The organism is Microbacterium sp. X-17, assembly GCF_039615055.1.
The window spans coordinates 116585-174255 of record NZ_JBDHNI010000002.1 but is presented as its reverse complement, the minus strand read 5'-3'; the positions used below and the strand labels follow the sequence as shown (position 1 = coordinate 174255).

The 57671-nt window shown below is 71.3% G+C and carries 51 protein-coding genes and 1 tRNA gene (1 of these 52 cut by a window edge); 41 read left to right on the top strand and 11 right to left on the bottom strand.

The features are described from left to right. Positions 1 to 634, bottom strand: partial view of a PspA/IM30 family protein gene (locus tag ABCS02_RS09310; protein ID WP_345835356.1) — the 5' portion only. The gene continues 122 nt to the left of window position 1, outside the view; the window shows 634 of its 756 coding nt (coding positions 1-634); its start codon is at positions 632 to 634; its stop codon lies beyond the left edge, outside the window. Positions 635 to 741: 107 nt separating this feature from the next. Here ABCS02_RS09310 and ABCS02_RS09305 point away from each other — a divergent pair, with 107 nt between their 5' ends. From ABCS02_RS09305 to ABCS02_RS09285, 5 genes are all read left to right on the top strand, one after another. Then, the gene (locus tag ABCS02_RS09305; RefSeq protein ID WP_345835355.1) at positions 742 to 1578 is read left to right on the top strand and encodes a DUF3097 family protein; all 837 of its coding nucleotides are present in this window, start codon (positions 742 to 744) and stop codon (positions 1576 to 1578) included. Between the two features lie 90 nt (positions 1579 to 1668). After that, entirely contained in the window at positions 1669 to 2403 is a 735-nt protein-coding gene (trmB, locus tag ABCS02_RS09300) for a tRNA (guanosine(46)-N7)-methyltransferase TrmB (RefSeq protein ID WP_345835354.1), read from the top strand. Positions 2404 to 2503: 100 nt separating this feature from the next. After that, positions 2504 to 3796: a hypothetical protein gene (locus ABCS02_RS09295; RefSeq protein WP_345835353.1), complete on the top strand. Its 1293-nt coding sequence runs from the start codon at positions 2504 to 2506 to the stop codon at positions 3794 to 3796. Positions 3797 to 3909: 113 nt separating this feature from the next. Beyond that, positions 3910 to 4710 (top strand): SDR family oxidoreductase, encoded by an 801-nt coding sequence (locus ABCS02_RS09290; RefSeq protein WP_345835352.1) that lies wholly within the window; start codon positions 3910 to 3912, stop codon positions 4708 to 4710. A gap of 7 nt (positions 4711 to 4717) precedes the next feature. Next, positions 4718 to 5215: a DUF1990 domain-containing protein gene (locus tag ABCS02_RS09285; protein WP_345835351.1), complete on the top strand. Its 498-nt coding sequence runs from the start codon at positions 4718 to 4720 to the stop codon at positions 5213 to 5215. 2 nt (positions 5216 to 5217) lie between these two features. On the opposite strand, the gene ABCS02_RS09280 is transcribed toward ABCS02_RS09285, so the two are convergent. Further along, positions 5218 to 5290, bottom strand: a tRNA-Arg gene (locus ABCS02_RS09280). 132 nt (positions 5291 to 5422) lie between these two features. Between ABCS02_RS09280 and argS the strand changes: the two genes are divergently transcribed. From argS to prfA, 8 genes are all read left to right on the top strand, one after another. Next, a complete protein-coding gene (gene argS / locus ABCS02_RS09275) occupies positions 5423 to 7087 on the top strand; it encodes an arginine--tRNA ligase (RefSeq protein WP_345835350.1) in 1665 nt (554 codons plus the stop codon). A 76-nt stretch (positions 7088 to 7163) separates the two neighbouring features. Beyond that, positions 7164 to 7904 carry a DUF2993 domain-containing protein gene (locus ABCS02_RS09270; RefSeq protein ID WP_345835349.1) on the top strand — a complete coding sequence of 247 codons (741 nt, stop codon included), beginning with the start codon at positions 7164 to 7166 and terminating at the stop codon, positions 7902 to 7904. A 129-nt stretch (positions 7905 to 8033) separates the two neighbouring features. Continuing rightward, the gene (gene lysA / locus ABCS02_RS09265; protein ID WP_345836318.1) at positions 8034 to 9482 is read left to right on the top strand and encodes a diaminopimelate decarboxylase; all 1449 of its coding nucleotides are present in this window, start codon (positions 8034 to 8036) and stop codon (positions 9480 to 9482) included. After that, on the top strand, positions 9479 to 10780 hold the full coding sequence (locus ABCS02_RS09260) for a homoserine dehydrogenase (protein ID WP_345835348.1): 1302 nt from the start codon (positions 9479 to 9481) through the stop codon (positions 10778 to 10780). The genes lysA and ABCS02_RS09260 overlap by 4 nt, the downstream gene beginning before the upstream one ends. Before the next feature lies 1 nt (position 10781). Continuing rightward, positions 10782 to 11870: a threonine synthase gene (gene thrC, locus ABCS02_RS09255; protein ID WP_345835347.1), complete on the top strand. Its 1089-nt coding sequence runs from the start codon at positions 10782 to 10784 to the stop codon at positions 11868 to 11870. Beyond that, a complete protein-coding gene (gene thrB / locus ABCS02_RS09250) occupies positions 11867 to 12802 on the top strand; it encodes a homoserine kinase (protein WP_345835346.1) in 936 nt (311 codons plus the stop codon). The genes thrC and thrB overlap by 4 nt, the downstream gene beginning before the upstream one ends. 183 nt (positions 12803 to 12985) lie before the next feature. Beyond that, positions 12986 to 15055: a transcription termination factor Rho gene (gene rho / locus ABCS02_RS09245; RefSeq protein WP_345835345.1), complete on the top strand. Its 2070-nt coding sequence runs from the start codon at positions 12986 to 12988 to the stop codon at positions 15053 to 15055. Positions 15056 to 15073: 18 nt separating this feature from the next. Next, positions 15074 to 16147, top strand: a complete 1074-nt coding sequence (prfA, locus tag ABCS02_RS09240; RefSeq protein WP_345835344.1) for a peptide chain release factor 1 — start codon at positions 15074 to 15076, stop codon at positions 16145 to 16147. Between the two features lie 249 nt (positions 16148 to 16396). On the opposite strand, the gene epsC is transcribed toward prfA, so the two are convergent. Then, entirely contained in the window at positions 16397 to 16963 is a 567-nt protein-coding gene (epsC, locus tag ABCS02_RS09235) for a serine O-acetyltransferase EpsC (protein WP_345835343.1), read from the bottom strand. Between the two features lies 1 nt (position 16964). After that, positions 16965 to 17903: a cysteine synthase A gene (gene cysK / locus ABCS02_RS09230; RefSeq protein ID WP_345835342.1), complete on the bottom strand. Its 939-nt coding sequence runs from the start codon at positions 17901 to 17903 to the stop codon at positions 16965 to 16967. An 88-nt stretch (positions 17904 to 17991) separates the two neighbouring features. On the opposite strand from cysK, the gene prmC reads away from it, so the two are divergent. The 18 genes from prmC to ABCS02_RS09140 all read left to right on the top strand — a co-directional run bounded on the left by prmC (position 17992) and on the right by ABCS02_RS09140 (position 37552). Beyond that, complete coding sequence (gene prmC / locus ABCS02_RS09225) at positions 17992 to 18864, top strand: peptide chain release factor N(5)-glutamine methyltransferase (protein WP_345835341.1); 873 nt, start codon at positions 17992 to 17994, stop codon at positions 18862 to 18864. A 151-nt stretch (positions 18865 to 19015) separates the two neighbouring features. Beyond that, a complete protein-coding gene (locus tag ABCS02_RS09220; RefSeq protein ID WP_345835340.1) occupies positions 19016 to 19699 on the top strand; it encodes an L-threonylcarbamoyladenylate synthase in 684 nt (227 codons plus the stop codon). Next, complete coding sequence (locus ABCS02_RS09215) at positions 19696 to 20868, top strand: MraY family glycosyltransferase (RefSeq protein ID WP_345835339.1); 1173 nt, start codon at positions 19696 to 19698, stop codon at positions 20866 to 20868. Before ABCS02_RS09220 ends, ABCS02_RS09215 begins: the two co-directional genes overlap by 4 nt. Beyond that, a complete protein-coding gene (locus tag ABCS02_RS09210) occupies positions 20865 to 21344 on the top strand; it encodes a hypothetical protein (protein ID WP_345835338.1) in 480 nt (159 codons plus the stop codon). The genes ABCS02_RS09215 and ABCS02_RS09210 overlap by 4 nt, the downstream gene beginning before the upstream one ends. A gap of 139 nt (positions 21345 to 21483) precedes the next feature. Then, entirely contained in the window at positions 21484 to 22299 is an 816-nt protein-coding gene (atpB, locus tag ABCS02_RS09205; RefSeq protein WP_345836317.1) for a F0F1 ATP synthase subunit A, read from the top strand. A 46-nt stretch (positions 22300 to 22345) separates the two neighbouring features. Then, complete coding sequence (gene atpE / locus ABCS02_RS09200; RefSeq protein WP_345835337.1) at positions 22346 to 22579, top strand: ATP synthase F0 subunit C; 234 nt, start codon at positions 22346 to 22348, stop codon at positions 22577 to 22579. 29 nt (positions 22580 to 22608) lie between these two features. Beyond that, complete coding sequence (locus tag ABCS02_RS09195; protein ID WP_345835336.1) at positions 22609 to 23163, top strand: F0F1 ATP synthase subunit B; 555 nt, start codon at positions 22609 to 22611, stop codon at positions 23161 to 23163. Beyond that, positions 23163 to 23954: a F0F1 ATP synthase subunit delta gene (locus ABCS02_RS09190; protein WP_345835335.1), complete on the top strand. Its 792-nt coding sequence runs from the start codon at positions 23163 to 23165 to the stop codon at positions 23952 to 23954. The genes ABCS02_RS09195 and ABCS02_RS09190 overlap by 1 nt, the downstream gene beginning before the upstream one ends. Positions 23955 to 24008: 54 nt before the next feature. Further along, entirely contained in the window at positions 24009 to 25649 is a 1641-nt protein-coding gene (gene atpA / locus ABCS02_RS09185) for a F0F1 ATP synthase subunit alpha (RefSeq protein WP_345835334.1), read from the top strand. A gap of 24 nt (positions 25650 to 25673) precedes the next feature. Beyond that, positions 25674 to 26570 (top strand): F0F1 ATP synthase subunit gamma, encoded by an 897-nt coding sequence (locus tag ABCS02_RS09180; protein ID WP_345835333.1) that lies wholly within the window; start codon positions 25674 to 25676, stop codon positions 26568 to 26570. Between the two features lie 47 nt (positions 26571 to 26617). Further along, a complete protein-coding gene (atpD, locus tag ABCS02_RS09175; RefSeq protein WP_345835332.1) occupies positions 26618 to 28081 on the top strand; it encodes a F0F1 ATP synthase subunit beta in 1464 nt (487 codons plus the stop codon). A 1-nt stretch (position 28082) separates the two neighbouring features. Further along, a complete protein-coding gene (locus tag ABCS02_RS09170) occupies positions 28083 to 28343 on the top strand; it encodes a F0F1 ATP synthase subunit epsilon (RefSeq protein ID WP_345835331.1) in 261 nt (86 codons plus the stop codon). 10 nt (positions 28344 to 28353) lie between these two features. Beyond that, entirely contained in the window at positions 28354 to 29106 is a 753-nt protein-coding gene (locus ABCS02_RS09165; RefSeq protein WP_345835330.1) for a peroxide stress protein YaaA, read from the top strand. Positions 29107 to 29209: 103 nt separating this feature from the next. Continuing rightward, complete coding sequence (locus ABCS02_RS09160) at positions 29210 to 29920, top strand: large exoprotein (RefSeq protein ID WP_345835329.1); 711 nt, start codon at positions 29210 to 29212, stop codon at positions 29918 to 29920. Positions 29921 to 30035: 115 nt separating this feature from the next. After that, positions 30036 to 31769, top strand: coding sequence for an ABC transporter ATP-binding protein (locus ABCS02_RS09155; RefSeq protein WP_345835328.1), 1734 nt, complete (start codon positions 30036 to 30038; stop codon positions 31767 to 31769). Beyond that, positions 31766 to 33676: an ABC transporter ATP-binding protein gene (locus ABCS02_RS09150; protein ID WP_345835327.1), complete on the top strand. Its 1911-nt coding sequence runs from the start codon at positions 31766 to 31768 to the stop codon at positions 33674 to 33676. The genes ABCS02_RS09155 and ABCS02_RS09150 overlap by 4 nt, the downstream gene beginning before the upstream one ends. A 59-nt stretch (positions 33677 to 33735) precedes the next feature. Further along, positions 33736 to 34524: a protein phosphatase 2C domain-containing protein gene (locus ABCS02_RS09145; protein ID WP_345835326.1), complete on the top strand. Its 789-nt coding sequence runs from the start codon at positions 33736 to 33738 to the stop codon at positions 34522 to 34524. 238 nt (positions 34525 to 34762) lie between these two features. Further along, positions 34763 to 37552: an FtsK/SpoIIIE domain-containing protein gene (locus ABCS02_RS09140; protein WP_345835325.1), complete on the top strand. Its 2790-nt coding sequence runs from the start codon at positions 34763 to 34765 to the stop codon at positions 37550 to 37552. Between the two features lie 4 nt (positions 37553 to 37556). On the opposite strand, the gene ABCS02_RS09135 is transcribed toward ABCS02_RS09140, so the two are convergent. Together ABCS02_RS09135 and ABCS02_RS09130 are read right to left on the bottom strand one after the other, a co-directional pair. After that, entirely contained in the window at positions 37557 to 38546 is a 990-nt protein-coding gene (locus ABCS02_RS09135) for an asparaginase (protein ID WP_345835324.1), read from the bottom strand. 58 nt (positions 38547 to 38604) lie between these two features. Beyond that, entirely contained in the window at positions 38605 to 39339 is a 735-nt protein-coding gene (locus ABCS02_RS09130) for a lysophospholipid acyltransferase family protein (RefSeq protein ID WP_345836316.1), read from the bottom strand. A gap of 187 nt (positions 39340 to 39526) precedes the next feature. Here ABCS02_RS09130 and ABCS02_RS09125 point away from each other — a divergent pair, with 187 nt between their 5' ends. Together ABCS02_RS09125 and dxr are read left to right on the top strand one after the other, a co-directional pair. Beyond that, complete coding sequence (locus ABCS02_RS09125) at positions 39527 to 40477, top strand: FKBP-type peptidyl-prolyl cis-trans isomerase (protein ID WP_345835323.1); 951 nt, start codon at positions 39527 to 39529, stop codon at positions 40475 to 40477. Positions 40478 to 40481: 4 nt separating this feature from the next. Further along, complete coding sequence (dxr, locus tag ABCS02_RS09120; protein WP_345835322.1) at positions 40482 to 41594, top strand: 1-deoxy-D-xylulose-5-phosphate reductoisomerase; 1113 nt, start codon at positions 40482 to 40484, stop codon at positions 41592 to 41594. A gap of 6 nt (positions 41595 to 41600) precedes the next feature. Here dxr and murE read toward each other — a convergent pair whose 3' ends face one another. After that, the gene (gene murE / locus ABCS02_RS09115) at positions 41601 to 43208 is read right to left on the bottom strand and encodes a UDP-N-acetylmuramyl-tripeptide synthetase (RefSeq protein ID WP_345835321.1); all 1608 of its coding nucleotides are present in this window, start codon (positions 43206 to 43208) and stop codon (positions 41601 to 41603) included. Between the two features lie 141 nt (positions 43209 to 43349). Between murE and ABCS02_RS09110 the strand changes: the two genes are divergently transcribed. Beyond that, positions 43350 to 44642 carry a M50 family metallopeptidase gene (locus ABCS02_RS09110; RefSeq protein ID WP_345835320.1) on the top strand — a complete coding sequence of 431 codons (1293 nt, stop codon included), beginning with the start codon at positions 43350 to 43352 and terminating at the stop codon, positions 44640 to 44642. A gap of 180 nt (positions 44643 to 44822) precedes the next feature. Here the strand turns inward: ABCS02_RS09110 and ABCS02_RS09105 are convergent, their stop codons facing one another. Beyond that, complete coding sequence (locus ABCS02_RS09105; protein WP_345835319.1) at positions 44823 to 46736, bottom strand: chorismate-binding protein; 1914 nt, start codon at positions 46734 to 46736, stop codon at positions 44823 to 44825. Positions 46737 to 47000: 264 nt separating this feature from the next. Between ABCS02_RS09105 and ispG the strand changes: the two genes are divergently transcribed. Continuing rightward, entirely contained in the window at positions 47001 to 48131 is a 1131-nt protein-coding gene (ispG, locus tag ABCS02_RS09100; protein WP_345836315.1) for a flavodoxin-dependent (E)-4-hydroxy-3-methylbut-2-enyl-diphosphate synthase, read from the top strand. 24 nt (positions 48132 to 48155) lie between these two features. Here the strand turns inward: ispG and ABCS02_RS09095 are convergent, their stop codons facing one another. The 3 genes from ABCS02_RS09095 to ABCS02_RS09085 all read right to left on the bottom strand — a co-directional run bounded on the left by ABCS02_RS09095 (position 48156) and on the right by ABCS02_RS09085 (position 50233). Next, positions 48156 to 49493, bottom strand: a complete 1338-nt coding sequence (locus ABCS02_RS09095; RefSeq protein ID WP_345835318.1) for a DUF222 domain-containing protein — start codon at positions 49491 to 49493, stop codon at positions 48156 to 48158. A 69-nt stretch (positions 49494 to 49562) separates the two neighbouring features. After that, complete coding sequence (locus tag ABCS02_RS09090; protein WP_345835317.1) at positions 49563 to 49955, bottom strand: type II toxin-antitoxin system VapC family toxin; 393 nt, start codon at positions 49953 to 49955, stop codon at positions 49563 to 49565. Next, positions 49952 to 50233 carry a type II toxin-antitoxin system Phd/YefM family antitoxin gene (locus ABCS02_RS09085; RefSeq protein WP_345835316.1) on the bottom strand — a complete coding sequence of 94 codons (282 nt, stop codon included), beginning with the start codon at positions 50231 to 50233 and terminating at the stop codon, positions 49952 to 49954. Before ABCS02_RS09085 ends, ABCS02_RS09090 begins: the two co-directional genes overlap by 4 nt. 62 nt (positions 50234 to 50295) lie before the next feature. On the opposite strand from ABCS02_RS09085, the gene ABCS02_RS09080 reads away from it, so the two are divergent. The 6 genes from ABCS02_RS09080 to rbfA all read left to right on the top strand — a co-directional run bounded on the left by ABCS02_RS09080 (position 50296) and on the right by rbfA (position 57603). Further along, entirely contained in the window at positions 50296 to 52092 is a 1797-nt protein-coding gene (locus ABCS02_RS09080) for a proline--tRNA ligase (protein WP_345835315.1), read from the top strand. A 39-nt stretch (positions 52093 to 52131) separates the two neighbouring features. Beyond that, complete coding sequence (locus tag ABCS02_RS09075) at positions 52132 to 52782, top strand: DUF2461 domain-containing protein (RefSeq protein ID WP_345835314.1); 651 nt, start codon at positions 52132 to 52134, stop codon at positions 52780 to 52782. Positions 52783 to 53010: 228 nt separating this feature from the next. Next, the gene (gene nusA / locus ABCS02_RS09070; protein ID WP_345835313.1) at positions 53011 to 54000 is read left to right on the top strand and encodes a transcription termination factor NusA; all 990 of its coding nucleotides are present in this window, start codon (positions 53011 to 53013) and stop codon (positions 53998 to 54000) included. A gap of 26 nt (positions 54001 to 54026) precedes the next feature. Next, the gene (locus tag ABCS02_RS09065) at positions 54027 to 54299 is read left to right on the top strand and encodes a YlxR family protein (protein WP_345835312.1); all 273 of its coding nucleotides are present in this window, start codon (positions 54027 to 54029) and stop codon (positions 54297 to 54299) included. A gap of 57 nt (positions 54300 to 54356) precedes the next feature. Next, entirely contained in the window at positions 54357 to 57161 is a 2805-nt protein-coding gene (gene infB, locus ABCS02_RS09060) for a translation initiation factor IF-2 (protein WP_345835311.1), read from the top strand. 10 nt (positions 57162 to 57171) lie between these two features. After that, entirely contained in the window at positions 57172 to 57603 is a 432-nt protein-coding gene (gene rbfA / locus ABCS02_RS09055) for a 30S ribosome-binding factor RbfA (RefSeq protein ID WP_345835310.1), read from the top strand. The last annotated feature ends 68 nt before the right edge of the window (positions 57604 to 57671 follow it).

Below are 57671 nucleotides of genomic sequence, written 5' to 3'. Positions count from 1 at the left end.
CGTCGAGGGTCGAGGCTGCGAGCTCCGCCTTGCCCTGGGCGAGCGCCTCCTGGCGGCGGATCTTGTCCTCGAAGCGGCCGAGCTCGCTCGTCGGGTCCATGACGTCGACGGACTTGATCGCGTCGTGCACCTTGTTCTGCGCCTCGGCGACCTTCGCGCGGGCGATCAGCTCGCTGCGCTTCGCCTTCAGCTGCTCGAGCTTGTCCTTCATGCCGTTGAGGCCGTCCTTGAGCTTGTCCACGATCTCCGTCTGCGCGGCGATCTGGGGCTCGGCGGCCTTGGCCTGGTTCTCCTCGGAGATCTGGCGCTGCAGCGCGACCTTCGCGAGGTTGTCGAACTTGTCGGCATCCGCCGCGTTGCCGGCACCGCGGAACTCGTCCGCCTTGCGGCTCGCGGCGAGGGCCTTGTTGCCCCACTCCGCGGCGGACTGCACGTCCTCCTGGTGGTCGCGCTCGAGGAGGCGCAGGTTCCCGATCGTCTCGGCGACGGCGGCCTCGGCGTCGGCGATGTTGTTCGTGTAGTCGCGCACGAGCTGATCGAGCATCTTCTGCGGGTCCTCCGCGGAGTCGATCATCGCGTTGACGTTGGCGCGCACGAGTGTCGAGATGCGCCCGAAGATGGACTGCTTGGCCATGGGGTTTCCTCCTGGATCGTCCGGTCGAATGGCGCCTCCCGCGCGGACCTTCCGGAACCGCCGACCGGCGTTCCGAGTCTATGCACGCCGGCCGCGAGAATGGGCGGATGGACGATCGGTACGGGACGGACGTGCTCGCGGCGGGATGGCGCGAGCGGGCCACGCCACCGCTGCCGCGGGTGCCGGCCGAGCGCGACCTCGTGGTGGAGGTCGCGGAGGACGGATACTGCGGCGCCGTCACCTCGGTCGCGCAGGGCCTCGTCGAGCTCGAGGACCGCGCCGGGCGCCGGCGTCTGTTCCCGCTCGGGCCCGGGTTCCTGATCGACGGCGACGCGGTCGTCCTGGTCGTGGCATCCGCCGCTGTGGCCCCCCCGGCTCGGCAGCGGACGGCATCCGGCTCCTTCGCGCCGACGGACGATCGCGCGCGCGTCGCGCGGCCGAGCCGCATCCTCGTGGAGGGCCGGCACGATGCCGAGCTCGTCGAGAAGGTGTGGGGCGACGACCTCCGCGTCGAGGGCGTCGTCGTCGAGCGGCTCGACGGGGTCGACCTGCTCGCCGACGTCCTGCGCGACGATCCGCCGAGCGCCCAGCGGCGCTACGGCGTGCTGGTCGACCACCTCATCACGGGCTCGAAGGAGTCGCGGATCGCGGATGCCGTGCTCCGCGGACCGCACGGCGCGCACGTCCGCATCGTGGGGCATCCGTTCGTCGACGTGTGGCAGTGCGTCACCCCACGGGCGCTCGGGATCCCCGCGTGGCCCGAGGTCCCGCGCGACGTCGAATGGAAGGCCGGGGTCTGTCGCGCGCTCGGCTGGCCGGCCGCGAGCCAGGCTGACCTCGCCGCCGCGTGGCGCCGCATCCTCGCGTCCGTGCGCTCGTACCGCGACCTCGAGCCGGCCCTCCTCGGGCGCGTCGAGGAGCTCATCGACTTCGTCACGGCCTGAGCCCCCCGAGCCCGAACCGCGCCCCGCTCACCCGTCGCGAGGGGCGAGCGCGGGCGTCGGAGGCGACAGGTGAGCTCGTATCCTGGTCGGATGCCCGACGGACCCGACGGAACCGAGCAGCCGCGCTTCCGCGACCGACCGGTGTCGTTCGTGCGCCGCAGCGGCCGGATGTCGGACGCGCAGGAGCGCGCCTGGCGGGAGCTCGCCCCGCGGTACGTCCTGGAGGTGCCGCGCGACGTCGCGTCCACGAGCGTGTCGCCGGGCTCCGTGGTCGACCCGGCCGCGGTTTGGGGGAGGGCCGCACCGCTCGTCGTGGAGATCGGATCCGGGCAGGGGCACGCGATCGTGCACGCGGCCCAGCAGACGCCGGATCGGGACTTCCTCGCCGTCGAGGTCTTCCGGGCGGGCCTCGCGCGCACGATGCTCGACGCGGACCGCGCCGGCGTCCGGAACCTGCGCCTCGCGGAGGCCAATGCGCCCGAGGTGCTCGAGCATCTCCTCCCGGCCGGTTCGGTCTCGGAGCTGTGGATCTTCTTCCCCGACCCCTGGCACAAGTCGCGGCATGTCAAGCGGCGACTCGTGACCGCTGTGTTCGCGGAGACCGCGGCGACGGCGCTGGCACCGGGCGGGATGCTGCGGCTCGCGACCGACTGGGAGGAGTACGCCGTGCAGATGCGCGACGTGCTCGACGCCGCCCCAGGGTTCGAGCGCGCGTTCGCGGGGGACTGGGCGGAGCGCTTCGAGGGTCGCGTCCTGACGGCGTTCGAGCGCAAGGGAGCACGCGCGGGCCGCGTCATCCGTGATGTGACATACGTCCGCGCGTGACGGCACGCCGGACGCCAGGGTTAACGCGCGACTGCCGTTCCATGCGAAAATCGGGTTCGGCGCGAAAACGTCCGAGGACGCGGCGCGCAGAAGGGCAGAAGTGACCTCCTACCCCGACCGCGACGTGGCGCCTGCTCCCACGAGCACGCGACGTCGGGCCATCGACCGAGCACTCACGTGGACCAGTGAGTGGATCGGCGACCTCACGGCGCCTCGCGAGGGCGTCGAGAAGATCGCCCGCGGCACTCTCGTCCGAGTGCTCGGCCTCTGGGCGGTCGGCCGGGTCGTCAACTTCGCCTTCCTCTACGGCGCGTTCCTGCTCTCCAGCGTCTTCAACTGGCGTTTCGGGCCGGAGGGCCTGCCGGTCACGACGTTCTTCCGCTTCCTCTCCGACTGGGATGCCGCCCGCTACGGCCGCATCTCCCAGATCGGCTACTCCGTCCCGCTCCCCGTCGACGGGTCCGGGCGGATCCTCACGAATGACTGGGCCTTCCTCCCGGTCTTCCCCTGGCTGGAGCGGATCCTCTCCGAGGCCCTCGGCGGGATGCCGTGGCAGACGGCCGGGATCGTGCTGAGCATCGCCGCCAGCGCGGGCGCGACGACGGTGCTGTTCGTCCTCCTCCGCGGCGTCACGACCCCGCGCGCCGCGTGGTGGGCCGTGGTCCTCTTCACGTTCGGCCCGCTCTCGTTCATCATGGTGCTCGGCTACGCGGAGTCGCTGTTCCTCCTGCTCCTGTTCACGGCGTTGCTCCTCGCGCGGCGTCGGCGCTACGGATGGATCGTCCCGATCGCCGTCGTGCTGGCGTTCACGCGGCCGGGCGCGCTCGCGCTCGCGCTGGGCCTCGGCATCCTCTTCGCCGTCCGCTGGTTCCGCCGCGGCGTGGATCCGTTCCCCCGGAAGCAGATGGCCGGGCTCATCGCGGCCGCCGCGACAGCGGCGATCGCCGGGATGGCGTGGACCTACATCGCCGACCTCATCACGGGCACGAAGAACGCCTATCTCCTCACCGAGACGGCGTGGTGGATCCCTTACGTCGGCGACGGGCACTTCCTGCCGCTGACGCCCTGGTTCCGCTTCTTCGGCACGTATCTCGGGATCGTCGGGTTCTTCGTCGTGCTCGGATTCATGGCGCTGTTCGGGTGGTGGATCTCGTCGCGCCAGGTGCGGAAGCTCGGCCTCGAGCTCACGGCGTTCATCCTGTCGTACGGCCTGTACCTCTTCGCCGTGTTCCTCCCCCAGCAGAGCACATTTCGGCTGCTGCTGCCGGTCGCACCCGCGTTCGCCGACGAGCGCCTGAGCTCGACACCCCGACGGCGGAAGGTGACACTGGGCGGTGCCCTGTTCCTGCAGGCTGCCGCCGTCCTCCTGCTCTGGACCCTCGGCAACCCGTAGGCCGCGCCTCAGGAGATCCGCTCCGCGGCGCACGCTACCCGTCGGGAGCGCCCGCGCATATCCTGAAGACGATCGCCGATGGCGAGTCTCACGTGGCCTGATCGGGGGAACACATGGACGTTCGCGGCAAGCTCTTCGTCGTGACCGGTGCGGGCAACGGCATCGGTCGCGAGGTCGTCCTCCACCTGCTCGGGGCCGGCGCCTCGGTCGCGGGCGTCGACCTCTCCGTCGATGCTCTGGCCGCCACGGCCGCGCTTGCGGGCGCCGGGAACCGCTACACCCAGCACGGCGTGGACATCGTCGACCGAGCGGCCGTCGCCGCACTGCCGGACGCCGTCGCCGAGGCCCACGGCCGGCCGGCGGACGGCATCCTCAACGTGGCGGGCGTCATCCAGAAGTTCCTGAAGATCATCGATCTGCCCTACGAGGAGATCGAGAAGGTCATGAACGTCAACTTCTGGGGCGTCGTCAACATGTGCAAGGCATTCCTGCCGGTGCTCGTGACCCGCCCCGAGGCGGCGATCCTCAACGTCTCGAGCATGGGCGGCTTCGCGCCCGTGCCCGGCCAAGCGGCCTACGGTGCGTCGAAGGCGGCGGTCATGCTGCTGACCGAGGCGCTGTATGCCGAGCTGCTCGACACGAACGTCGCCGTCACCGTGATCTTCCCGGGTGCCATCGGCACGGACATCGCCGCGCACTCCGGCGTGACGATCGACGGGGCGGATGCCGCGGCGTCCACGCACAAGATGACCACGGCCGTGCGGGCCGCGGAGGTCATCGTCGAGGCGCTCGAGAAGGGCAGCTTCCGCGCCACGATCGGCTCGGATGCCGCAACCATGGACCGGCTCTCGCGCCTGAACCCGCGCATGGCCACGCGCCTCATCGCGAAGCAGATGGGCGACCTGCTGGGCTGAGGGTTCGGTGACGGATCCCGCGAACCCCGCGTGGTCGGGGGAAACCCCGGCGGCCTTTCGGCGCTCCGAGGTGTCGGCGATCGTCGGGTTCGGGGATGCGGCCTGGCGCTGCGCGGCGCACGACGTGCTGCGGTGGGTCGTGAAGACCGGGAGCGGATTCCGCGTCTCCGACGCCTCGCCCGTGACGCCCGGCGCACGCCTGGTCGTGACGGCGCGCGTCCTCGGCATGCGGATCACGGAGCCGGTCGAGGTCGTCGAGGTCGTGACGCGGCCGGACCGCGTCGGCTTCTCGTACCGCACCCTGCCGGGGCATCCGGTGTCGGGGGAGGAGGCGTTCGTCGTGCACCGCGACGGCGACGCCGTGCGACTCACCGTGCGCTCGCTGACGCGCGCCGCGCCGCGGCAGCCGTGGCGCGCGCTGTACCCGCTGCTTCGGATCGCGCAGGCTGTCGCCCGGCGGCGCTACCTCCGCGCCCTCCGGCGGCCACGGATCAGCCTCGTGTGATGTGCCCCCGACAGGAATCGAACCTGCGACCTTTGGTACCGGAAACCAACGCTCTATCCCCTGAGCTACGGAGGCGGACCGACAGAGCCTAGCATCCGCGGCCCCCTTCGGCCGTCCCGAGCCCCGCGCACCCCGCGCGCGAGAGTGCAGGAGTTGTGCGGGCGGGCGCGAGGCGAGGAGGGGCTCGAACATAAGATGGAGGACGCCATGAATCCCGAAGAGCTCGCCGTCGCCCTCCTCGCTGTCGTCACCCCGCTGGCGGAGGAGCGGGCCGCGGGATCCGCGGCCGGGCTCACCCCGGCCGACTTCGCCGTCGAGCGCCCCAAGAGCCGCGATCACGGGGACTGGTCCTCGAACGCGGCCCTCAAGCTCGCCAAGGCCCTCGGCACGAACCCGCGCGAGCTCGCGACGGCGATCGCCGACCGGCTCCTGGAGGTGCCCGGCATCGCGAGCGTCGAGGTCGCGGGCCCGGGCTTCATCAACATCCGGCTGGATGCCGCGGCAGCCGGCGCCCTCGCGAAGACGATCGTCGACGCCGGCGCGGCGTTCGGGCGCAACGAGTCGCAGCGCGGCAACACGATCAACCTCGAGTTCGTCTCCGCGAACCCGACCGGGCCCCTCCACATCGGGCACACGCGGTGGGCGGCCCTGGGCGATGCGGTCGCGCGTCTCCTCCTCGCCTCCGGCGCGACCCTCGTCCGCGAGTTCTACATCAACGACGCGGGCGCGCAGATGGACCGGTTCGGCGCCTCCGTCCTGGCCGCGGCGAAGGGCGAGCCGACCCCGGAGGACGGCTACGCCGGCGCGTACATCGACGAGCTCGGCCGTCGCGTCCTCGCTGCCCGGCCCGATCTCCCCACCCTTGCGCCCGACGACCAGCTGACGACGGCGCGCGACGTCGCGTACGAGCTCCAGCTCGGCGAGATCCAGGCGTCCCTCGAGCAGTTCAACGTCCACTTCGACGTGTGGTTCAGCGAGCGGGTGCTCCACGCGGCGGGGGAGGACGGCACGAGCCTCGTCGACGAGGCGGTTGAGCGGCTCCGCGCCCAGGGTCACGTGTACGACGCGGATGGCGCGACCTGGGTCCGCACCACCGACTTCGGCGACGACAAGGACCGCGTCATCCGTCGCACCGGAGGCGTCTACACGTACTTCGCCGCCGACGCCGCGTACTACCTCAACAAGGGCGACCGCGGGTTCGGCCACAAGATCTACCTGCTCGGCGCCGACCACCACGGCTACGTGCACCGCCTCCGGGCGCTCGCGGGCGCCGCCGGCGACGACCCGGACAAGGACATCGAGGTGCTGATCGGGCAGCTCGTCTCGGTCAACGGCGCCCGGCTCAGCAAGCGCGCGGGCAACATCATCGAGCTCGACGATCTGCGCGAGTGGCTCGGGACGGATGCGCTGCGCTACTCGCTCGCCCGGTATCCCGCCGACTCGCCGCTGACGCTCGACCCCGAGATCCTGCAGCGCCGCACGAACGACAACCCCGTCTTCTACGTGCAGTACGCCCATGCCCGCACCCACAACGTCGGCCGGAACGCGGATGCCGCGGGGGTCGACCGCAGCGCGTTCGCCCCCGAGCTCCTCGACCACGAGACCGAGAGCGCGCTCCTCGGCGCGCTGCAGGAGTTCCCGCGGCTCGTCGCGTTCGCCGCGGAGCTGCGCGAGCCCCACCGCGTCGCCCGCTACCTCGAAGAGCTCGCCGGCCTGTACCACCGCTGGTACGACAACTGCCGCGTCATCCCACTCGGCGACGAGGCGGTCGCCGACCTGCACCGCACCCGTCGCTGGCTCAACGACGCGACCGGCCAGGTCCTCCGCAACGGCCTCGACCTCTTGGGCGTGTCAGCGCCCGAGCGGATGTAGCCCCCTCCCACGTGAGAACCCACCTATGTCACAAAATCACGGCGTAATGGGGACACAAGGGCGTTCTCGGCGGAGGGTGTGGCCCTGGTTCGTCGCGGCCGGGGTGGTCGTTGGCCTCCTCGTCGCGGCCTGGTTCGTCGCCGAGGCGGTCGCGAAGGACCTCGTCACGAAGGCGGTCACGCAGCAGGTGCGGTCGCAGTTCGACATTCCGGCCGCCCAGGCCGTCGACGTCGAGATCGACGGCCCGCTGCTGCTCCAGCTCCTGATCGGGGACTTCGGCAAGGTCCACATCTCGGCGCAGGACGTCACGATCCGGGGGCTCACCGGCGACGTCGACGTCACCCTCCAGGACGTCGACATCCGCAACGGCTTCATGATGAGCGGCGGCGACGCGACGGTCGCGCTCGACCAGGATCAGCTGCGCCAGCTCCTGCGCACGGTGAACGGATTCCCCGCGGACTCGCTCGGCCTCGCCGCGCCCGACGTCACGATGACGTTCCCGGTCTCGCTGTTCGGCACGCAGCTGCCGGTCGGCGTCGCACTGACCCCGGGTGCAGACTCGGGCAACCTCGTCCTCACCCCTGCGTCGCTGCAGATCGGCGGGACCCAGCTCTCGGTCGACGACCTCCGGAGCCGGTTCGGCTCGGTCGCGAACGGCGCGGTCCGCGACTGGACCGTGTGCATCAAGAACGACCTGCCCGCCGGCATCCAGCTGCAGGATGCCCAGGTCGACGGCGACCGCCTCGTGGCGACGTTCTCGATCAGCGGCGACATCGCGGCGAACCCCGCGATGCAGCAGCCCGGCACCTGCCCCTGAGCCCCCACGGCTGCCGCCCAGGGCGCGGGTCGAGCGTGCCCTAGACTGCAAAGGTCCTGCGACGGCTCGCCGCGTGTCCTCTCACGCGAGCTGCCCATCCGCTCGAGCCCCCACGATTGGTCCTTGCCCGTGTCCGCCTCGTCCGACCGCCCCGCCGTGCCCGCGTGGCTCACGGTGCCGACCGACGCGAACGACCTGCCGGATGCCGTCTGGCCCGCGTCCGCGGACCGCACGGGCGACGGCGAGCTCGTGCTCGGCGGTGTGCCGGTGCGCGACCTCGCGGCGCGATTCGGCACGCCCCTGTACGTCCTCGACGAGACCGAGGTGCGCGCGCACGCGCGGCGGACGCTCGCGGCGTTCCGGGATGCCGCGGGGCGCCACGGCGTGCAGGCGCGCGTCTACTACGCGGGGAAGGCGTTCCTGTCCACCGAGGTCGTGCGCTGGGTCACCGCCGAGGGGCTCGCGGTCGACGTCTGCACCGGCGGCGAGCTCGCTGTCGCGCTCGCGGCGGCGGCCGACCCTGGGCGCCTGGGCTTCCACGGCAACAACAAGAGCGTCGCCGAGCTCGAGCGCGCCGTCGCGGTCGGCATCGGTTCGATCGTGATCGACAGCCGGGACGAGATCGAGCGGCTCGCCGAGATCACGGAGCGCGCCGGCGTCACCCAGCCCGTCCTGATCCGCGTCAACAGCGGCGTGCACGCCGAGACCCACGAGTTCCTCGCGACCGCGCACGAGGACCAGAAGTTCGGCTTCGCGCTCGACGACGCACCGGCGGTCGCGGCGCGCATCCGCGAGATCCCGGGCCTGCGGCTCGTGGGCCTGCACTGCCACATCGGATCGCAGATCTTCGGGGTCGCCGGCTTCGCGGAGTCCGCCGCGCGCCTGGTCGACCTCCACGCGCGCCTGAGCGCGGACGAGGAGCTCTCCGTCCTGAACCTCGGCGGCGGCTTCGGCATCGCCTACACGCGCGTCGACGACCCGACCCCGATCGAGGCGCTTGCGGCCGGCATCGTCGACGCCGTCGCGGCGGAGTGCGCGGCCCGCGGCATCCCGGTCCCGGACCTCGCCTTCGAGCCCGGCCGGTCGATCGTCGGCCAGGCCGGCGTCACGCTGTACGAGGTGGGCACGGTCAAGCCGGTGCGCATCGCGGACCGCGCCACCCGCCTCTACGTCAGCGTCGATGGCGGCATGAGCGACAACGCCCGCCCCGCGCTCTACGGGGCGCAGTACAGCGCGCGCCTCGCTTCCCGCACGAGCGTCGCGGACGCCGCCCTCGTGCGCGTGGTCGGGAAGCACTGCGAATCCGGCGACATCGTCGTCGACGCCGAGTACCTCCCCGGCGACGTGCGGCCGGGCGACCTCCTCGCGGTGCCGGCGACGGGCGCGTACTGCTTCTCCCTGTCCAGCACGTACAACTACGTCCCCCGGCCGCCGGTCGTCGCGGTGAGCGACGGCGCGGCGCGCGTCATCGTCCGGGGCGAGACCGTGGACGACCTCCTGGCCCGGGATGCCGGCATCCCAGACGGCCGAACCGGCGCAAGCGCCCCGAGCGAAACCCCGAAGGAACGCCATACATGATCGACTACCGCCGACTGCGGATCGCCCTCCTCGGAGCCGGCGCCGTGGGCTCGCAGGTCGCCGCACTCCTCCTCAAGCACGGTGACGAGCTCGCCGACCGCGCGGGCGCCGCCCTCGAGCTGGCCGGGATCGCGGTGCGCGACCCCGATGCGCCCCGCGACGCGGATCTGCCGCACGAGCTGTTCACGACGGATGCCGAGACCCTGATCCTCGGCGCCGACATCGTGATCGAGCTGATCGGCGGGATCGAGCCGGCTCGCAGCTATCTGCTGCAGGCGATCGGCTCCGGCGCGGACGTCGTCACGGCGAACAAGGCCCTTCTCGCGACGCACGGTCCCGAGCTGTTCGACGCCGCCGACCAGGTGGGCGCGCAGGTGTACTACGAGGCCGCGGCGGCGGGGGCGATCCCGATCATCCGGCCGCTGCGCGACTCGCTCGCGGGCGACCGCGTGAACCGCATCATGGGCATTGTCAACGGCACGACGAACTACATCCTCGACCGGATGGACACCGAGGGCGCCGACTTCGACGACGTGCTCGCGCAGGCCCAGGCGCTCGGCTACGCCGAGGCGGACCCCACGGCCGACGTCGACGGCTTCGACGCGGCGCAGAAGGCGGCGATCCTCGCGAGCCTCGCGTTCCACACCACGGTGCCGCTCGAGGCCGTCTACCGCGAGGGCATCCGGCACATCGACGCGGGCATCATCGCGTCCGCCCGGCGCGCCGGCTACGTCGTGAAGCTCCTCGCGGTCTGCGAGCGGGTCACGGGCGAGCATGGCGACGCGATCTCCGTGCGCGTCTATCCGGCTCTGGTCGACCGCCAGCACCCCCTCGCGAGCGTGCACGGCGCGAACAACGCCGTGTTCGTCGAGGCGGAGGCGGCGGGCCCCCTCATGTTCTACGGCGCCGGCGCCGGCGGGGTGCAGACGGCCTCGGCGGTCCTCGGCGACCTCGTCTCGGCCGCGCGCCGGCACGTCGCCGGGGGAGTGGGCGTCGGCGAGTCGACGTACGCGAACCTGCCGATCCTCGAGGTCGGCCGGGTCACGACGCGGTACCAGATCACGCTCGACGTCGACGACCGGCCCGGCGTGCTCGCCGAGCTCGCCGGCATCCTGAGCGACGGGAACGTCTCGATCGCGACGGTGGAGCAGACCCTACGGGAAGACGGCGTCTCCGCGCGGCTCGTGATCGGAACGCACAAGGCAGTCGAGCAGGACCTCAGCGGGACCGTCGAGCGGCTCGCGGCGAGCGGCGTCGTCGAGCGCGTCGTCTCGGTCCTGCGCGTGGAAGGAGATTGAGATGGCACACGTCTGGCGCGGAGTCCTCCGCGAGTACGCCGACCGGCTCGGAGTGACCGAGTCCTCGAACATCGTCACGCTCGGCGAGGGCGGTACGCCGCTCCTCCCCGCCCCGGCGCTGTCGCGCCGCACGGGAGCGGACGTCTGGGTCAAGTTCGAGGGGATGAACCCCACGGGCTCGTTCAAGGACCGCGGGATGACCGTGGCACTGTCTCGCGCGATCGACCACGGCGCGAAGGCCGTCATCTGCGCCTCCACCGGGAACACGTCGGCCTCCGCGGCGGCGTACGCGGCGCACGCCGGCATCACGGCCGCCGTCCTCGTGCCGGAAGGCAAGATCGCGATGGGCAAGCTCAGCCAAGCGGTCGCGCACAACGGCCGGTTGATCCAGATCCGCGGCAACTTCGACGACTGCTTGGAGATCGCGCGCGAGCTCGCCGACCGCTATCCCGTGCACCTCGTGAACTCCGTCAACCCGGACCGCATCGAGGGCCAGAAGACCGCGGCGTACGAGATCGTCGAGCAGCTCGGCGATGCGCCCGACTTCCACTTCATCCCGGTCGGCAACGCCGGCAATTACACGGCCTATTCGCGTGGATACCGCGAGGAGGTCGACCGCGGCGTCTCCACGCGCGTGCCGCGCATGTTCGGCTTCCAGGCCGAGGGTTCCGCGCCGCTCGTGCGTGGCGAGGTCGTGAAGCACCCGGAGACGATCGCGAGTGCGATCCGCATCGGCAACCCCGCGTCGTGGGAGCTCGCCCTGGAGGCGCGCGACGCGACGCAGGGCTGGTTCGGCGCGATCGACGACGCCCGCATCCTGGCCGCGCAGAAGATCCTGTCCGGCGAGGTGGGGATCTTCGTCGAGCCGGCGTCCGCGATCAGCGTCGCGGGTCTGCTCGACCGCGCCGAGGCGGGCGTGATCCCGGCCGGCTCCCGCGTCGTGCTCACGGTCACCGGCCACGGCCTCAAGGACCCGCAGTGGGCGCTCCGTCAGCCGGACGGCACGGACGTGCAGCCCACGGTCGTCGACGCGGACACCCGCGAGGTGGCCTCCGTCCTCGATCTCGCACCGGTGGACGGCGGGGCATGACGACCGTCGCCGTCCGGGTTCCCGCGACGAGCGCGAACCTGGGGCCCGGCTTCGACACGCTCGGCCTCGCGCTGAGCGTGTACGACGAGCTCGTCGTGACGGCCCTGGATGAGCCGCGGATCGAGATCGCGGTCGAGGGGGAGGGCGCCGAGGACGTCCCGCAGGATGCCTCGCACCTCGTCGTGCGCGCGATCGCGCACGCGTATGCGGCGGTCGGGCGCCCGATGCCGGGCATCCGGCTCGAGGGGCGCAACACGATCCCGCACGGGCGCGGGCTCGGCTCGTCCGGCGCCGCGATCGTCGCCGGGCTCCTCGCCGCGAAGGGCCTCGTGGAGGCCGAGGGGGAGGAGCTGCTGGATGCCGCGACGCTCCTGCGGCTCGCGACCGAGATGGAGGGGCATCCCGACAACGTCGCGCCGGCCCTGTTCGGCGGTCTCACGATCGCGTGGGTCGACGAGTCCGGTCCGCAGCACAAGAAGCTGCTCGTGCACCGCGGCGTCTCGCCGGTCGTGTTCGTGCCGGAGTTCACGATGTCGACGCACGCCGCTCGCGGCCTGCAGCCGCTGCACGTCTCGCGCGAGGACGCCGTCTTCAACCTGTCCCGCTCGGCGCTGCTGATCGCGGCGCTCACGCAGAGCCCCGAGCTGCTCCTGGCCGCCACCGAGGACAAGCTCCACCAGAGCTACCGCGCCGCGGCCATGCCGGAGACCGACCGGCTCGTGCAGGCGCTGCGTGCGGAGGGGTTCGCGGCGGTCGTCTCGGGGGCCGGGCCGAGCGTCCTGGTGCTGGCCGACGGACCGGGCCGGAGGCTCGAGGCGGCGGCTCTCGCCGCGTCTGTCGTCGACACTCCGTGGGAGGCGCTCATGCTGGCCGTCGATGTCAAGGGTGGTACAGTGAAGCAGTACGCGGAGGGCACCGCACGCCAAGCGTGACACGGACCCCCGGTCGCAATCTGCGAATCGCCGCGCTGTCCGATGACGTGGCCGACTCCCGAGTCGATACCCTCGGAGCCCCGAGACCACATCAACGACACGCGGGCGAGACCCCTTTCTGGTTCCTCGCCCCGCGAGCTTCGTGCGGTCGTGCATCATCACATGTTTCATGAGGGAGAACTCGTGGAGTCCATCTCCGAGATCCGGTCCACTGACGCGCCCGCCGACGAGCGTGTCGACGAAGCGCCTACGGACGAGGCGGGCCTGACGTCCGCCACCGAGGCGCCGGCAGAGGCGCCCGCCGCGGACGCCGCACCCGAGGCCGCTCCGGCCGAGCCTGAGCCCGCGGCGGATGCCGCGGACGTGCCGGTGGAGGCGCCGGTCGACGCGCCCGCCGATGCCGCCGATGTGCCGGTGGAGGCGCCCGTCGACGCCCCGGCCGAGGACGCACCGGCCGAAGAGGCGCCGAAGAAGGCGCCCCGTAAGCGCGCCCCCCGTCGTGCGAAGAGCACCGACGTCGTCGCCGAGCCCGCGCCCGCCGAGGACGTGCCGGCCGAGGCCGCACCCGCCGAGACGGTCGCCGCCGACGCGGATGCCGCGCTGACGTCCGTCGCCGCCGTCGAGGGCGACGCCGCGGACACGCCCGCCGAGGCACCGGCCGAGCCGGCCGTCGAGGCCGAGGCGACGGCCGAGGCCCCCGCCGCGACCGAGCCGGCCGATGCGGCCGAGGCTGAGCCGGCCGATGCGGCCGAGGCCGCGACCGAGTCCGACGCATCCGCCGCCGATGCGCCCACCACCGACGCGCCCGAGGGTGAGGCGGACGGTGCCGAGGCGCCCGCCGACGGCGAGGCGCAGCCGTCGCGCCGCAGCCGGAGCCGCAACCGCAACCGGAACCGCAACGGCGACAAGCCCCAGGGACAGAACGGCGCGCAGGGCGGTGCGCAGAACGGTGCCCAGGCCGCCCCCGCCGCCGAGGCGGACGAGGAGTCGCAGAGCGGCCGTCGCCAGCGCAACAAGCGTCGCGGCCAGCCCGCCGCCGGTGACGAGTTCGAGACCGAGATCGCCGAGGACGACGTCCTCATCCCGATCGCCGGCATCCTCGACGTCCTCGACAACTACGCGTTCGTGCGCACGAGCGGCTACCTGCCCGGCCCGAGCGACGTCTACGTCTCGCTGGGCCAGGTCAAGAAGTACAACCTGCGCAAGGGCGACGCGCTCGTCGGCGCGATCAAGCAGCCGCGCGAGGGCGAGCAGTCCAGCCGCCAGAAGTACAACGCGCTCGTGAAGGTCGACTCGATCAACGGCCTGTCCGTCGACGACGCCGCCGCCCGCGTCGAGTTCGGCAAGCTCACCCCGCTGTACCCGCAGGAGCGTCTGCGCCTGGAGACGGCGCCGGAGAAGCTCACGCAGCGGATCATCGACCTCGTCGCCCCGATCGGCAAGGGCCAGCGCGGCCTCATCGTCGCTCCGCCCAAGGCCGGCAAGACGATCGTCCTTCAGCAGATCGCGGATGCGATCGCGAAGAACAACCCCGAGGTCCACCTCATGGTCGTGCTCGTCGACGAGCGCCCCGAGGAGGTCACCGACATGCAGCGGAGCGTCCGCGGCGAGGTCATCGCCTCGACGTTCGACCGCCCCGCCGAGGACCACACGACGGTCGCCGAGCTCGCGATCGAGCGCGCCAAGCGGCTCGTGGAGCTCGGCCGCGACGTCGTCGTGCTGCTCGACTCGATCACGCGCCTCGGCCGCGCCTACAACATCGCGGCGCCCACCTCGGGCCGCGTGCTGTCCGGCGGTGTGGACGCGTCGGCCCTGTACCCGCCGAAGCGCTTCTTCGGCGCCGCTCGCAACATCGAGAACGGCGGATCGCTCACGATCCTCGCGACCGCGCTGGTCGAGACCGGCTCCAAGATGGACGACGTCATCTTCGAGGAGTTCAAGGGCACCGGTAACAGCGAACTGCGTCTGTCGCGCCAGCTCGCCGACAAGCGCATCTTCCCGGCCGTCGACGTGAATGCGTCCTCCACGCGGCGCGAGGAGATGCTCCTGTCGCCCGACGAGGTGAAGATCACGTGGAAGCTGCGCCGCGCGCTCGCCGGCCTCGACCCCCAGCAGGCGCTGGAGGTCGTGCTCGGCAAGCTCAAGGAGACGCAGTCCAACGTCGAGTTCCTCGTGCAGATGCAGAAGTCGATCCCGGCGCCCACGACGAACGGCGCCGGTCACGGGCACGGGCACGAGAACAGCATCCGCTGATCCGTGTCGGAGCCTGCGATGTTCGACTCCGTCCGGAGTCTGATCGAGGAGCACGCGGCCGTCCAGCGTGAGCTGTCGGATCCGGCGGTGCACGCTGACGCCGCGCGCGCCAAGCGGGTGAACCGGCGCTACGCCGAGCTGAGCCGGATCGTTGCCGCGCACGAGGCGTGGGCCGCGGCGCGGGACGACCTGGAGGCGGCGCGCGAGCTCGCCCGCGAGGACGAGGCGTTCGCCGAGGAGGTTCCGGCACTGGGGGAGCGGGTGGATGCCGCGCAGGAGCGCCTGCGGCGGCTCCTCATCCCGCGCGACCCCGACGACGCGCGCGACGTGATCATGGAGATCAAGCAGGGTGAGGGCGGGGCGGAGAGCGCGCTGTTCGCCGCCGACCTCCTGCGGATGTACCTCCAGTACGCCGCGTCGAAGGGCTGGAAGACCGAGCTCCTCGAGCACAACGAGTCCGATCTCGGCGGCTACAAGGACGTCCAGGTCGCGATCAAGGGCTCGTCCTCCGACCCGGCTCAGGGGGTGTGGGCGCACCTCAAGTACGAGGGCGGCGTGCACCGCGTGCAGCGGGTGCCGGCGACCGAGTCGCAGGGGCGGATCCACACCTCGACGACCGGCGTCCTCGTCTTCCCGGAGGTGGACGAGCCGGAGGAGATCCAGATCGATCAGAACGACCTGAAGATCGACGTCTTCCGCTCCTCGGGCCCCGGTGGGCAGTCGGTCAACACGACCGACTCCGCCGTGCGGATCACGCACCTCCCGACCGGCATCGTCGTGTCGATGCAGAACGAGAAGTCCCAGCTGCAGAACCGCGAGGCCGGCATGCGCGTGCTCCGCGCCCGGCTGCTCGCGAAGCAGCAGGAGGAGCGGGATGCCGCGGCATCCGACGCGCGTCGCTCCCAGATCCGCGGGATGGACCGTTCAGAGCGGATCCGGACGTACAACTTCCCGGAGAACCGGATCGCCGACCACCGCACCGGCTACAAGGCCTACAACCTCGACCAGGTCATGGACGGTGCCCTGTCCCCGGTGATCGACTCCCTGATCCAGGCCGACGAGGAAGAGCGCCTCGCCGCCCTGGCCCCCTGACCCGTCGCTCCTCGGCGGCATCGGGATCGTCTCGACCTTCGTCTCGCTGTTCGTGGTCGTCCTGATCCCGGCCGCGGGCCTCGGGATCTCCGACCTCACCGCATGGCTGCTCGCGCCCACCCCCATTCCCACCCCGCCGAACCCACCTCTTGCTCGCGAGCGCACCCGCTCATGGCGTTGTGAGTACGTGGTTTCGCGAGGAGGAGGTGGGTTCGCGGGAGGGGAGGGGGAGGGTCGAGATGGGGGGGGCTAGATCTGGTACTCGGGGTCGGCGAGGAAGGCCTGCACGTTCAGGCCCTCGGGGCGAGGACGGGCGATGGCGGGGATCCCGATCAGCACGCTGTCCTCGGGCGCGTCCTTCGTGACCACGGCGTTCGCGCCGACCGCGGTGCGCGCACCGATCGTGATCGGGCCGAGCACCTTCGCGCCCGCCCCGACCGCGACGCCGTCCTCCAGCGTGGGGTGGCGCTTGCCGCCCTCGCGCTGCCGGCCGCCGAGCGTGACGCCGTGGTACAGCAGCACGTCGTCGCCGATCTCGGCCGTCTCACCGATCACGACGCCCATGCCGTGGTCGATGAAGAACCGGCGCCCGATCCGCGCACCGGGGTGGATCTCGATCCCCGTCAGCCACCGCGCGATCTGCGAGCCCGCGCGCGCCAGGAAGTGCGCACCGTGCGTCCACAGCCAGTGGTCGACGCGGTGCGCCCAGATCGCGTGGAGGCCGGGGTAGAGTAGCGCGATCTCGAGCGTGTTGCGTGCTGCGGGGTCGCGAAGCTTGGCCGCCGCGAGATCCTCCCGGATGCGCGCGAAGCCCACCTCAGTCCTCGCGCAGGTGCTCGAAAAGCGCGGTGGAGAGGTAGCGCTCGCCGGTGTCGGGGACGATCACGACGATGTTCTTGCCCGCCGCCTCGGGGCGCGCGGCGATCTGCAGGGCGGCCCACACGGCCGCACCCGACGACATGCCGGCGAAGATGCCCTCCTGCAGGGCGAGGTCGCGCGCGACGACGAGTGCGTCGTCGAAGGAGACGTCGATGACCTCGTCGAGGACGTCGCGGTCGAGCACCTCCGGGATGAAGTTCGGGCCGATGCCCTGGATCTTGTGGGGGCCGGGGTGGCCCTCGGTGAGGATCGGGGAGTCGACCGGCTCGACGGCGACGACCTTCGCGCCCGGGGCGCGCTCCTTCAGCACCTGGCCGACGCCGGTGATGGTGCCGCCCGTGCCGATGCCGGCGACGAAGTAGTCGATCGCGCCGTCGGTGTCGCGGAGGATCTCCTCGGCCGTCGTCTTGCGGTGGATGGCGGGGTTGGCCTCGTTGGCGAACTGCCGGGTCCACACGGCGCCGGGGGTCTCCGCGACGATGCGCTGGGCCTCCTCGACGGCGAACGCCATGCCCTTGGTGGGGTCGGTGAGCACGAGCTCCGCACCGAACGCCTTGAGGATCGTGCGGCGCTCCTTCGACATCGACGCCGGCATCGTCAGGATGACGCGGTACCCGCGCGCAGCTCCCACCATCGCGAGCGCGATGCCGGTGTTGCCGCTCGTCGACTCGACGAGCGTCCCGCCCGGCTTCAGTTCGCCGGAGGCCTCGGCGGCATCCACGATCGCGATCCCCAGGCGGTCCTTGACACTCGAGGCCGGGTTGTAGAACTCGAGCTTGGCGAGGATCGTGCCGGGCAGGCCCTCCGCCAGGCGGTTCAGGCGCACGAGCGGGGTGTTACCGAACGCGCTGGTGATGTCGGAATGGATGCCGGTCATGAGTGGCCTTTCGCGGGTCGTTGCGAGACCCGACAAGCCTAGTGGGAGCCGGCCAGTCTAGCCGAAGCCGGATACGCTGTTCGGCGGCATGTCCGAAACCCTCGTCCCCCTCGCCGACGCGCTCGAGCGCGCCGTGGCGCAGCTCGCGGCCGCCGGCCTCGACTCGCCCGACGTCGACGCCGAGCTCCTCCTCGCCCACGTGCTCGGGGTCGGGCGGGGGGAGCTGCGGGCGGCGGTGCTCCGCGGCGACGCGCTGACCTCGGCGCAGGCCGCGGCGCTCGCCGACCTCGCCGAGCGCCGCGCCGCGCGGCATCCGCTGCAGCACCTGACCGGCCGGGCCCCGTTCCGCCACCTCGAGCTCGAGGTGGGGCCGGGCGTGTTCGTCCCGCGGCCGGAGACCGAGATCACCGCGCAGCTCGCGATCGACGCGCTCCGTGCGGCCGCGTCGCCCGCGCCCGTCGCGGTCGACCTCGGCACCGGCAGCGGCGCCATCGCGCTCGCGCTCGCGACGGAGGTGCCGCACGCGCGCGTCCACGCCGCGGAGAAGTCGCCCGAGGCGTACGCGTGGGCCCGGAAGAACCTGGTGGGGACGGGCGCGGCGAACGCGCGGATCGAGCTCGTCGACCTCGCCGATGCCTTCCCCGAGCTCGACGGCACGGTGTCGGTGGTCGTGTCCAATCCGCCGTACATCCCGGATGCCGCGATCCCGCGGGACCCGGAGGTCCGGCTCTTCGATCCGCCGCAGGCCCTGTACGGCGGCGAGGACGGGCTCGACGTCGTCCGCGTCGTCAGCCGGACGGCGCTGCGGCTCGCGCACCCGGGCGGCCTCGTGGTGATCGAGCACGGCGAGCTGCAGGGCGCCGCGATCCGCGACATCCTGACCGCCGACGGATGGCGCGCCGCGGCGACGCATCCCGACCTCACCCTCCGCGACCGCGCGACGACTGCCGTCCACCCCTGATCCGCCCCTGACCCACCCCCGCCCCGCCCCGTCCCGACCTGTCCCCCTCCCACGTGAGAACGCGCTCGTGTCACGAACGCGCGGCGTGTCGGTGACACACGCGCATTCTCACGGAGGGGGGAGCGAGGGCCCGGCCTAGAATGACGGGGACATGTCCCCCCTCTTCGACTGCCGCGACGAGTCGCAGCTGCTGGCCGGCATGCGCCAGGCGCGCCAGGCGATCGGCCGCGGCGAGCTCGTGGTCCTCCCGACCGACACGGTCTACGGCGTCGCGGCGGATGCCTTCAGCCCGCGCGCCGTCGCGAGCCTGCTCGCCGCGAAGGGGCGCGGGCGCCAGTCGCCACCGCCGGTCCTCGTCGCCGGCGTCAACACGCTGCGCGCCCTCGTCGACGCGGTCCCGGAGCCGGTCGAGCAGCTCGTCGAGCGGTTCTGGCCCGGCGGCCTCACGATCGTGCTGCCCGCGCAGCCGTCCCTCTCGTGGGACCTGGGGGAGACGCAGGGCACCGTCGCCGTGCGGATGCCGGCGCACCGCATCGCGCTGGAGCTCCTCGAGGAGACGGGCCCCCTCGCGGTGTCGAGCGCGAACCTCACCGGCGAGGCCGCCGCCATCATCGCGTCCGACGCCCGCAAGATGCTCGGCGACAGCGTCGCCGTTTACCTGGACGACGGCCCGAGCGAGCGCGGCGTGCCCTCCACGATCGTGGATGCCACGGCGCTCGCGCGCGGCGGCCCCGCGCGCATCCTGCGGTACGGCATCGTCACGAACGACGAGCTCCGCGAGATCCTCGGGGACCGGCTCGAGGAGGACGAGCCGGGTTCGGCCGGTACCAGGTGAAGCAGTACCTCTTCATCGGGATCCTCACCGCCGCGATCACGCTGTCGCTGGCGTGGGTGGTGTGGCAGCTCAGCCGCCGCTACAAGCTCCATCCCGGCATCCGGGAGCGCGACGTCCACACCACGCCGACCCCGCGGCTCGGCGGGATCGCCATGTACTTCGGCATCGTCGCGGCGTTCCTCGTCTCGTCGCGGCATCCGTTCTTCGCCATCATCTGGTCGGATCCCGCGCCGGTCCTTTCGATCCTCGCCGCCACGACCCTCATCGTGATCGTCGGCGTCATCGACGATCTGTGGGACCTCGACTGGATGATCAAGCTCGGCGCGCAGTTCCTGGCCGCCGGCATCATCGCGTGGTTCGGCGGCCTCCAGATCTACTCGCTGCCGATCGGCGGGATGACCGGCTTCTCGAGCGGCGTCAGCATCACCCTGACGATCCTGTCGATCGTCGTGGTGATGAACGCCGTCAACTTCATCGACGGGCTCGACGGGCTCGTCGCGGGGGTGGCGCTCATCGCGAACGGCATCTTCTTCGCGTACACGTTCCTCCTCGTCCGTGACACGGGCGCGAGCACCTACTTCAACCTGGCGTCGTTCATTGCGGTCGTGCTCGTCGGTGCGTGCGCGGGCTTCCTTCCCTTGAACTGGCGTCCGGCGAAGCTCTTCATGGGCGACTCCGGCGCGCTCGTGCTGGGCCTGCTGATGGCGACGTCCGCGATCGCGATCACGGGCCAGCTCGATCCCGCACTCCTCGGGAACAACGACCAGTTCGGCCGCTCGCAGTTGATCGGCGCGTTCCTGCCGATCCTCCTGCCGGTCGCCGTGGTGATCCTGCCGCTGCTCGACTTCGGCCTCGCCATCGTCCGGCGCATGCGCGCGGGGAAGTCGCCGTTCTCGCCGGATCGCAAGCACTTGCACCACCGGATGCTGGACATGGGCCACAGCGACCGCGGCGCCGTCCTCATCTTCTACGCGTGGACCGCGATCGCCGGTCTCACGTTCCTGCTGATGTACATCGCGACGCGTCAGGACTGGTTCGGTCAGTATTGGATCGGCGTCGCGTTCGGGGTCGTGGGCGCGGCCGCGTGCCTGACGGTCACCCTGCTGCCGACGCGCCCCGCGCGGGAACGGCCCGCCGAATCCGCCCCATCCCTCGAGGAGAACCCATGAGCCGCCCACCCGTCTCGAGCACGCCCGTCCTTCGGACGACGCTCACGTGGTCCGCTCTCGTGACGGCGGTCCTGCTCGTCGTCGGCGGCATCGTCGGCTTTCTCGTCGCCGGCTTCCCGGGCCTGTGGAGTGCGCTGATCGGCGTCTTCCTCGCGGCGGTCTTTCTCGCGATCACCGGCCTCAGCATCCTCATCGCGAACCGCTGGTACGGGGATCCGCTCTACGTCGGGATCTTCTTCGGTGTCGTGCTCGGCGGATGGATCCTGAAGTTCATCGTGTTCCTGGTGCTGCTCTTCGCGTTGCGGGGTCAGCCGTGGATCCAGCCGACCGTCTTCTTCGTCGCGATCGTCGTCGGCGTGCTCGCGGCGCTTGCCGTCGACGTGGTCACGCTCCTGCGGATGCGGATCCCGCACGTGAGCGACACGTCGCTCCCGACGGACCCGGACGAGGGGGAGCGGACCACCCCGCATTCCTGAGGCGGAATCAAAGCGCCTGTGAGTTTGATAGGCTGAAGGCGCGCCGCAGATCACTCCCCCATGATCACTCGCGGATCGACGCCCCCAACCGACCATCGTCGCAACGGCTTACGCCGATGCCCCGAAGCTGGAGTCAGCGCTGATCACTCAAGCTGCGACCCTGATCGCCCATTTTGAGACGGGAACAGACCCGCAGTTCCACGGCCCGTCCGTCACGGAGTTCTTCCCGCCGGCGATCCTCTTCGAAGGCACGATCTTCCAGATCAACCGCCTGACGCTGATCCAGTTCCTCGCCACGATCGCGGTCGTCATCATCTTCTGGCTCGGCACTCGTCGGATGCGCGTCGTCCCCGGCCGCTTCCAGAGCCTCGTCGAGATGGGTCTCGACTTCGTCCGCATCAACATCGCGGAGGACCTCCTCGGCAAGAAGGACGGGCAGCGCTTCCTGCCGATCCTCACGACGATGTTCTTCATGATCCTCTTCATGAACCTGACGGGGATCGTCCCGTTCCTGAACCTCGCGGGAACGAGCGTCATCGCCGTCCCGCTCGTGCTCGCGATCGTGAGCTACGTCACGTTCATCTACGCCGGCCTCCGCAAGAGCCCGAAGAACTTCTTCAAGAACTCGCTGTTCCCGGCTGGCGTCCCGTGGCCGATCTACATCATCGTGACGCCGATCGAGCTCATCTCGACGTTCATCATCCGCCCCGTCACGCTGACGCTCCGACTGCTGATGAACATGATGGTCGGCCACCTGCTGCTGGTCCTCTTCTTCGCGGCCACGCAGTTCTTCCTCTTCCAGATGGGCGGCTGGTGGACGGCGCTCGCCGCCGGCAGCCTCGCCTTCGGGTTCGCCTTCACCATCTTCGAGATCCTGGTGGCCGTCCTCCAGGCCTACGTCTTCGCCCTCCTCACCGCGGTCTACATCCAGCTCGCGGTGGCGGAAGAGCACTGATCGGTCGGCTTCGCGCCGCCCAACATCCAACCGAAAGGAAAAACCCGTGGACGCAACTACGGTTCTCGCCGCTGTCAGCGGAAACGTCGCGACGATGGGCTACGGCCTCGCTGCAATCGGCCCGGCCATCGGCGTGGGCATCGTCGTCGGCAAGACGATCGAGGGCGTCGCCCGTCAGCCCGAGCTGGCCGGCCGCCTGCAGGTCCTGATGTGGATCGGTATCGCCTTCACCGAGGCGCTGGCGTTCATCGGCATCGCCACGTACTTCATCTTCGTCTGATCCCGCCACTTCGGTCCTAAGGAGGCAGGATGCTCCACGCTCTTGTCGCGTATGCCGCGGAGGGTGAGTCGGCTCCCAACCCGATCATCCCCAACGCGTACGACATCATCTGGTCGTCGGTGTGCTTCATCGTCATCCTGCTTCTGTTCTGGCTCTATGCCCTGCCGCGGATGAAGAAGCTCCTCGACGCGCGGTCCGCCGCGATCGAGGGCAACATCGCGAAGGCCGACGAGGCCCAGCGTCAGGCCGAGGCCGCCCTCGAGGAGTACACGGCGCAGCTCGCCGACGCTCGTCGCGAGGCCGGCGAGATCCGTGAGGCCGCCCGCGAGGACGGCAAGAAGATCGTGGCCGAGGCGAAGGACACCGCGACGGCCGAGGCCGCGCGCGTGACCGCCGCCGCGCAGACGCAGATCGAGGCCGAGCGCCAGTCCGCGCTCGTGTCGCTGCGCAGCGAGGTCGGCACGCTCGCGATCGACCTCGCCGGCGGTGTCATCGGCGAGTCGCTCTCCGACGACGCGAAGGCGCAGGCGGTCGTCGACCGCTTCCTCGCCGAGCTCGAGGCGTCCGAGAAGGCGTCGAAGTAATGGGAAGCGCGACCTCGCAAGCGCTCGCAGCGGCGACGACGGGCCTCGAGTCCGCCACGGGCATCGACCTCACGGTCGCCGGTGAGCTCTTCGCGGCCGCGCGTGCGCTCGACGGCTCCCCGCAGCTGAGCGGAGCGGTGGCCGACCCGGCCGCCGCTCAGGCCGCCCGGGCGAAGGTCGTGGCCGACGTGTTCGGCCGCGCGCTGGGTGCGACCACCGTGTCGCTGCTCACGACCGCGGTCCAGCAGCGCTGGTCGAGCGCGGCCGACCTCGTCGACGGCATCGAGGAGCTCGCGGTGCGGGCCGCCTCGATCGCGTCCCCCGACGACGACGTCGAGGGCGAGCTCTTCGAGTTCTCCCGCATCGTGGCCGCGAACCCCGACCTCGAGCTGGCGCTCGGCAGTCGGCTGGGCGAGGCCTCGGCCAAGGGGCAGCTCGTCGGCGCCCTGATCGAGGGTCGCGCGAGCGAGGCGACCACCCTGATCGTGTCCTCGCTCGTGCAGCAGCCGCGGGAGCGCCGCGTGCGTGCGCTCCTCGATCGCGCCATGGCGCTGGTCTCCGACCAGCGCGGGCGCAGCGTCGCGACGGTCTTCGTCGCCGCACCGCTGAGCGCCGCGCAGCAGACGCGCCTGACGGATGCCCTGTCCCGCAAGTACGGGACGAAGATCTCGCTCAACACGGTCGTGGACACCTCGGTCGTGGGCGGCGTGCGCGTGAAGGTGGCGGACGACCTCATCGACGCCAGCGTCTCGACGCGACTGGCAGACCTCCGGCAGTCCCTGGCCGGCTAGCGCCTCCGGGCGAAGACTTCGGGGCCCGCGCGCCCCACAACACGAAGGAAGACAATGGCAGAACTCTCCATCAGCCCCGACGTCATCCGCGACGCGCTGAAAGACTTCGTCGCGGCGTACGAGCCGACGTCGGCTGCTGCGAATGAGGTCGGCACGGTCGTCGACGCCGCTGACGGCATCGCCCACGTCGAGGGCCTGCCCGGAGTCATGGCGAACGAGCTCGTGACCTTCGCAGACGGGACCCTCGGCCTCGCCCAGAACCTGGACGAGCACGAGATCGGCGTGGTCATCCTCGGCGACTTCGCGGGAATCGAGGAGGGCCAGCAGGTCACCCGCACCGGCGAGGTCCTCTCGGTCGCCGTCGGCGACGGCTACCTCGGCCGCGTCGTCGACCCGCTCGGCAACCCGATCGACGGCCTCGGCGCGATCGCGACCGAGGGTCGTCGTGCCCTCGAGCTCCAGGCGCCGGGCGTCATGGCACGCAAGAGCGTGCACGAGCCGATGCAGACCGGCATCAAGGCGATCGACGCCATGATCCCGATCGGCCGCGGCCAGCGCCAGCTCATCATCGGTGACCGTCAGACCGGCAAGACCGCGATCGCGATCGACACGATCATCAACCAGAAGGCGAACTGGGAGTCCGGCGACCCGACGAAGCAGGTGCGCTGCATCTACGTCGCGATCGGCCAGAAGGGCTCGACGATCGCGTCGGTCAAGGGCGCGCTCGAGGACGCCGGGGCGATGGAGTACACGACGATCGTCGCGGCTCCGGCATCCGATCCCGCGGGCTTCAAGTACCTCGCCCCGTACACCGGCTCGGCGATCGGCCAGCACTGGATGTACGACGGCAAGCACGTCCTGATCATCTTCGACGACCTGTCGAAGCAGGCCGAGGCCTACCGCGCCGTGTCGCTCCTCCTCCGCCGCCCGCCGGGGCGCGAGGCCTACCCGGGCGACGTCTTCTACCTGCACTCGCGTCTCCTCGAGCGTTGCGCGAAGCTCTCCGACGAGCTGGGCGCCGGCTCCATGACGGGTCTGCCGATCATCGAGACGAAGGCCAACGACGTGTCGGCCTACATCCCGACGAACGTCATCTCGATCACGGACGGGCAGATCTTCCTGCAGTCCGACCTGTTCAACGCGAACCAGCGCCCCGCGGTCGACGTCGGCATCTCGGTGTCGCGCGTCGGCGGTGACGCTCAGGTCAAGTCGATCAAGAAGGTCTCCGGCACGCTGAAGCTCGAGCTGGCGCAGTACCGCTCGCTCGAGGCGTTCGCGATGTTCGCGTCCGACCTGGATGCCGCATCCCGTCGCCAGCTCTCGCGCGGTGCCCGCCTGACGGAGCTCCTCAAGCAGCCGCAGTACTCGCCGTACCCGGTGGAGGAGCAGGTCGTCTCGATCTGGGCCGGCACGAACGGCAAGCTCGATGACATCGAGGTGGAGGACGTGCTGCGCTTCGAGCGCGAGCTGCTCGACTACCTCCGCCGCAACACCGAGATCCTGACGACCCTGCGTGAGACGAACGTCCTCGATGACGACACCCTCGCAGCGCTGGAGAAGGCGACGGACAACTTCGTCCTCGAGTTCCAGGCGGGTCGCGGACAGGCGATCGACAACCCGGGTCGCGAGGAGTTCGCCGCGGCGGACGCCGAGGATGTCAACCAGGAGCAGATCGTCAAGGGCCGCCGGGGCTGACCCGGCCGAGTAGGACACCAGCTGATGGGCGCACAACTCAGGGTCTACAAGCAGAAGATCTCTTCTGCTCAGACCACCAAGAAGATCACGAAGGCGATGGAGCTCATCGCGGCTTCGCGCATCCAGAAGGCGATGGCGCGCGTGCGCGCGTCGTCGCCCTTCGCGCGGGCCGTGACGCGGGCCGTCTCGGCGGTGGCGACGCACTCGAACATCGACCACCCGCTCACGCGGGAGCCGGAGACGATCCGTCGCTCCGCCGTCGTGATCTTCTCCTCCGACCGCGGACTCGCGGGCGCGTTCAACTCGCAGATCCTGCGGGAGGCGCTGCAGCTCGCCGAGCTGCTGCGCGCGGAGGGTCGCGAGCCCGTGTTCTACCTCGTCGGCCGCAAGGCGGTCGGCTACTTCCAGTTCCGCAAGATGGACAGCGTCGAGCAGTGGACGGGTGACACCGACACGCCGCAGTTCCACACCGCGGAGCTGATCGCGGGCAGCCTCCTCGACGCGTTCCAGCGCGGCGGCGAGCAGGGCGGCGTGGACGAGATCCACCTCGTCTTCAACCGCTTCGTCAGCATGATGACGCAGGAGCCGGAGACCGTGCGTCTCCTGCCGCTCGAGCTCGTGGAGTCGGCGGATGCCGCGTCCGCGGCGGTCTATCCGCTGTACGAGTTCGAGCCGGACGCCGAGACGGTGCTCGACGCGCTCCTGCCGGTGTACATCCAGAGCCGCATCTTCAACGCGCTCCTGCAGTCGTCGGCGGCGAAGCACGCCGCGACGCAGAAGGCGATGAAGTCCGCGAGCGACAACGCCGACAAGCTGATCACCGACTACACCCGCCTGCGCAACAACGCCCGCCAGGCCGAGATCACCCAGCAGATCGCCGAGATCGTCGGCGGCGCCGACGCTCTCGCATCGGGCAAGTAAGAGCTTCAGGCGGCCCGCCGCCTGCTGACCAAAAGGATCATGAGACCATGAGCACCCCCACCATCGCCCCCGCGCCCGAGCCGCAGGCCCCCGAGGCCGTCGGTCGCATCGCGCGCGTGACCGGCCCCGTCGTCGACATCGAGTTCCCGCACGACGCGATCCCCGAGATCTACAACGCGCTGAAGACGACGATCACGATCGGCGGCGAGACGAGCGAGCTGACCCTCGAGGTCGCGCAGCACCTCGGCGACGACCTGGTCCGCGCGATCGCGCTGAAGCCGACGGACGGCCTCGTCCGCGGCGGCGAGGTCCGCGACACCGGCGGCCCCATCACGGTCCCGGTCGGCGACGTCACGAAGGGTCGCGTCTTCAACGTGACCGGTGAGGTGCTCAACGCGGAGCCCGGCGAGAAGATCGAGATCACCGAGCGCTGGGGCATCCACCGCAAGGCGCCCGGCTTCGACCAGCTCGAGTCGAAGACCACGATGTTCGAGACCGGCATCAAGGTCATCGACCTCCTCACCCCGTACGTGCAGGGCGGCAAGATCGGCCTGTTCGGCGGTGCGGGCGTCGGCAAGACGGTCCTCATCCAGGAGATGATCCAGCGCGTCGCGCAGGATCACGGCGGCGTCTCGGTGTTCGCCGGCGTCGGCGAGCGCACGCGTGAGGGCAACGACCTCATCCACGAGATGGAGGAGGCGGGCGTCTTCGACAAGACCGCCCTCGTGTTCGGCCAGATGGACGAGCCGCCGGGGACGCGTCTGCGCGTCGCCCTGTCGGCGCTCACGATGGCGGAGTACTTCCGCGACGTGCAGAAGCAGGACGTGCTGCTGTTCATCGACAACATCTTCCGCTTCACGCAGGCGGGGTCCGAGGTCTCGACGCTGCTCGGCCGCATGCCGTCCGCGGTGGGCTACCAGCCGAACCTCGCCGACGAGATGGGCGTGCTCCAGGAGCGCATCACCTCGACGCGCGGTCACTCGATCACCTCCCTCCAGGCGATCTACGTCCCCGCCGACGACTACACCGACCCGGCTCCGGCCACGACGTTCGCGCACCTCGACGCGACGACGGAGCTCAGCCGTGAGATCGCGTCGCGCGGTCTCTACCCGGCCGTGGACCCGCTCACCTCGACGAGCCGCATCCTCGACCCCCGGTACCTCGGCGCTGACCACTACCGCGTGGCGACGGCCGTCAAGCAGATCCTCCAGAAGAACAAGGAGCTGCAGGAGATCATCGCGATCCTCGGCGTCGACGAGCTCTCCGAAGAGGACAAGATCGTCGTCTCGCGCGCGCGCCGCATCCAGCAGTTCCTCTCGCAGAACACCTACATGGCGAAGAAGTTCACGGGTGTCGAGGGCTCGACCGTGCCGATCAAGGAGACGATCGAGTCGTTCGACGCGATCGTGAAGGGCGAGTTCGACCACGTTGCCGAGCAGGCGTTCTTCAACGTCGGCGGCATCTCGGACGTCGAGGCCAAGTGGGCGCAGATCCAGAAGGAGAACGGCTGACATGCCGCTCAAGGTGAGCCTGGTCTCCGCGGACGCGGAGATCTGGACGGGGGAGGCGACCCTCGTGGTCGCCAAGACCGTCGAGGGCGAGATCGGCTTCATGGCCGGTCACGAGCCGGTGCTCGCGATCCTCGCCGAGGGCCAGGTCCGTATCACGGGCACCGACGGCACCAAGGTGCTCGCGAACGCGCAGGACGGCTTCCTCTCCATGGAGAGGGACGAGCTGACGATCGTGGCAGGAAACGCCGCCCTCATCGGCTGACGCCGTCGGGATGCTGGTCCTCCTTCCCCCGTCGGAGACGAAGCGGCCGGGCGGGCGGCGCACGCCGCTCGACCTCGACCGCCTTGCCTTGCCCGGCCTCCGTGGCGTCCGGGAACGCGTGGTCGACGCGCTCGTGGCGCTGAGCGCCGATCCGGAGACCGCCTCGCGGGTGCTCCGCCTGGGGCCGACGCAGGTCGACGAGGTCGCCGTCAACGCGGCGCTCGCGACGGCGCCCACGCTGCCCGCGATCGATCGCTACACGGGCGTCCTGTTCGACGCGCTGGAGCCCGGCACCCTGCCGGCGCCCGAGCGGCGCTGGCTCGGACAGCACGTGCTCATCCACTCCGCCCCCTTCGGGCCGATCGGGGCGCTCGATCCGATCCCCGCGTACCGGCTGACGGCCGGGGTCGCCGTGCCGGGCCTCCCGCCGCTGCGGCGGCTGTGGGCGGATGCCGTCACCGCGGCGATCGAGGGGGAGTCGCGCGGTTTCGTCCTCGACCTCCGCTCCGAGGCCTATGTCGCGCTCGGCCCGGTGCCGGCTACGCGGCGTTCGGCGTACGTCCGTGTCGTCGCGGCGGGGCCGGACGGCGAGGTGCGTGCGCTGAACCATTTCAACAAGCACGCGAAGGGTGAGCTCGTGCGCGCGCTGGCTGAGGGCCGCCCGCGGATCCGGGCCGTCGACGACCTCGTGGACTGGGCTCGCGGCCGTGGAATCACGCTGGACGGCAGCGGACCCGGCATCGTGACACTCCGCGTCGCCTAGCCTGGGAGAACGCTGTCAAAAGCGGCGTGCAGTCGCTAGCATGGTGCTCGCTGGCGCCGTACGAGGCGTTGGATGCCCCGGTCCCTATCTGTCAGGAATGGACATGAACGACATCACGTACTACGACGGTGGAGGCGCGGCCGCAGCGGCGATCGTCGCGCTCGTACTCTTTCTCATCTTCATCCCGATCATCATCGTGGGATACGTCCTCGGCTCGCTCTTCTACATGAAGATCTTCGAAAAGGCCGGTGTGCAGGGCAAGTGGCGGGCGTGGGTGCCCGTGTACAACACGATGATCTTCGCCAAGCTCGGCGACCTGAACCCCTGGTGGCTGCTGATCCTCTGGGGCGCATACGCGGTCTTTTCGTGGGTGCCCGTCCTCAACTGGATCCTCGGCATCGCGGCGTTCGTCTACACGCTGCTGGCCGCCTGGCGCGTCGGCCTCAAGCTGCAGAAGGAAGCCGTCTGGCTCATCCTCTACTTCTTCCTCTCAATCGTCTGGCTCGGCATCGCGGCCTACGACCGTTCGCGCTGGAACACGGTCGTCCCGGCGGCGCCGTGGGCGAACAGCTTCCTCCGCGACTCGACGGTCTGGGCGGGCATCCCCGTGCAGACGCCCGCGGGCGGCTACCCGGCCAACCCGGTGACGCAGCCCGGCTACGTGGCCCCGCCCGCCGGTGGCCCGACGCCTCCTCCTCCCGCCGGCCCGACGCCGCCGCCCGCTGGTGGCGCGACCCCGCCGCCGCCCGCCCCGCCGGCTCCGCCCGCGCCCCCGGCCCCGCCGGCCGACGGCCAGACGCCGCCGCAGGTCTGAATCAGCCACGAAGCCCCCGTCCTCACCGCGAGGACGGGGGCTTCGTCGTGCATGGTTCGCTGAGAGCGGAGCCCGCGTACTGGGCAGTGTCCGGGGACCGGCGTAACTTCAAGGGGTGCTCGGCAGACTTCTCGTGCGGTACCTCCAGCCGGGGTGGCCGCTCCTCATCGCCGTCGTCGTGTTCCAGCTCGCGCAGTCGATCGCTGCCCTGACACTGCCCTCGCTCAACGCGGACATCATCGACAACGGCGTCATCACGGGGGACATCGGTTACATCTGGGCGATGGGGGGCGTCATGCTCGCCGTCAGCCTCGTGCAGATCGTGTGCTCGGTCGTGGCGGTGTATTTCGGCTCGCGACTCGCGATGGGGATGGGCCGCGACCTCCGGGGGGACATCTTCCGGCGCATCGTGGCGTTCTCGCAGCGCGAGGTCGGAGAGTTCGGCGCACCCTCGCTCATCACCCGCAACACGAACGACGTGCAGCAGGTGCAGATGCTCGTGCAGGTGTCCGCGACGCTCATGCTCGCGGCCCCGCTTCTCGCGATCGGCGGCGTCGTCATGGCGATCCGCGAAGATGTCGGGCTGTCCTGGCTCATGGCGGTGTCGGTGCCGCTGCTCCTGGTCCTCGTGGGGCTGATCGTCTCCCGGATGGTGCCGGCGTTCGCATCGATGCAGCGCAAGATCGATCGCGTGAACCAGGTGCTGCGCGAGCAGCTCACCGGCATTCGCGTCATCCGCGCGTTCGTGCGCGAGCGGGAGGAGCGCCGCCGTCTCGCCTCCGCGAGCGACGAGCTCCGCGGCACCGCGACGCTCGCGGGCGCCTACCTCGCGCTCATGTTCCCCGTCGTCATGCTCGTGCTGAACGTCTCGAGTGTCGCCGTCATCTGGTTCGGGGCGTTCCAGGTGCAGAACGCGGGCGTGCAGATCGGCACGCTCATCGCGTTCCTCAGCTACCTGATGCAGATCCTGATGGGCGTCATGATGGCGACCTTCATGTTCGTCATGATCCCGCGCGCCGCCGTCTGCGCGCAGCGGATCGGCGAGGTGCTGGGCACCGAACCCACGGTTGCCGCTCCCGCGGATCCGGTCATGGCCCCGCTGCCCAAGGGTCGGGTGGTCTTCGATCACGTCGACTTCACCTTCCCGGGGGCGGGGGAGGCGGTGCTCCACGACCTCTCCTTCGTCGTGGAGCCGGGCACGACCACCGCGATCATCGGCTCGACCGGCGCGGGGAAATCGACGCTCGTGGGTCTCGTGGCGCGCCTGTTCGACGTGACGGCCGGATCGGTCTCGGTCGACGGGGTCGACGTGCGTGACTACGACCCGGACGACCTGTGGGCGCGGATCGGCCTCGTGCCGCAGCGCGCGTTCCTCTTCGCCGGATCCGTGGCGTCGAACCTGCGTTACGGCAACCCTGCGGCATCCGACCACGAGCTCTGGCACGCCCTTGAGATCGCGCAGGGCGCCGACTTCGTGGCCGCGATGCCCGACGGTCTGTCGGGCGCGATCGCGCAGGGCGGCACGAACGTGTCGGGCGGCCAGCGGCAGCGGCTCGCGATCGCCCGCGCGCTCGTGAAGAACCCGCCGCTCTACGTCTTCGACGACTCCTTCTCCGCGCTGGACCTGCGGACGGATGCCGCCCTGCGGCACGCGCTGGACGCCATGCGGCCGCGTGCGACGCGGATCGTGGTGGCCCAGCGGGTCTCGACGATCCAGCACGCGGATCAGATCCTCGTCCTCGACCACGGCCGGATCGTCGCGGTCGGGCGGCACGACGATCTCGTCGAGACGAGCTCGACGTACCGCGAGATCGTGGAGTCGCAGCTGTCCGCGCAGGAGGCGGCGTGAGCGGGCCGGGCCGCCCGGGCGGCGGTCCGTTCGGTCGGGGCCTGGCGGGGCCTCCGGGGCAGAAGGCGCGCACCTTCGGCCCGAGCGCGCGGCGGCTGCTCGCCACCCTGGCGCCCTGGCGCGCGGCGCTCATCGTCGTCGTCATGCTGGGCGCGATCAGTGTCGGGCTCTCGGTCCTCGGCCCCGCGCTCCTCGGCGAGGGGACGAACATCGTGTTCGCCGGCTTCACCTCGATGCAGACGCCGGGCGGTGCGGGCATCGACTTCGCCGCCCTCGGCCGGGTCCTTGCGATGGTGCTCGCGGTCTACTTCTTCGCGAGCGTCTTCTCGTGGGTGCAGGGCCTCATCCTCAACGTCGTCGTGCAGCGCGCGATGCACCGGCTGCGGCTGCAGGTGGAGGACAAGATCCATCGTCTTCCGCTCTCGTACTTCGACCGCGTGCAGCGCGGCGAGCTGCTGAGCCGTGTGACGAACGACGTCGACAACATCGGGCAGACGATGCAGCAGACGCTGTCGCAGGTCGTCGTCTCGCTGCTCACCGTCGTCGGTGTCCTCGTCATGATGTTCGTGATCTCGCCGGTGCTCGCGGTGATCGCACTCGTGACGGTTCCGCTGACCCTCGGCATCACGGTCGTCGTCGCGCGTCGTTCGCAACGGCTGTTCGTCGCGCAATGGCGGGCGACCGGCATCCTCAACGCTCGCGTCGAGGAGACCTTCTCCGGGCACTCGGTCGTGAAGACCTTCGGGCATCAGCGGGAGGCGGAGCGCGAGTTCGCCGCCGAGAACGACCAGGTCTATCGCGCGAGCTTCGGCGCCCAGTTCGTCTCCGGCCTGATCATGCCGTCGATGATGTTCATCGGGAACCTGGTCTACGTCGCGATCGCGGTCGTCGGCGGCATCCAGGTCGCGTCCGGGCTCCTCTCGATCGGCGGCGTGCAGGCGTTCATCCAGTACTCGCGGCAGTTCACGCAGCCGCTCAGCCAGCTCGGGTCGATGGCGAACCTCCTCCAGTCCGGGGTCGCGAGCGCGGAGCGCGTCTTCGAGCTCCTCGACGAGGACGAGCAGACGCCGGATGCCGACCCCGCGCGCACCGTGCCACCGGAGGCGAGCGCGCTGGCGTTCGAGGATGTCGCGTTCCGCTATCTGCCCGAATCGCCGCTCATCGACGGGCTGAGCCTCGATGCGCGACCGGGCAGCACCGTCGCGATCGTCGGCCCGACCGGCGCGGGGAAGACGACGCTCGTGAACCTCGTCATGCGGTTCTACGACGTGGACGCCGGCCGGATCACGCTCGACGGCCTCGACACGCGCGAGATGACGCGCGATGACCTGCGCGCTCGCACGGGCATGGTCTTGCAGGACACGTGGCTCTTCTCGGGCACGATCCGCGACAACATCCGCTACGGGCGGCCGGATGCCACGGAGGGGGAGGTCGTGGCGGCGGCGACGGCCGCGTATGTCGACCGCTTCGTGCACGCGCTGCCGGACGGTTACGACACGATCCTCGATGACGAGGCGGGCAACCTCAGCGTGGGGGAGCGCCAGCTCATCACGATCGCCCGGGCGTTCCTCGCCGATCCGCGCATCCTCATCCTGGATGAGGCGACGAGCTCGGTCGACACCCGCACCGAGCTGCTGATCCAGCGCGCGATGGCGCGGCTGCGAGCCGATCGTACGTCGTTCGTGATCGCGCACCGTCTGTCCACGATCCGCGACGCCGACGTCATCCTGGTCATGGAGAACGGATCGATCGTCGAGCAGGGGAGGCACGACGCGCTGATCGCGGCGCGGGGCGCGTACTGGCGTCTGTACAACGCGCAGTTCGAAGCTGCGCCGGATGAGGACGCGGAAGCCCCGCCGCCGGGCGCGGCGCCGATTCAGGGCCCGCGCGCGTCCACTACGATGTGAAGACCGTGGCCCGACGTGGCCCATCGGGGATCAGCCGGTTCGACGCGGAAGGACGAGGCGTGTCCGAAGTAGTCACACGCTCCCGCATCGTCGATGCCGGCGACGGCCGCATCGAGCTCGCATGGGCGGAGGCGACCGACACCGGTCGCCGCCGCGACATCAATCAGGACGCGGTGCTGGCATCCTTCCCGCTCTACGTGGTCGCGGACGGGATGGGCGGCCACATCGGCGGCGAGATCGCCAGCGCGAGCACTGTCGAGCGCCTCACCGCGGTCGTCGATCACGGCGCCGTGTCGCCGAAGACGATCGAGAAGGCCCTCGCGCGGGCCGTGAAGGACATCGCCGCGCATCCGGAGACGACCGACGACGGCACGGGCACGACGGTGACGGGCCTCTTCCTCGACTCGACCGGGCCCGAGCCGCACTGGGTCACGCTCAACATCGGCGACTCGCGCGTCTATCTCCTCCGCGACGACACGCTCGTGCAGATCACGACCGACCACTCCGTCGTGCAAGAGCTCGTCGCGGCCGGGCGCCTCAGCCCGGAGGAGGCCGAGAACCACCCGTATGGGAACGTCATCACGCGCGCGGTCGGCCCGAGCGACAGCGTCCGCCCCGACTACGTGCGGCTCGACGTCCTGGACGGCGACCGGTTCGTCGTGTGCTCGGACGGGCTGACGAAGGAGCTGACCGACTTCGGCATCCGCCACTTCCTGCGCGAGTGCCCCGATCCGGCGGATGCCGTGACCGCGATGCTGGATGCCGCGCTCGAGAATGGCGGGCGCGACAACATCACGATCATCGTGCTCAACGTCCGCCGGCCCGACGCTCCCGCCGACGCCGAGTAGCGGCTTCGTCGAGTGGCCCCGGCGCGCGAGTGGCCGCGCGCGAGCGGCCACGTCGCCGAGTAGCCCCCGCGCGAGATCAGGTGATCTCGCCGATTCAGGACGTTTGAGCGCGGATTCCTCCTGAATACGCGGATTCACCTGATTTCGCTGGCTCTCCCCAGCCGCCGCGGCCGCCGGTTCCTGCACAGATTCGTGCGGGCGGTGCTCGGCCTCCGCGTACGAGGCGTGGAATGGGGTGATGTCCTCCTCCCCGCCGCCCGTTGCGATGCCGCCCGCAGCCCCGCCGCGCCCGCGTGCGACGCTCCCGCTCTACGCCGCCCTCGCCCCGATCGCGGGCGGCATCGTGCTCTGGGTGGTGACCGGCTCCGCGATCTCGTTGTGGCTCGCGGGTCTCGCCCCGCTCATGATCGCCGCGTCGGCGCTCGACGGCCGTCGAGCGGCCCGCCGCGACGGCCGGCGTGCGGATGCCGAGCGAGCGGCTGCGCGATCCCGCGCCGCGGACGAGATCGCGCGTCAGCACGCGATCGAGCGTGGGCGGCTGCGTGTCCGGCACCCGGATGTCGCCGGCTATCTCGCGCCGGATGCGCCGGTGTGGCGGGCGGAGGCGGCCGGCGACCCCCTGGTCATCGGACAGGGATCGCGACCGAGCGCGGTACGGGTCACGGGCGGCGACGGTGACGAGGAGGCGGTCCGCGTCCGCCAGCGCGCGGGCATCCTCGAGGAGGCGCCCGTCCTCGCCTCGGCGGGGGACGGGATCGCGGTCGTGGGTCCCGCGGGTGTCGCGCGGGCCGTGGTGCGCGCGCTCGCGCTGCAGCTCTGCCTCGCGCTGCCTCCGGATACCCTCCGGGTCGACGCGAGCGCGACCACGGAGCATCCGTGGCTGGCGGACCTTCCGCATGCGCGGCGCCACGGAGCCCGCACGCTCGCACTCGTGGATCCGGGCCATCCCGTCCCCGGCGACGCCGATGCGGTGATCGCCCGGGTCGAGGCCGCCACGCCGTCGCCCCCGGGATGTCGAACGGTGCTAACGCTCGTCTCCCCAACGGAGGCAGAGGTCCTGCTCGAGGGCGAGGTCCGGCGCATCCGTGTCGAAGCCGTGGGAGCGGCGCAGGCGCGTGACGTCGCCGCGCGACTCGCGACGCGGGAGATCGCGGTGGGCGACGCCTCCGGGCGCGACGCGACGATCGCGCTCGCCCCGCTGGTCGCCGGCGCGCCGCCGGCCGCGACGGGCGGGCTGCCGGCGGTCGTCGGACTCGCGGGGCCGCAGCCGGTCGTGCTCGATCTGGTCCGCGACGGGCCCCATGCCGTCGTGGTGGGCATGACTGGCGCCGGGAAGAGCGAGCTCCTCGTCACCTGGATCCTCGCGCTGTGCGCGACCCACACCCCGGCCGAGGTCGTCTTCCTCCTCGCCGACTTCAAGGGAGGCACCGCGTTCCAGCCCCTCGCCGACCTCCCGCACGTGACGGGTGTGCTCACCGACCTCGATGCGGACGGTGCGCACCGCGCGATCGAGAGCCTTCGTGCCGAGCTCCGCGTCCGAGAGGCCGCGCTCGCGGACGCAGGCGCGCGCGACGTCTCGGACCCGGGTGTGCGGCTACCCCGGCTGGTGATCGTCGTCGACGAGTTCGCCGCCCTGGCCACGCAGCATCCCGAGCTCCTCGGCGTGTTCACAGACATCGCCGCGCGCGGCCGGGCGCTCGGTCTGCACCTCGTGCTCGGCACCCAGCGCGCCGTCGGCGTGCTCCGCGACGCGCTGCTCGCGAACTGCCCGTTGCGGATCTGCCTCCGGGTGACCGACGCCGCCGACAGCCGGACGGTGGTCGGGACGGATGCCGCAGCCGAGCTTCCCGGCGACGCCCGCGGCTGGGCGCTCATCCGTCGGTCGGTCGACGTGCGTGCGCAGCGGGTCCGGATCGCCCGGTCCGAACAGGGCGATCTCGAACGGGCGCTGCGGCGCGGTGCCCACCTGCCGCCGGTCCGTCGCCCGTGGATCCCTCCGCTGCCGGTCCGGATCACGCTCGCCGAGGTCCGGGTCGCCGCGGGCCTGGGCGAGATCGTGCTGGGCCTCGCCGACGAGCCCGAACATCAGCGACACGCGCCCGTCCTGCTGCGGCGCGGCGAGCGCGGTCTCCTCCTGGTCGGTTCCGCGGGCTCGGGGAAGTCGACGGCGCTGGCGCTCGTCGCGGCCCAGACGACGGGATCGGTGCACGTGGTGGGCCCCGACCTCGAGCAGGCCTGGGATGAGGTCGACGCTCTCGCGGATCGATCGCCCGGTCCCGACGACGTCGTGCTGGTGGATGACGTCGACGGAATCCTCACCCGCTATCCGGGCGAGTACGCGCACGCGTTCCTGGAGCGACTCGAGCTCGTCGTCCGGGCAGCCGGCGGCTCGGGCGGCTGCCGGGTCGTGCTGTCCGCGCAGCGCTGGGGCGGGGCGGCGTCCAGGCTCGCCGACCTTCTGCCGCGTCGGGCGCTTCTCGCGATGGCCACACGTGCCGACTACCTGACCGCCGGCGGCGATCCGTCTCTCCGGCCGACGGGCGGTCCGGGTCGTGCGGTGATGGATGGCCGGGTCGTGCAGTTCGCGGTGGCCGGGGGCGAGACCGGCGCCGGAGCCGCGCCGGGTATCACGACGACGGCGTGGGATGCCGCGTCCGGCGTCGTCGGGATGGTCCTGCGGCCGGGCGCGGTGACTCACGCCCGGGTCGACGCGCTCGCGCGGACCGGCGTCCGGGTCGTGCGCGTCGAGGAGGCGCGGGAGCTCCGCGCCGAGCTGCGGGACGGATCAGGGCCGAGGGCGGCGCTCGCCGTCGTCGGCGGCCCGGAGGAGTGGCAGCGGGAGTGGGGCGTGCTCGCGACCGTCCGGGAACGGCACGACCTCGTGATCGACGCGGGATGCGCGGGGGAGTACCGCCTGGTCAGCGGCGACCGCGGGCTCCCGCCGTACTGCGCGCCGTCGGCATCCCGGGGCTGGCTCCTGCGTCGCGGCGCGATGCCGGTCCGCACGACGCTGCCGGCCGTCGCATGAGCCGTCAGACGACCGCGCGGACCGACCCGACGGATCCGTCGCCGCCGGTCACCGACAGGCGGAGGTGGGTGAGCGTCTCCGCGACGTCGCCCGCCGCGAGAGCGCCGGCGCGCTCGAGGAGGCGCAGCGCCACGACGGCCGTCGCGCGCGAGCTCCCGTCGAGCATCTTCAACGCGACCGTGGCTCCGTTCGGCGCGACCATGAGCGCGACGCCCTCCGCACCCTGCTTCGAGAACACCCCGAGGCGCTCGACCACGACCGTGTCCGGGCGGCCGGGTCCGGCGATCGCCCACGCGTTCTGCCGCACGGCGTCCACGAGCGCGGCCGCGTTGCGGTGCAGGGCGAACGGCGACCGCTCGGAGGACGTCCCGATCCGGTGGGCGGCGCGCGCGAGACCCCCCAGCGAGACGGCGGGGGCGGGTGCTCCGCAGCCGTCGACCGCGGTCACGGCGACCCGGTCGCCGGTCAGCCGCTCGACGAGCTCGCGGATGTGCACCTGGAGCGGGTGGTCCGGCGCGAGGTATCCCTCGACGTCCCAGCCGTTGACCGTGCACGCGAGCAGCATCGCGGCGTGCTTGCCCGAGCAGGCCATCCGCAGGCGGGCGGGCTCGCCGTGCTCCCGCACGAGCGCGTCGCGACTCGCGACGTCGGACGGCCAGGCCGGCGGGCACGCGAGGTGCTGCTCGGTGAGGCGCGCGCTGTCGAGGATGTCGCGGACGACGGCGACATGGCGGTCCGTGCCGCTGTGGCTCCCGGTCGCGACCGCGAGCCGCTCGCCCTCCAGCCAGGCACCCGCGCTCACGCACGCGAGGGCCTGCAGCGGCTTGAGCGCGGACCGGGGGAGTACGAGCGCGGCCGTGTTGCCGTGCTCGGCCGCCACGACGCCGTCCGGATCGAGCACGACGGCGATTCCGGCGTGCCGTGACTCGACGAAGCCGCTGCGCTCCACGACCGCCAGTTCGACGGCATCGCTGACGCTCACGGTTCCCGGCACGGCTGTCAGCCTAGCCACCCCGCCGGGGCTCGTTCCGACGCGCCCGCCGATCAGATCGTCAGCGGCGCTCGTGCGGGAGCGCCTGACGGATGCGCTCGATCGTGCCGTGCGCCGGCGGCTCGTTGTACTCGCCGGCCAGTTCCTGCCCGGACAGGGCGTGGATCGCGGCCATGATCTCGTCCGTCGCCACACGGCGCGCGCGGCCCGACGTGGCGGGCCCGTGGTGTGCGAGGTCGAGCGGCTCACCGAAGCGCACCGAGATGCGCGGCCGGAGCTTGGGGAAGCGATTGCCGACGGGCATCGCCTCGTTCGTGCCGACCAGCCCCACCGGGACGACGAGCGCGCCGGTCTGCAGGGCGAGGAACGCGACGCCGGTGCGGCCCTTGTAGAGGCGGCCGTCGAGCGACCGCGTCCCCTCGGGGTACAGTGCAACGGCCTTCCCGGCCTCGAGCTGCCGCTTCTGCTGGTCGAGGGCCGCGAGCGCGGCCTGCCCCGCACCGCGCTCCACGGGGCTCGCGCCGAGCGCCGTGAAGAACTCGCGGCTGATCCATCCGCCGATCCCGTGCCCGTCGAAGTAGCTCGACTTCGCGAGGAAGTAGACCGTCCGCGGAGCGGCGAGCGGGATCGCGAACGAGTCGATGAACGACAGGTGATTGCTCGCGAAGATGACCGGACCCTTGCGGGGAACGTGCGCGGTCCCCTCGATGTGCGGACGGTAGATGGCACGTGCGAGCGGCGCCACGACGTAGCGGCCGAGGAAGTACGTCAGCCCGGCCTGGGCGACCGGCTTCACCGGGGCGGACGCCTCGGGCGTCTCCTCTGCCGGCTCGTCGGGAACGGGCGTGTCGGCAGTGCTCACTCGATGAAGGGTACTCCGTGCGTATTCCGCGGACTGCATCCGTCCCGTTCCGTTCACAGCGCTGTCAGAACAACCTGCGCCATGATGGGTTCATCCCTATGGCTACCGAATGAGGTCACTCGTGCGCGTTCGCTCGCTCGCCGTCCTGTCCATCGCCGCGGTCGCGGCCCTGTTGCTGGCCGGTTGTTCCGCGGCCGGCGCACCCGCGGCATCCCCGTCGGCGTCGGGCGATCTGTGCGCCGCAGCGGCGGCGCCCGGCACGGCGTCCGACGCGGTGACCACGTCGGGCGACATCGGCACGGCGCCCACGGTGACCTTCACGGCGCCGCTCGCCGTCACCGCCGTGCAGCGCACGGTCGACGTGGTCGGCACGGGCCCCGCGATCAAGGCCGGCGACTACGTGCAGTACGGCCTCACCCAGGTCGCGGCCGACACCGGCACGGTCGCGGGCTCCGTTGGCTACGGCAACGCGCCGATCGAGCCGGTCCAGGTCGCCGTCGGCAGCGGCATCGACCAGGCGTTCGGCTGCGCGACCGTGGGGTCGCGCATCGTCGTGACCCAGCCCGGCGCGCAGTCCAACCCGCCCCGGGTCCTCGTGATCGATGTGCTCGGCATCACGACCGGCGACTCCTGGTGCGCCCCGGCCGACACCACGGTGCCGTTCCCGTCGGTCGCGTTCGACGCGAGCGGCGCTCCGACGATCACGATCCCCGCGAACACGACGCCGCCGACCGCGGTCGCGCTGGAGACGCTCACGCCCGGAAACGGAGACGTCGTGCAGCCCGGCGACAACGTCACGGTCAACTACACCGGCGTGAAGTGGTCGGACGGATCCGTCTTCGACTCCAGCTGGGCGAAGGGTGACCCGGCGACATTCCCGACTTCCGGCGTCATCGCGGGCTTCCGGCGCGCTCTGGAGGGCCAGAAGGTCGGCTCGACCGAGCTCGTCGTCATCCCGCCGGTGTGCGGCTATGGCCCGGCCGGGCAGTCGGGCAACACCAGCCCGCTCGCGGGGGAGACGCTCGTGTTCGTCGTCAACATCATCTCGACGGCGCCCAACACCCAGCAGTGACACGATGACGGATGCCTCGGCGAGTGCGGGCGCCCCGCGTCGGGTCCTGATCCTCGGATCGACGGGCTCGATCGGGACGCAGGCGCTCGACGTCGTCCGCGCTAACCCCGGGCGGTTCGAGGTCGTGGGGCTCGCCGCGGGTACGCGGCGGGCCGAGGCGCTCGCGCAGGCCGAGGAGTTCCAGGTCGGCCACGTCGCGTTCGGCGCGGCGGAGGCCGAGCAGCTCGTGCGTGACGTTCCGGCGGACGTCGTGCTGAACGGCATCACCGGCTCGGTGGGCCTCGGCCCGACCTTGGCCGCACTGGAGGTGGGCCGTACGCTCGCGCTCGCGAACAAGGAGTCGCTCATCGTCGGCGGCGACCTCGTCGCCGCGCGGGCCCGCCCGGGGCAGATCGTGCCGGTCGACTCCGAGCACTCCGCGATCGCGCAAGCGCTCCGCGCGGGCGCGTCGGATGAGGTGCGCCGGCTCGTGCTGACGGCATCAGGCGGTCCGTTCCGGGGCCGCTCCCGGGCCGACCTCGCCGGTGTGACGCCCGCCGAGGCGCTGGCGCACCCGACGTGGACGATGGGCCGGGTCGTCACGACCAACTCCGCGACGCTGGTGAACAAGGGTCTCGAGGTGATCGAGGCGCACCTGCTGTTCGGGCTGCCCTACGACCGGATCGACGTCGTGGTGCACCCGCAGTCGATCGTGCACTCGATGGTCGAGTTCGTCGACGGATCCACGATCGCGCAGGCGTCGCCGCCCGACATGCGCCTTCCGATCGCGCTCGGCCTCGACTGGCCGCACCGGGTCCCCGGTGCGGTGACGCCGCTCGACTGGCGCACCGCGACCGCGTGGACCTTCGAGCCCCTCGACGAGGGTGCGTTCCCCGCCGTTCGCCTCGCCAAGCGGGTGGGCGCCGCGGGTCGCACGTATCCTGCGGTCTTCAACGCGGCGAACGAGCAGGCGGTCGACGCCTTCCACGAGGGGCGCCTGAGCTTCCCGGGCATCCTGGCCACCGTCGAGCGTGTGGTCGACGCGCACGAGCCGCCCGCGTCGCTGACGCGTGAGTCGCTGGCGGCGGCGGAGTCCTGGGCGCGCGCCGCGGCCGATACCGCGATCGCCCGCGCCTGACCCGGGTCAGGCGTCGGGGTAGGGGACGGGCCAGGCGGGCGGGGGGACGGGCCAGCCGGCGTCGCGCAGCGCGCGCCGAGCGAGCTCGCGGGCCGAGTACGGGGTGCGCACGCCACGGATGTCGCGATAGTCCTGGTGGCCGGGTCCGGCCCACAGGATGGCATCGCCCTCGCCGACCATCCGCACGGCCTCGACGATCGCCCGCTCCGGCGGCGCGATCTCGTGGATGTCGCCATCGGGACGCGCCATCCGCGCTCCCTCCAGCAGCGTGGCGCGGATGGAGGCGGGATCCTCGAACCGCGGGTGGTGGTCGGTGATGACGAGGATGTCGCTGCCGAGCGCCGCCGCGCGCCCCATGTCGAGCCGTTTCGTCGCGTCGCGGTCGCCGTCGGCGCCGAAGAGCATCAGCACCTTCCCCGGAGTGACCCGGCGCACCGCCGTGAGCGTCTTCTCGAACGCGTCGGGCGAGTGGCCGAAGTCGACGTACACGGCGGGTCCGCGCGCGCCCGAGACGCGCTGCGTCCGGCCCGGCAGCTCCGCGCGGATCTGGCGGCCGTGGAGCGCGCGCACGAGATCGTCCCAGGCGATGCCGCTCTCGTGCAGCATGACGATCGCGAGCCCCGCGTTCGCGGCCATGTGGCGTCCGAGCGCGGGAACCGTCGTCGTGAGCGTGCGACCATCGGGTCCGGTGAGGGTGAAGTCCGTCCCGTCCTGGCGGGCGGCGCGGACGTCCACGGTCCAGTCCGCCGCGACCGGGCGCGCCGCGATCAGGGGCGTCACGATCGTGACGTGGGGCAGATCCGTGCGCGCGACGATCTCCTCGCCGGGCACGGAGTCGAGCGAGATCACCGCGCGACGCGCGTGCGCGGAGCTGAACAGCGGCAGCTTCGCCTCGAGGTACGCCTGCATGTCGGCGTAGTCGTCGAGGTGATCGTGCGTGAGGTTCGTGAAGCCGACCACGTCGAACACGACCCCGTCGACGCGGTGCCGGCTGAGGGCCTGGGCGCTCACCTCCACGGCCATGTCCTGGACGCCGCGCTCGCGCATGAGAGCGAGCAGGGCGTGGAACTCGGATGCCTCGGGCGTGGTGAGGCGCGAGACGACGGTCTCACCGGCGATGTGGCGCTCGGCGGTCGACGACAGGCCCGCGGTGCGACCCAGCTGCTCGACGATGCCGGCGATCAGGTGGGTGACCGTGGTCTTGCCGTTGGTCCCGGTGGTCCCGAGGAGGACGGGCAGGGCGTCGTCGGGGCTCGTGCCGTAGACCCAGGCCGAGAGCGCGCCGAGCTGGCCCCGCGGATCGTCCACGACGAGGACGGGGAGCCCGGAGGCCGCGGCCCGATCGGCGCCGGCGGCATCCGTCACGATCGCGGCGGCGCCTTCCGCGGCCGCGTGCTGTGCGAACTCCGCGCCGTGGCTGTGCTCGCCCTGGAGTGCGACGAAGACGTCGCCGGGCCGGAGATCCGCCGTGGCGAGCGTGATTCCGCCGACGATGCCGCCCTCGACGTTGCCGCGGACCTCCCGAGCGAAGCGCGCCGCCAGGGCGGACAGGGCGTGCGCAGGGGGCGCGTCCGGTCGCAGGACCGGCGGCAGATTCGGGATGACGTCCGGCATGGTGCCCTCATCCGACACCCGAGGTGTATGCGCGGGCTATGTCTTGCCCTTGCGAGAACGATGTGCATATTTCCCGCGCGCCGGCGCATCGGCATTGCTCCCGCACGGCTCGTTCAAAGGACCCCGGTCTACCGTGGACGTGTGACCGCCTTCGCCTTCGTCATCGGCGTCGTGGTGCTCGTGATTGGCCTCGCCGTGTCCATTGCGCTCCACGAGCTGGGGCACCTCGTGCCCGCGAAGCTCTTCGGTGTGCGCGTCGGCCAGTACATGATCGGCTTCGGCCCGACGCTGTGGTCGCGGCGGTTCGGCGAGACCGAGTACGGCGTCAAGGCGATCCCGCTCGGTGGCTACATTTCGATGGCCGGCATGTACCCGCCTTCGCCGAAGGAGCGTGAACGCGCCGCGCAGGCGGGCCGCACGGGTCGGGCCGGCGGCGGCTTCTTCGCGACCATGGTGCAGGACGCCCGCACGGCCAACGACGAGACGCTCGAGGGCGCGGACGACGCGCGCACCTTCTACCGCCTGCCGGTGTGGAAGCGCGTGGTCGTCATGCTCGGCGGTCCGTTCATGAACCTCGTCTTCGCGATCGTGCTGCTGACGATCCTGTTCAGTGGCATCGGCGTGCAGACGGCGACGGCGACCGTGAGCTCCGTGAGCGCGTGCGTGCCGTCGAGCACGAGCGCGACCACGTGCGCGGCGGGCGATCCGGCGGCGCCGGCGCAGACCGCGGGCATCCAGCCGGGCGATCGGATCGTCTCGATCGACGGACAGGCCGTGAGCACGTTCACCGACGTGTCCGCGATCATCCAGCGGTCCGCCGGCCAACAGCTCGCGCTCGTCGTCGAGCGGAACGGCGCGCAGCAGACGATCGTCGTGACCCCGGCCGCGCGCACGACGGGCGGCCAGCAGGTCGGGTTCCTCGGCGTCACGCCGACGTCGGCGTATGTGCCTCAGCCGATCTGGAGCGGCGCGGGAGCGGCGTTCCAGAACGTCGGGGCCGTGACCGGCGTCATCGTGCGGCTGCCCGGGCTGCTCTACGAGACCGCGACGTCGCTTTTTACCGGGGCCCCGCGCGACCCGAACGGTCCGCTCAGCCTCGTGGGGGCCGGCGCGATCGCCGGCGAGGTCGCGACCTCGGACGTGCCCGTGCTCAACCGGGTCGGCGGGATGCTGGGGCTCCTGGCGTCCCTCAACATCGCGCTCTTCGTCTTCAACCTCGTGCCGCTGCTGCCGCTCGACGGCGGCCACGTCGTGATCGCGCTCTGGGATGGGATCAAGCGCACCTGGGCGAAGATCTTCCGCCGGCCGCCGCCGAAGCCGATCGACGCGACGAAGCTGGTGCCCGTCACGTTCGTGGTGGTCGTGGTGCTGATCGCGATGGGTGCGCTGCTCGCGCTTGCCGACATCGTGAACCCGGTGAACGTCTTCGGCTGATCCCCCACCCCTCGCCCCCTCGCCCCGCTGCGCTCCGCCCCGCTGCGCTCGCGGGGTCATCCCTGCCCACCTCCCCGCGAGAACGCGCTTGTGTCACAGACACGCCGGAAGAACGTGACACGAGCGCGTTTTCGCGGAGAGGGTGCCGGGGAGTGGGTGCCCGAGGAGAGGGCGGCGGGGTCAGGAAAGGGCGGCGGCGACCAGGCGCTCGAGCGTCCGCATCCCGTCGCGGGAGAGGATCGACTCCAGGTGACCCTGCACGGACGCGAAGCGCGGGCCGCGCAGCGCGTACACGTCGCCGGATGCCGGATCCGCCGCAACCTCGGCGGGGCCGAGCCGCGTCGTCCCCGGCGCGACCCGCGCGGTGAACGTGTTGTAGAAGCCGATCGACGCGGGCTCCCCGAACACGTCGACCTCGAGCTGCAGCCCCTGGTGCGGACGGTCGAGCGACACGAGGTCCGCGCCGAGCCGGTCGCTGAGGATCTGATGGCTCAAGCACACCGCGAGCAGGGGCCGGTCCGACGCGACGCGGGCCGCCACGATCTCGCGCATGCGCACGATCCGCGCGTTGTCGGGATCCCGCGGATCCCCGGGGCCGGGCCCGGCCACGACGAGGTCGGTCGCCGCGAGCTGGGCGTCCGTCGCGGCGTCCCACGGCGCGATCGTCACGTCGAGTCCGAGGTGGCGGAGCTGGTGCGCGAGCATCGTCGTGAACCGGTCCTCCGCGTCCACGACCACGGCCGTGCGCCCGGCGAACGGACCGTCCGCGCCGTCGCTCTGTGGCTCGAGCCAGAAGCGGGCGAGGCGTGCGTTCCGGGACTCGAGCAGCGCCGCGATCCCGGCGTCGTCCGCGAGCCGCCGCCGGGGCGCGGTCGGCGCATCCGGGTCAGCGGCCGCGTCCGCGGCGGGGGCCGCCGACGCCTCGCGGGGGATCGCGCCGATCGCGCCCAGTACGCCGGCCGCCTTCCCGTGCGTCTCGCTCACCTCGCCGAACGGGTCGGAGTGCCGCACGAGCGTCGCCCCGACCGGGACCCGAAGCCGCCCGTCCGCGACGTACGCCGTGCGGATGAGGATGGGCGCATCGAGGTCATGCGTCGGCTCGTCGTCTGCGGCATCCGTCCGCGGGGTGAAGAGCGCGGCCACGCCGGAGTAGTAGCCGCGCGGTGTCGTCTCGTAGTGCGTGATGACCGTGCACGCGTTCTGCATCGGGGATCCGGTGACGGTCGGCGCGAACATCGTCTCCCGCAGGATGTCGCGGGGATCGAGTCGGCTGTGGCCCTGCAGCACGTACTCGGTGTGCGTGAGCCGCGACATCTCCTTCAGGTGTGGGCCCGTGATGCGGCCGCCGTCCGAGCAGACGGCGCTCATCATCTTGAGCTCCTCGTCGACGACCATGAACAGTTCCTCGGTCTCCTTCGTCGACTCGAGGAACTCGGACAGCGAGGCGACCGTGGGTCCGCCCGCGGGATGCCGGAACGTGCCGGAGATCGGGTTCATGGTCACGATGCCGTCGCGCGCGACGACGTGCGCCTCCGGGCTCGCGCCCACCGCGACGTGGCCCGGTGTGGAGACGAGGAACGTCCAGTACGCGCCCTTCTCGTGCTCGAGCAGCGCCCGGAACCACGTGAGCGCCGCGGTCACGGCATCCGCGTCCACGCCGGCGGTGAAGTCGCGGCGGATGACGAAGTTCGCGCCCTCGCCGCGGCCGATCTCGTCGGCGATCACGCGGCGGACGATGTCGGCGTACGCGTCGTCGTCGATGTCGAAGCCGGCGTCCTGCAGGGGCACCCGGTCGGTCGGCAGCGCCGCGAGCACCTCGTCGCGGGGAAGGACGACGTGCTGATCGACGAGGAGGCAGCGCAGGGGCGCACCGTCGTCGTGGGCCGCGAAGCCTCGCTCGCGCACCTGGCGGAACGGCACGAGCGCGAGCACCTCGCGCGGGGACCCCGCGCCGTCGGCGAGCGGGATGTCGGCGAGGAGGTCGACGTCGACGACTGTGCCGGTCAGGAGCTCGACCGTGTCCGCGTCGCGCGCGATGAGGGCGAACGGCGCGTCGCCGGCGCGGACCGCGTCCAGCGGGGAGGGGATGCTCATGGGTGGATCCTTCGTCGGAGGGTGGCCCCTTCACGAAGAAGACCGCCCGTGTGGGGGACAGGCGGTCGGAGTCGCGCGCGCACGCCGCCTAGGAGGCGGGCCACCAGGTGCGCGTCGCGTGCATGCGCCGAAACTACCACACGCGCTCCGGGCCGCCCGCTGCGATGCGGGGCACGAGATGACCGCCTCCCGTGGCGGGCACCGTTGGCGCTCGCCCAGGGTGGGGGCCGTAGGCTGGGAGTCGTGCCCGCCGTGAATCTCGGGATGCCCCGCGTCCCCGAAACGCTCGCCCCTCGGCGCAAGAGCCGGCAGATCCGGGTCGGCAGCGTGCTCGTCGGAGGCGACGCGCCGATCAGCGTCCAGTCGATGACGACGACCAAGACGACCGACATCAACGCGACCCTGCAGCAGATCGCCGAGCTGACGGCATCCGGCTGCGAGATCGTGCGCGTCGCGGTGCCGAGCCAGGATGACGCGGACGTCCTCCACATCATCGCGAAGAAGAGCCAGATCCCGGTCATCGCGGACATCCACTTCCAGCCGAAGTACGTCTTCCAGGCGATCGACGCCGGCTGCGCGGCCGTCCGCGTCAACCCCGGCAACATCCGCGAGTTCGACGACAAGGTCGGCGAGATCGCGCGGGCCGCGAAGGATGCCGGCGTCTCGCTGCGCATCGGCGTCAACGCCGGCTCGCTCGACAAGCGGCTGCTGGAGAAGTACGGCCGGGCGACGCCGGAGGCGCTCGCGGAGAGCGCGCGCTGGGAGGCGTCGCTGTTCGAGGAGCACGACTTCCACGACTTCAAGATCTCCGTCAAGCACAACGACCCCGTCGTCATGGTGCAGGCGTACCGGCTGCTCGCGGCGATGGGCGACTGGCCCCTGCATCTCGGCGTGACCGAGGCGGGCCCGGCATTCCAGGGCACGATCAAGAGCGCGACCGCGTTCGGCATCCTGCTCGCGGAGGGGATCGGCGACACGATCCGGGTCTCGCTCTCCGCCCCGCCGGCGGAGGAGGTCAAGGTCGGGCACCAGATCCTCCAGTCGCTGAACCTGCGGGAGCGGAAGCTCGAGATCGTCTCGTGCCCGTCGTGCGGCCGGGCGCAGGTCGACGTGTACTCGCTCGCCGACAGCGTGACCGAGGGCCTCAAGGACATGACCGTTCCGCTGCGGGTCGCGGTGATGGGATGCGTCGTGAACGGGCCGGGCGAGGCGCGCGAGGCCGACCTGGGCGTGGCCTCCGGCAACGGCAAGGGCCAGATCTTCGTGAAGGGCGAGGTCGTCAAGACCGTGCCCGAGGCCGACATCGTGCAGACCCTCATCGAGGAGGCCAACCGGATCGCCGCCGAGCTCGGCCCCGACGCCCCCCTCGGGGCGGCCCAGGTCGTCACCGCGTAGCTCGTCATCGCGCTGGTCGGGCCGTCAGGCGGCGAGGTCGTAGCGGGTTCTGCCGCCGAGGCGCGGGGTGCGGGCCGGGTCGAGCCACGGCGGCGGGATGAACCAGACACGGGCGCCGCTGCCCGTGCCGTCGATGCGGATGTCCCATCCGTCGTTGTGGATGCGGTGGTGGCAGGCGACGCAGAGGAGGATGCCGTTGCCGAGATCGGTGCGGCCCGCGTCTCGGGCCCACCATCTCAGGTGATGGACGACCGTCATGTGGGGTGGGGCACCGCAGAAGGCGCAGCCGCCGTCGCGTTCGACGAGCGCGAGCTTCTGGGCCGGGGTGAACAGGCGCTTGGCCCTGCCCCAGTCGAGGATCTCGCTCTCCCCGCCGAGAACGCAGGGGATGATCTGGGCGTCGGCGGCCATACGCCGCACCACCGCGGCGGAGACCGGCTGAGCGATCCCGTCGATCTCGCCCGCACCGGTGCCGGCTTCGAGGTCGCTGAGGCTCATCCGCACGACGACGGTGGTCGACGGTCCCGTGGGCACCTCCGCGCAGCCGAGGGCGTGGCGGCAGAGGTCGGCGAGCGCGTCGGCCTGCATCTGTCGCACGGACCGGGTGTCCTCCGCGACCGGACCGGCGGTGTCGTCACGGCGCCGGATCATGCCCGTCACGAGGCCTTCGATGGCCGCCTTGATAGGGGCGCCGTTCTCGGGATCGAACGCGCCGGTGACGAGGATCGCGCCGCCGCGGTCTTCCCGCACGGTGAGGAAGCGGTCAGCGTGCAGCTGCTCCTCTCTCGGCGCGAGCCCGTCGGGGTCGAGGTGGGCCTCGGCCCGAGCGATGAGTTTGTGCAGCTGGTCGAGAGTCAGCCCGGGTGCGGCAGCAGCGAGCGTCTTCTCCATTCGGTCGGCGGCGGCGCGATCGGCACGGATGGCGACGCGGTCGAGCATCGAGATGATCGCGGATGCCGCCGGCATCCCGATCTCACCGGCGGACAGCGCAGCCGCCACGTGCGGGTGCTTGGCCGGCGCGCTCTGGCCGGTCAGGGTGGTGCGCGGGGCGGTGGCCTCGCCGACGGTCACCATTCGGACCGCGTCGCCCACGGTTGCGCCAGTGGTCGCCGAGATCAGCATCGCCGGCGAGCGGAAACCCTGCTTCCTCGCGAGCGAGTCCTTCCCCAGCTCGGTTCGGGACTGTCGGGTGATCTCGGTCGCGACCGGCAGGTACGCGGCATCCACCCGCCTGCGGAGTGCCCCGAACGCCTCGTTCACCGCCATCAGCTCGCCCGGACCCAGCGCCTCCGGCGCGCGCCCACCGCCGGCCGCCCGCACGGCGTCGACCGCGGCGGCGAGGGATGCGAGCAGTTCGTCCATATCACCGACACTATGCCGGGCTTCCGACATTCCAGAGGGGTTGTTATGTACCATCCGTCCGACGCGGAGTCAGGTGGAGATCACCTCGACGTCGTACGCCGCGATCCACGGATCGCTCGTCAGGACGGGGACGTCGAGCTTGCGCGCCTGCGCCACGATGATCCGGTCGAACGGATCGCCGTGGTGGCGGGGCAGGGCGGCGGCCGCGCAGGTGTCCTCGAGGTCGACGTCCACCAGCGTCACGTCCGTGACCGCAAGGTTTGCGGCGAAATCGCGCGGCGTCCGGAGCGGAAGGTTCATGCGTCCGTTGTGGGCCTTGATCGCGAGCTCCCAGACGCTCACCGTGGAGAGGAACAGCGCCTGGTTCGGATCCTCCACAATGTCGCGCATCCGTCCCCGGAGCCGTCGGCTGTCCTCCAGCATCCACACCCAGACATGGGTGTCGAGGAGGATGCCGCTCATTGCTGCGCCTCCGGCGGGAAGAGCTCGCTGTTCTCGAACGCGTCGACGATGTCCTCATCGATGTCGTTGAAGTCGTCGGACATCCAGATCTGGCCCTTGAGCGTGCCGAGCCGCCGGCGCCGCGGCTCCTCGACGATCGGCACGACGCGCGCGACCGGGTGGGTGCCGCGAAGGATCCGCACCTCTTCACCGTTCTCGACCATCCGCAGGATGCGGGACAGGTGCGTCTTCGCCTCGTGAACGGTGAAGGCCGCCGACTCCGATGTGGTCTTAGTCATATGACTTAGTCTAGTTCGACGGTGCGGAGCCGACGGGGCTCCGCTCCGTAGACTGGGGGACCGTGGTCACCCGTCTCTCGCACTTCTTCCTCCGCACGCTCCGTGAAGATCCCGCTGACGCCGAGGTCGCGAGCCATCGGCTGCTGGTCCGGGCCGGGTACATCCGCCGGCAGGCGCCGGGGATCTTCGCGTGGCTCCCGCTGGGCCTCCGGGTCAAGGGACGGATCGAGACGATCATCCGCGAGGAGATGACCGCGGCGGGGGCGTACGAGGTGCACTTCCCCGCGCTGCTGCCGCGCGAGCCGTACGAGGCGACCGGACGGTGGGAGGAGTACGGCGACGTCATGTTCCGGCTCCAGGACCGCAAGGGCGCCGACTACCTCCTCGCTCCGACGCACGAGGAGGTCTTCACCCTGCTGGTGAAGGACCTCTACTCCTCGTACAAGGACCTGCCCCTGACGATCTACCAGATCCAGGACAAGTACCGCGACGAGGCGCGACCTCGCGCCGGACTCCTGCGCGGGCGCGAGTTCACGATGAAGGACGCCTACTCCTTCGACTACACGGACGCCGGGCTCGAGGCTTCTTACCTCGCCCAGCGCGACGCGTACGAGCGCATCTTCCAGCGCCTCGGCCTGGAATACGTCATCGTGCAGGCGGACGCCGGGGCGATGGGCGGCTCGCGGTCGGAGGAGTTCCTCCACCCGACGCCGATCGGCGAGGACACGTTCGTCCGCTCCGCCGGAGGCTATGCCGCCAATGTCGAGGCGTACGAGACGACGGCGCCCGCCCCGATCCCGGTCGAGGGCCTCCCGGAACCGGTGGTCTTCGCGACCCCCGGCGCGACGACGATCGAGTCGGTCGTGGAGCAGACGCGCGAGGCGCTCGCGGCCCCCGCGCCGGGTATCGCGGGGCCCGCGACGGCGGATGCCACGGAGTGGACCGCCGCGCACACGCTAAAGAACGTGGTCCTGGGCCTCACGCACCTCGACGGCACGCGCGAGCTCGTCGTCGTCGGCCTCCCGGGCGATCGCGACGTCGACGAGAAGCGCGCCGAGGTCCTCTTCGCGCCGGCCGCGGTGGGCCCGGCGACCGACGCCGACTTCGAGGCGAACCCCCTGCTGGTGCGCGGATTCCTCGGCCCCTGGTCGCCGACCGGCGCGGTCCTCGGGGAGGAGTCGGCCAGCGGCATCCGCTATCTCCTCGACCCGCGCGTGGTCACCGGCACGAGCTGGATCACGGGCGCCAACGTCCAGGGTGCGCACGTGCACTCGCTCGTCGCCGGTCGCGACTTCGGGGCCGACGGCGTCGCCGACGTCGCGAGCGTCCGCGAGGGGGATGCCGCACCCGACGGATCGGGTCCGGTCCACCTCGCGCGCGGTATGGAGATCGGCCACGTCTTCCAGCTCGGCCGCAAGTACGCGCAGGCGCTGGGTCTCTCGGTCCTGGACGAGAACGGCAAGCTCACCACGGTCACGATGGGCTCGTACGGAATCGGCGTCACTCGCATCCTCGCGATCATCGCGGAGCTGAACAACGACGAGAAGGGCCTCGTCTGGCCCGATTCGGTCGCGCCCTTCGACGTGCACGTCATCGCGACGGGGAAGGATGCGGTGGCGTTCGAGCTGGCGGCGGAGCTGTCTGCCGGCCTCGAGTCGGCCGGCCTCGACGTCCTCTACGACGATCGCCCGAAGGTGTCGCCCGGCGTCAAGTTCTCGGACGCCGAGCTGATCGGCGTCCCGCGCATCGTGATCGTCGGGCGCGGCGCCGCCGACGGCGAGGTCGAGCTGTGGGATCGCCGGTCGGGCGATCGCGAGGTCGTCCCCGCCGCGGAGGCCGTTGCCCGCGTGCGCGGCTGAGGCTCCCGCGGTGTCTGCGGGGCGCGCTAGCATCCGGGCATGACCTTCGACGGGCTGGATCCGGACGCCGTCTCGTTCTATGCCGAGCTCCGGATGAACAATACGAAGGAGTGGTGGGCGGCGAACGCGCGTCGGTACCAGGAGCGCGTGCGAGGCCCGTTCGAGGCGCTCGCCGAGGAGCTCGCGCCCGAGTTCGGGGACACGAAGATCTTCCGCCCCTACCGAGATGTGCGCTTCAGCGCGGACAAGTCCCCGTACAAGCTAGAGATCGGGATGGTCACGCGCGCCCCCGTCGCGCACTACCTCCAGCTGTCGGAGGAGGGGATGCTTCTGGGTGGCGGGGTGTACGCGGTCCCGCCCGCCGGGCTCGCGCGGTTCCGCGAGATCGTCGACGACTCGCGGCTCGTGGGTGATCTGGAGGCGACGCTGGACGAGGTCCGCGCGGCCGGCTTCGCGCTCCTGGCCGACGACGCCCTGCGGTCGGCGCCGCGCGGGTTCTCCGTCGACCACCCGCGGATCGAGCTGCTGCGCCTGCGGCGGCTCGCGGTCGGCCGGCGCGAACCCCCCGCGCCCTGGATGTGGACGCCGGAGGCGTTCGACGAGATCTCCGCCGGATGGCGGACCGTCTCGCTCTGGTGCGACTGGCTGCGGGAGAACCTCGAGGACGCGGTCGGCCCCGGCATCGCCTGACCGTCGTGCCGTCCCGCCTCGCCTCGCCGAGATCAGGTGATCTCGCTTACTCAGGACGTTTTGGCGCGAAAATCTCCTGAACTCGCGAGATCGCCTGATCTCGCTCTCTGGGTCGAGCCCCGCCGCGCGGCTATCCCCGCCCTGCCCGCGTTCGGGGGAGTCCGGTAACGTGTTCGGATGCGAGCGCGCGGTGGGCGCCCACGCGAGAGCTGAATAGGGAGGTGCGTCATGGACGTCGATCTGGCGCTCCTACGTACGATCGAGCGCGAACGGGAGATCCCGTTCGACGAACTCGTGCAGATCATCGAGCAGGCAATCCTGACCGCGTACGCAAAGAACGCATCGCCGACGGGCGAGCTGCCGGAGGGCGCGCGAGCGCACCTCGACCGCGCGACCGGACACGTGTCGATCTTCGTGCCGTTGACCGATGACGAGGGCGCGGTGATCGGCGAGGAGGAGAGCACTCCCGACGACTTCGGCCGCATCGCCGCATTCGCGGCGAAGCAGGTCATCAGCCAGCGCCTCCGCGACATCGCCGACGACGCGGTGCTCGGCGAGTTCAAGGGCCGCGAGGGTGACATCGTCGCCGGCGTGGTCCAGCAGGGCCCGAATCCGCGGATGGTGCACGTCGACCTCGGCTCCGTCGAGGCGATCCTGCCCCCCGAGGAGCAGGTGCCGGGGGAGGAGTACCGGCACGGGTCCCGCATCCGCGTGTACGTGACGTCGGTCGCGAAGGGCGCGAAGGGTCCGTCGATCACGGTGTCCCGCACGCATCCCGGCTTGGTCCGGAAGCTGTTCGCGCTCGAGGTCCCGGAGATCGCGAACGGCCTCGTCGAGATCGTCGCGCTCGCCCGTGAGGCGGGGCATCGCACGAAGATGGCCGTCCGTGCCACCGACTCGTCCATCAACGCGAAGGGCGCCTGCATCGGCGAGCTCGGCCGCCGCGTCCGTTCCGTGACCGAGGAGCTCGGCGGAGAGAAGATCGACATCGTCGACTACGACCCCGAACTCGCCCGCTTCGTGGCGAACGCGCTGTCGCCCGCGAAGGTGACCTCGAGCTTCATCCTGGATGCCACGACGAAGGCGGTGCGGGCGCTCGTCCCCGACTACCAGCTCTCGCTCGCGATCGGCAAGGAGGGGCAGAACGCCCGCCTGGCCGCGAAGCTCACGGGCGCGAAGATCGACATCCAGCCGGACAGCGTCCTCGAAGAGGGCTGAGGGGGCGTCCCCCCGCCGCGTGTAGAATGGAACCCGTACGAACGTGCGTCGGTTGTCGCACGCGTGCGCCCCGATCGGCCCTCCTGAGGGTCGTCGCCGTCGATTCGGCGGTCGTCCCCGACGATCGCGCGTCGATGCCGGGCCGCGGCGCGTGGGTGCATCCCGAACGAGAGTGCGTGGATGCCGCCATCCGGCGTCGCGCGTTCGTGCGGGCTCTGCGCGTGTCAGGTCCGCTTGACACGACAGCACTAGAGAAAAGGCTGAACGGCTATGGACACGAAGTGAACGACTCGAAATGAGACTCGTCCACCTCTAGTGGTCCGTCCTGTCTGGGCGGGCCCTCAGACAGGAGAACTGTGGCAAAACCACGCGTACACGAGATCGCCTCCGAGCTCGGCGTCGACAGCAAGGTCGCGCTCGCGAAGCTCAAGGAGCTCGGCGAGTTCGTGAAGAGCCCGTCGTCGACGATCGAACCCCCGGTCGCGCGCAAGCTGCGCGCTGCGCTCGAGGCCGACGGCGGAGCGGCACCGGCCGCGAAGCCGAGCACGCCCGCCCCGCGCCCCGCGCCCGGTCCGCGGCCGACGGCGAAGCCGTCCGCCCCGGCGCCGGCCCCCGCGGCACCCGCGTCCCCGGCTCCGGCGGCGCCCGCGTCGTCGACCCCCGCGCCCGCTCGCGACCAGGCGGCGCCCGCGCCCCGGCCGCAGTCCGCGGCCCCGAACCCCGGCTCCGCGCGTCCCCAGGCTCAGGCTCCCGCCCCGGCCCCGGCGCCGGCACCGGCGGAGAAGCCCGCTCCGGGCGGCTCCGCGCCCACGCCCGGCGGCGCTCCGCGCCCCGGCCCGCGTCCGGGCAACAACCCGTTCGCCTCGGCGCAGGGCATGGGCCAGCGTCCCGCGGGCCCGCGTCCGGGCAACAACCCGTTCGCGTCCGCGCAGGGCATGGGCCAGCGCCCGACGCCCGGCAACATCCCGCGTCCCCAGGCTCCGCGTCCCGGTGCCCCGCGGCCCGGTGCTCCGCGTCCCGGTGGCGCGGGTCGCCCGGGTGGCGGCGGTCGTCCCGGCGCTCCGTTCCAGCAGCGTCCCGGCGGCCCCGGTCGTCCCGGTGGCGCCGGCGGTGGCGGCTTCCGTCCCGGCGGTGCCGGCGGCGGTGCTCCGGCCGGTGGCTTCGCGGGTCGTCCCGGTGGGGGCGGCGGTCGTGGCCGCGGTCCCGGCGGTGGCACGGCCGGCGCGTTCGGCAAGGGCGGCGGCAAGTCCAAGCAGCGCAAGTCGCGCAGGGCGAAGCGGCAAGAGTTCGAGATGCGGTCGGCGCCGGTCGTCGGCGGCGTCAACGTCCAGAAGGGCAACGGCGAGATCATCCGCCTGCGCCGCGGCGCCTCGATCGCCGACTTCGCGGACAAGCTGGAGGCGCTGCGCGGCTACACCGTGCAGCCCGGCACGCTCGTGACGATCCTCTTCAACCTCGGTGAGATGGCGACGGCGACGGAGTCGCTCGACGAGGCCACGTTCGAGGTGCTCGGCGAGGAGCTCGGCTACAAGATCCAGATGGTCTCGCCCGAGGACGAGGACAAGGAGCTCCTCGAGGGCTTCGGTCTCGACCTCGAGCAGGAGCTGGAGGACGAGGACGAGGAAGACCTCGAGATCCGTCCGCCGGTGGTGACCGTCATGGGTCACGTCGACCACGGTAAGACGCGACTGCTCGACGCGATCCGCCAGACGAACGTCGTGGCGGGCGAGGCGGGCGGCATCACGCAGCACATCGGTGCGTACCAGGTCTGGACCGAGCACGACGGCATCGAGCGCGCGATCACCTTCATCGACACCCCGGGTCACGAGGCGTTCACCGCCATGCGTGCCCGTGGTGCGCAGGTGACCGACATCGCGATCCTCGTGGTCGCGGCCGACGACGGCATCATGCCGCAGACGGTCGAGGCCCTGAACCATGCGCAGGCGGCGAACGTGCCGATCGTCGTGGCGGTCAACAAGATCGACAAGCCGGACGCGAACCCGGCCAAGGTGCGCCAGCAGCTCACCGAGTACGGGCTCGTGGCGGAGGAGTACGGCGGCGAGGTCATGTTCGTCGACGTCTCGGCGCGCGAGAACATCGGCATCCAGGACCTTCTGGACGCGGTGCTGCTCACGGCGGATGCCGGTCTCGACCTGCGGGCGAACCCGAACAAGGACGCGCGCGGTGTCGCGATCGAGGCCAAGCTCGACAAGGGCCGCGGTTCGGTCGCGACGGTCCTCATCCAGTCCGGCACGCTCCGCGTCGGCGACGCGATCGTCGCGGGCACGGCTTACGGCCGCGTCCGGGCGATGATCGACGAGAACGGCGATGCGGTCGACGAGGCCGCCCCGTCGCGTCCGGTCCAGGTGCAGGGTCTCAACTCGGTCCCGCGCGCGGGCGACACCTTCATCGTCACCGAGGAGGACCGCACCGCGCGTCAGATCGCCGAGAAGCGTGAGGCCGCGGAGCGCAACGCCGCTCTGGCCAAGGCGCGCAAGCGCATCTCGCTCGAGGACTTCACCCGCGCTCTCGAAGAGGGCAAGGTCGAGTCGCTCAACCTCATCATCAAGGGCGACGTGTCCGGTGCCGTCGAGGCGCTGGAGGAGTCGCTCCTCAAGATCGAGGTCGACGACAGTGTCCAGCTGCGGATCATCCACCGCGGCGTCGGTGCGATCACGGAGTCCGACGTGAACCTCGCGACGATCGACAACGCGATCATCATCGGGTTCAACGTCCGCCCCGACACCAAGGCGCGCGAGCGTGCTGCGCGAGAGGGTGTGGACACGCGGTTCTACTCGGTCATCTACAACGCGATCGACGACGTCGAGCAGTCGCTCAAGGGCCTGCTCAAGCCGGAGTTCGAAGAGGTGCAGTCGGGTATCGCCGAGATCCGCGAGATCTTCCGCTCGTCGAAGTTCGGCAACATCGCCGGTGTCATCGTCCGGTCCGGCACGATCACGCGCAACGCGAAGGCGCGCGTCATCCGTGACGGCGTCGTACTGGCCGATGGTCTCGCGATCGAGTCGCTGCGTCGCTTCAAGGACGACGTCACTGAGGTCCGCACGGACTTCGAGTGCGGTATCGGCCTGGGCAAGTTCAACGACATCCAGATCGGCGACGAGATCGAGACGATCGAGATGGTCGAGAAGCCGCGCGGCTGAGGAGTGAACCATGTCCAGTGAACGGCAGGCGCGTCTCGCGGATCGCATCCGCGTGCTCATCGCCGAGCGGCTCGAGAAGGGGCTGCGCGACCCGCGGCTCGGTTTCGTGACGATCACGGACGTGCGCGTGACGGGCGACCTGCAGCACGCGTCGGTGTTCTACACCGTGCTCGGGACCGATCAGGAGCGGGCCGACTCCGCGGAGGCGCTGGCCGCCGCGACTGGGATGCTCCGCAGCGAGGTGGGCCGCCAGCTCGGGGTCCGCATGACCCCGTCGCTCGAGTTCATCCCGGACGCGATCCCGGAGAACGCGGACCACATCGCTTCGTTGCTGCGCGAGGCGCGGGAGCGGGACGAGGCGGTCGCGACCCTCGCGGCCGGCGCCACGCACGCCGGCGAGGCCGATCCCTACGTGAAGCCGCGCGAGCCCGAGGCCGACTGAGCCCTTCCGGTGTCGCGAAGCCCACGGTGGGACGAAGGGGCACCCTGGCGGAGCCAACCCCGGAGCGC

Excerpts from the sequence above, each read along its gene's own strand:
- argS (WP_345835350.1), top strand. The coding sequence starts at position 5,423 with ATGAATCCCGAAGAGCTCGCCGTCGCCCTCCTCGCTGTCGTCACCCCG.
- thrC (WP_345835347.1), top strand. The coding sequence starts at position 10,782 with ATGGCACACGTCTGGCGCGGAGTCCTCCGCGAGTACGCCGACCGGCTC.
- ispG (WP_345836315.1), top strand. The coding sequence starts at position 47,001 with ATGCCCCGCGTCCCCGAAACGCTCGCCCCTCGGCGCAAGAGCCGGCAG.
- atpD (WP_345835332.1), top strand. The coding sequence starts at position 26,618 with ATGAGCACCCCCACCATCGCCCCCGCGCCCGAGCCGCAGGCCCCCGAG.
- ABCS02_RS09105 (WP_345835319.1), bottom strand. The coding sequence starts at position 46,736 with ATGAGCATCCCCTCCCCGCTGGACGCGGTCCGCGCCGGCGACGCGCCG.
- ABCS02_RS09085 (WP_345835316.1), bottom strand. The coding sequence starts at position 50,233 with ATGACTAAGACCACATCGGAGTCGGCGGCCTTCACCGTTCACGAGGCG.
- nusA (WP_345835313.1), top strand. The coding sequence starts at position 53,011 with ATGGACGTCGATCTGGCGCTCCTACGTACGATCGAGCGCGAACGGGAG.
- ABCS02_RS09180 (WP_345835333.1), top strand. The coding sequence starts at position 25,674 with ATGGGCGCACAACTCAGGGTCTACAAGCAGAAGATCTCTTCTGCTCAG.
- ABCS02_RS09165 (WP_345835330.1), top strand. The coding sequence starts at position 28,354 with ATGCTGGTCCTCCTTCCCCCGTCGGAGACGAAGCGGCCGGGCGGGCGG.
- ABCS02_RS09140 (WP_345835325.1), top strand. The coding sequence starts at position 34,763 with ATGTCCTCCTCCCCGCCGCCCGTTGCGATGCCGCCCGCAGCCCCGCCG.
- ABCS02_RS09075 (WP_345835314.1), top strand. The coding sequence starts at position 52,132 with ATGACCTTCGACGGGCTGGATCCGGACGCCGTCTCGTTCTATGCCGAG.
- ABCS02_RS09095 (WP_345835318.1), bottom strand. The coding sequence starts at position 49,493 with ATGGACGAACTGCTCGCATCCCTCGCCGCCGCGGTCGACGCCGTGCGG.
- atpA (WP_345835334.1), top strand. The coding sequence starts at position 24,009 with ATGGCAGAACTCTCCATCAGCCCCGACGTCATCCGCGACGCGCTGAAA.
- murE (WP_345835321.1), bottom strand. The coding sequence starts at position 43,208 with ATGCCGGACGTCATCCCGAATCTGCCGCCGGTCCTGCGACCGGACGCG.
- ABCS02_RS09290 (WP_345835352.1), top strand. The coding sequence starts at position 3,910 with ATGGACGTTCGCGGCAAGCTCTTCGTCGTGACCGGTGCGGGCAACGGC.
- thrB (WP_345835346.1), top strand. The coding sequence starts at position 11,867 with ATGACGACCGTCGCCGTCCGGGTTCCCGCGACGAGCGCGAACCTGGGG.
- ABCS02_RS09260 (WP_345835348.1), top strand. The coding sequence starts at position 9,479 with ATGATCGACTACCGCCGACTGCGGATCGCCCTCCTCGGAGCCGGCGCC.
- ABCS02_RS09305 (WP_345835355.1), top strand. The coding sequence starts at position 742 with ATGGACGATCGGTACGGGACGGACGTGCTCGCGGCGGGATGGCGCGAG.
- rbfA (WP_345835310.1), top strand. The coding sequence starts at position 57,172 with ATGTCCAGTGAACGGCAGGCGCGTCTCGCGGATCGCATCCGCGTGCTC.
- ABCS02_RS09170 (WP_345835331.1), top strand. The coding sequence starts at position 28,083 with ATGCCGCTCAAGGTGAGCCTGGTCTCCGCGGACGCGGAGATCTGGACG.
- trmB (WP_345835354.1), top strand. The coding sequence starts at position 1,669 with ATGCCCGACGGACCCGACGGAACCGAGCAGCCGCGCTTCCGCGACCGA.
- ABCS02_RS09160 (WP_345835329.1), top strand. The coding sequence starts at position 29,210 with ATGAACGACATCACGTACTACGACGGTGGAGGCGCGGCCGCAGCGGCG.
- prmC (WP_345835341.1), top strand. The coding sequence starts at position 17,992 with ATGTCCGAAACCCTCGTCCCCCTCGCCGACGCGCTCGAGCGCGCCGTG.
- ABCS02_RS09195 (WP_345835336.1), top strand. The coding sequence starts at position 22,609 with ATGCTCCACGCTCTTGTCGCGTATGCCGCGGAGGGTGAGTCGGCTCCC.
- ABCS02_RS09220 (WP_345835340.1), top strand. The coding sequence starts at position 19,016 with ATGTCCCCCCTCTTCGACTGCCGCGACGAGTCGCAGCTGCTGGCCGGC.
- ABCS02_RS09065 (WP_345835312.1), top strand. The coding sequence starts at position 54,027 with ATGGAACCCGTACGAACGTGCGTCGGTTGTCGCACGCGTGCGCCCCGA.
- ABCS02_RS09210 (WP_345835338.1), top strand. The coding sequence starts at position 20,865 with ATGAGCCGCCCACCCGTCTCGAGCACGCCCGTCCTTCGGACGACGCTC.
- ABCS02_RS09190 (WP_345835335.1), top strand. The coding sequence starts at position 23,163 with ATGGGAAGCGCGACCTCGCAAGCGCTCGCAGCGGCGACGACGGGCCTC.
- ABCS02_RS09090 (WP_345835317.1), bottom strand. The coding sequence starts at position 49,955 with ATGAGCGGCATCCTCCTCGACACCCATGTCTGGGTGTGGATGCTGGAG.
- cysK (WP_345835342.1), bottom strand. The coding sequence starts at position 17,903 with ATGACCGGCATCCATTCCGACATCACCAGCGCGTTCGGTAACACCCCG.
- dxr (WP_345835322.1), top strand. The coding sequence starts at position 40,482 with ATGACGGATGCCTCGGCGAGTGCGGGCGCCCCGCGTCGGGTCCTGATC.
- prfA (WP_345835344.1), top strand. The coding sequence starts at position 15,074 with ATGTTCGACTCCGTCCGGAGTCTGATCGAGGAGCACGCGGCCGTCCAG.